The organism is Streptomyces sp. NPDC059477 (assembly GCF_042749375.1).
GTDB lineage: Bacteria > Actinomycetota > Actinomycetes > Streptomycetales > Streptomycetaceae > Streptomyces.
In genome coordinates this window covers 21,773-76,978 of record NZ_JBHYUG010000008.1, presented here as the reverse complement: position 1 = coordinate 76,978, position 55,206 = coordinate 21,773, and the positions used below count along the sequence as shown (strand labels likewise).

At 71.7% G+C, this 55,206-nt stretch carries 42 protein-coding genes; 14 read left to right on the top strand and 28 right to left on the bottom strand.

The window, feature by feature from the left end; genetic code table 11:
- Positions 1 to 536: 536 nt before the first annotated feature.
- From ACFXAZ_RS06410 to ACFXAZ_RS06390, 5 genes are all read right to left on the bottom strand, one after another.
- Entirely contained in the window at positions 537 to 875 is a 339-nt protein-coding gene (locus ACFXAZ_RS06410) for a hypothetical protein (protein WP_382679733.1), read from the bottom strand.
- A gap of 151 nt (positions 876 to 1,026) precedes the next feature.
- Positions 1,027 to 2,985 carry an SMI1/KNR4 family protein gene (locus ACFXAZ_RS06405; RefSeq protein WP_384585897.1) on the bottom strand — a complete coding sequence of 653 codons (1,959 nt, stop codon included), beginning with the start codon at positions 2,983 to 2,985 and terminating at the stop codon, positions 1,027 to 1,029.
- A complete protein-coding gene (locus ACFXAZ_RS06400; RefSeq protein ID WP_384585895.1) occupies positions 2,982 to 3,200 on the bottom strand; it encodes a hypothetical protein in 219 nt (72 codons plus the stop codon). The genes ACFXAZ_RS06405 and ACFXAZ_RS06400 overlap by 4 nt, the downstream gene beginning before the upstream one ends.
- Positions 3,201 to 3,421: 221 nt before the next feature.
- Positions 3,422 to 4,324 carry a S1 family peptidase gene (locus ACFXAZ_RS06395; RefSeq protein ID WP_384585893.1) on the bottom strand — a complete coding sequence of 301 codons (903 nt, stop codon included), beginning with the start codon at positions 4,322 to 4,324 and terminating at the stop codon, positions 3,422 to 3,424.
- A 921-nt stretch (positions 4,325 to 5,245) separates the two neighbouring features.
- A complete protein-coding gene (locus ACFXAZ_RS06390; RefSeq protein WP_384585891.1) occupies positions 5,246 to 6,358 on the bottom strand; it encodes an ABC transporter substrate-binding protein in 1,113 nt (370 codons plus the stop codon).
- Between the two features lie 484 nt (positions 6,359 to 6,842).
- Here ACFXAZ_RS06390 and ACFXAZ_RS06385 point away from each other — a divergent pair, with 484 nt between their 5' ends.
- From ACFXAZ_RS06385 to ACFXAZ_RS06370, 4 genes are all read left to right on the top strand, one after another.
- A complete protein-coding gene (locus tag ACFXAZ_RS06385; RefSeq protein WP_384585889.1) occupies positions 6,843 to 8,075 on the top strand; it encodes a M20 family metallopeptidase in 1,233 nt (410 codons plus the stop codon).
- Complete coding sequence (locus ACFXAZ_RS06380) at positions 8,068 to 8,991, top strand: GNAT family N-acetyltransferase (protein WP_384585887.1); 924 nt, start codon at positions 8,068 to 8,070, stop codon at positions 8,989 to 8,991. The genes ACFXAZ_RS06385 and ACFXAZ_RS06380 overlap by 8 nt, the downstream gene beginning before the upstream one ends.
- Before the next feature lie 61 nt (positions 8,992 to 9,052).
- The gene (menC, locus tag ACFXAZ_RS06375) at positions 9,053 to 10,165 is read left to right on the top strand and encodes an o-succinylbenzoate synthase (RefSeq protein WP_384585885.1); all 1,113 of its coding nucleotides are present in this window, start codon (positions 9,053 to 9,055) and stop codon (positions 10,163 to 10,165) included.
- Positions 10,166 to 10,282: 117 nt separating this feature from the next.
- Positions 10,283 to 11,959, top strand: a complete 1,677-nt coding sequence (locus tag ACFXAZ_RS06370; RefSeq protein ID WP_384585883.1) for a PucR family transcriptional regulator — start codon at positions 10,283 to 10,285, stop codon at positions 11,957 to 11,959.
- 219 nt (positions 11,960 to 12,178) lie between these two features.
- Here ACFXAZ_RS06370 and ACFXAZ_RS06365 read toward each other — a convergent pair whose 3' ends face one another.
- The 8 genes from ACFXAZ_RS06365 to ACFXAZ_RS06330 all read right to left on the bottom strand — a co-directional run bounded on the left by ACFXAZ_RS06365 (position 12,179) and on the right by ACFXAZ_RS06330 (position 24,496).
- Positions 12,179 to 14,290, bottom strand: a complete 2,112-nt coding sequence (locus ACFXAZ_RS06365; protein WP_384585881.1) for a prolyl oligopeptidase family serine peptidase — start codon at positions 14,288 to 14,290, stop codon at positions 12,179 to 12,181.
- Entirely contained in the window at positions 14,287 to 15,609 is a 1,323-nt protein-coding gene (locus ACFXAZ_RS06360) for an erythromycin esterase family protein (RefSeq protein ID WP_384585879.1), read from the bottom strand. Before ACFXAZ_RS06360 ends, ACFXAZ_RS06365 begins: the two co-directional genes overlap by 4 nt.
- 13 nt (positions 15,610 to 15,622) lie before the next feature.
- Positions 15,623 to 17,518 (bottom strand): ABC transporter substrate-binding protein, encoded by a 1,896-nt coding sequence (locus tag ACFXAZ_RS06355; protein ID WP_384585877.1) that lies wholly within the window; start codon positions 17,516 to 17,518, stop codon positions 15,623 to 15,625.
- Between the two features lie 59 nt (positions 17,519 to 17,577).
- The gene (locus ACFXAZ_RS06350) at positions 17,578 to 18,522 is read right to left on the bottom strand and encodes an ABC transporter permease (RefSeq protein WP_384585875.1); all 945 of its coding nucleotides are present in this window, start codon (positions 18,520 to 18,522) and stop codon (positions 17,578 to 17,580) included.
- The gene (locus ACFXAZ_RS06345; RefSeq protein ID WP_384585873.1) at positions 18,519 to 19,469 is read right to left on the bottom strand and encodes an ABC transporter permease; all 951 of its coding nucleotides are present in this window, start codon (positions 19,467 to 19,469) and stop codon (positions 18,519 to 18,521) included. The genes ACFXAZ_RS06350 and ACFXAZ_RS06345 overlap by 4 nt, the downstream gene beginning before the upstream one ends.
- 100 nt (positions 19,470 to 19,569) lie before the next feature.
- On the bottom strand, positions 19,570 to 21,834 hold the full coding sequence (locus tag ACFXAZ_RS06340; protein ID WP_384585871.1) for a dipeptide ABC transporter ATP-binding protein: 2,265 nt from the start codon (positions 21,832 to 21,834) through the stop codon (positions 19,570 to 19,572).
- A gap of 194 nt (positions 21,835 to 22,028) precedes the next feature.
- Positions 22,029 to 23,069 carry a dipeptidase gene (locus ACFXAZ_RS06335; RefSeq protein WP_384585869.1) on the bottom strand — a complete coding sequence of 347 codons (1,041 nt, stop codon included), beginning with the start codon at positions 23,067 to 23,069 and terminating at the stop codon, positions 22,029 to 22,031.
- Positions 23,066 to 24,496, bottom strand: a complete 1,431-nt coding sequence (locus ACFXAZ_RS06330) for a serine hydrolase domain-containing protein (protein WP_384585867.1) — start codon at positions 24,494 to 24,496, stop codon at positions 23,066 to 23,068. The genes ACFXAZ_RS06335 and ACFXAZ_RS06330 overlap by 4 nt, the downstream gene beginning before the upstream one ends.
- Positions 24,497 to 24,800: 304 nt before the next feature.
- On the opposite strand from ACFXAZ_RS06330, the gene ACFXAZ_RS06325 reads away from it, so the two are divergent.
- Both ACFXAZ_RS06325 and icmF read left to right on the top strand, forming a co-directional pair.
- Positions 24,801 to 25,520 (top strand): polysaccharide deacetylase family protein, encoded by a 720-nt coding sequence (locus ACFXAZ_RS06325; RefSeq protein WP_384585865.1) that lies wholly within the window; start codon positions 24,801 to 24,803, stop codon positions 25,518 to 25,520.
- A gap of 196 nt (positions 25,521 to 25,716) precedes the next feature.
- Complete coding sequence (gene icmF / locus ACFXAZ_RS06320) at positions 25,717 to 28,947, top strand: fused isobutyryl-CoA mutase/GTPase IcmF (protein ID WP_384585863.1); 3,231 nt, start codon at positions 25,717 to 25,719, stop codon at positions 28,945 to 28,947.
- 129 nt (positions 28,948 to 29,076) lie between these two features.
- Here icmF and ACFXAZ_RS06315 read toward each other — a convergent pair whose 3' ends face one another.
- A complete protein-coding gene (locus ACFXAZ_RS06315) occupies positions 29,077 to 29,619 on the bottom strand; it encodes a GNAT family N-acetyltransferase (RefSeq protein ID WP_384585861.1) in 543 nt (180 codons plus the stop codon).
- A 339-nt stretch (positions 29,620 to 29,958) separates the two neighbouring features.
- Between ACFXAZ_RS06315 and ACFXAZ_RS06310 the strand changes: the two genes are divergently transcribed.
- The 4 genes from ACFXAZ_RS06310 to ACFXAZ_RS06295 all read left to right on the top strand — a co-directional run bounded on the left by ACFXAZ_RS06310 (position 29,959) and on the right by ACFXAZ_RS06295 (position 34,053).
- On the top strand, positions 29,959 to 31,008 hold the full coding sequence (locus tag ACFXAZ_RS06310) for a zinc-binding dehydrogenase (RefSeq protein ID WP_384585859.1): 1,050 nt from the start codon (positions 29,959 to 29,961) through the stop codon (positions 31,006 to 31,008).
- Positions 31,005 to 32,111 carry a class I SAM-dependent methyltransferase gene (locus ACFXAZ_RS06305; protein ID WP_384585857.1) on the top strand — a complete coding sequence of 369 codons (1,107 nt, stop codon included), beginning with the start codon at positions 31,005 to 31,007 and terminating at the stop codon, positions 32,109 to 32,111. Before ACFXAZ_RS06310 ends, ACFXAZ_RS06305 begins: the two co-directional genes overlap by 4 nt.
- Positions 32,108 to 33,511, top strand: a complete 1,404-nt coding sequence (locus ACFXAZ_RS06300; protein ID WP_384585855.1) for an amidohydrolase family protein — start codon at positions 32,108 to 32,110, stop codon at positions 33,509 to 33,511. Before ACFXAZ_RS06305 ends, ACFXAZ_RS06300 begins: the two co-directional genes overlap by 4 nt.
- A 74-nt stretch (positions 33,512 to 33,585) precedes the next feature.
- The gene (locus ACFXAZ_RS06295; protein ID WP_384585853.1) at positions 33,586 to 34,053 is read left to right on the top strand and encodes a VOC family protein; all 468 of its coding nucleotides are present in this window, start codon (positions 33,586 to 33,588) and stop codon (positions 34,051 to 34,053) included.
- A 128-nt stretch (positions 34,054 to 34,181) separates the two neighbouring features.
- On the opposite strand, the gene ACFXAZ_RS06290 is transcribed toward ACFXAZ_RS06295, so the two are convergent.
- Complete coding sequence (locus tag ACFXAZ_RS06290; RefSeq protein WP_384585851.1) at positions 34,182 to 35,030, bottom strand: alpha/beta fold hydrolase; 849 nt, start codon at positions 35,028 to 35,030, stop codon at positions 34,182 to 34,184.
- 429 nt (positions 35,031 to 35,459) lie between these two features.
- Here ACFXAZ_RS06290 and ACFXAZ_RS06285 point away from each other — a divergent pair, with 429 nt between their 5' ends.
- The 3 genes from ACFXAZ_RS06285 (at position 35,460) to ACFXAZ_RS06275 (ending at position 37,136) form a co-directional block, all read left to right on the top strand.
- Positions 35,460 to 35,768 (top strand): hypothetical protein, encoded by a 309-nt coding sequence (locus tag ACFXAZ_RS06285; protein ID WP_384585849.1) that lies wholly within the window; start codon positions 35,460 to 35,462, stop codon positions 35,766 to 35,768.
- A gap of 480 nt (positions 35,769 to 36,248) precedes the next feature.
- On the top strand, positions 36,249 to 36,464 hold the full coding sequence (locus ACFXAZ_RS06280) for a hypothetical protein (protein WP_384585847.1): 216 nt from the start codon (positions 36,249 to 36,251) through the stop codon (positions 36,462 to 36,464).
- A 183-nt stretch (positions 36,465 to 36,647) separates the two neighbouring features.
- Positions 36,648 to 37,136, top strand: coding sequence for a beta-class carbonic anhydrase (locus ACFXAZ_RS06275; protein ID WP_384585845.1), 489 nt, complete (start codon positions 36,648 to 36,650; stop codon positions 37,134 to 37,136).
- Between the two features lie 182 nt (positions 37,137 to 37,318).
- Here ACFXAZ_RS06275 and ACFXAZ_RS06270 read toward each other — a convergent pair whose 3' ends face one another.
- The 13 genes from ACFXAZ_RS06270 to ACFXAZ_RS06210 all read right to left on the bottom strand — a co-directional run bounded on the left by ACFXAZ_RS06270 (position 37,319) and on the right by ACFXAZ_RS06210 (position 54,145).
- Positions 37,319 to 38,065, bottom strand: coding sequence for an SDR family NAD(P)-dependent oxidoreductase (locus ACFXAZ_RS06270; protein ID WP_384585843.1), 747 nt, complete (start codon positions 38,063 to 38,065; stop codon positions 37,319 to 37,321).
- The gene (locus ACFXAZ_RS06265; RefSeq protein WP_384585841.1) at positions 38,062 to 39,078 is read right to left on the bottom strand and encodes an alcohol dehydrogenase catalytic domain-containing protein; all 1,017 of its coding nucleotides are present in this window, start codon (positions 39,076 to 39,078) and stop codon (positions 38,062 to 38,064) included. Before ACFXAZ_RS06265 ends, ACFXAZ_RS06270 begins: the two co-directional genes overlap by 4 nt.
- Positions 39,075 to 40,196, bottom strand: coding sequence for a zinc-binding dehydrogenase (locus tag ACFXAZ_RS06260; RefSeq protein WP_384585839.1), 1,122 nt, complete (start codon positions 40,194 to 40,196; stop codon positions 39,075 to 39,077). Before ACFXAZ_RS06260 ends, ACFXAZ_RS06265 begins: the two co-directional genes overlap by 4 nt.
- A 46-nt stretch (positions 40,197 to 40,242) precedes the next feature.
- Complete coding sequence (locus ACFXAZ_RS06255) at positions 40,243 to 41,268, bottom strand: zinc-binding dehydrogenase (RefSeq protein ID WP_384585837.1); 1,026 nt, start codon at positions 41,266 to 41,268, stop codon at positions 40,243 to 40,245.
- The gene (locus tag ACFXAZ_RS06250; protein WP_384585835.1) at positions 41,256 to 42,218 is read right to left on the bottom strand and encodes an SMP-30/gluconolactonase/LRE family protein; all 963 of its coding nucleotides are present in this window, start codon (positions 42,216 to 42,218) and stop codon (positions 41,256 to 41,258) included. The genes ACFXAZ_RS06255 and ACFXAZ_RS06250 overlap by 13 nt, the downstream gene beginning before the upstream one ends.
- Before the next feature lies 1 nt (position 42,219).
- The gene (locus ACFXAZ_RS06245; RefSeq protein ID WP_384585833.1) at positions 42,220 to 44,754 is read right to left on the bottom strand and encodes a M81 family metallopeptidase; all 2,535 of its coding nucleotides are present in this window, start codon (positions 44,752 to 44,754) and stop codon (positions 42,220 to 42,222) included.
- 89 nt (positions 44,755 to 44,843) lie between these two features.
- A complete protein-coding gene (locus ACFXAZ_RS06240) occupies positions 44,844 to 45,701 on the bottom strand; it encodes an SDR family NAD(P)-dependent oxidoreductase (RefSeq protein WP_384585829.1) in 858 nt (285 codons plus the stop codon).
- 1 nt (position 45,702) lies between these two features.
- Positions 45,703 to 46,911 (bottom strand): enolase C-terminal domain-like protein, encoded by a 1,209-nt coding sequence (locus ACFXAZ_RS06235; RefSeq protein ID WP_384585827.1) that lies wholly within the window; start codon positions 46,909 to 46,911, stop codon positions 45,703 to 45,705.
- A 55-nt stretch (positions 46,912 to 46,966) separates the two neighbouring features.
- Positions 46,967 to 48,247, bottom strand: a complete 1,281-nt coding sequence (locus ACFXAZ_RS06230; RefSeq protein WP_384585825.1) for an aspartate aminotransferase family protein — start codon at positions 48,245 to 48,247, stop codon at positions 46,967 to 46,969.
- A 163-nt stretch (positions 48,248 to 48,410) separates the two neighbouring features.
- Positions 48,411 to 49,181, bottom strand: coding sequence for an SDR family NAD(P)-dependent oxidoreductase (locus ACFXAZ_RS06225; protein WP_384585823.1), 771 nt, complete (start codon positions 49,179 to 49,181; stop codon positions 48,411 to 48,413).
- Positions 49,182 to 49,183: 2 nt separating this feature from the next.
- Positions 49,184 to 51,043, bottom strand: coding sequence for an ATP-binding cassette domain-containing protein (locus tag ACFXAZ_RS06220; RefSeq protein ID WP_384585821.1), 1,860 nt, complete (start codon positions 51,041 to 51,043; stop codon positions 49,184 to 49,186).
- A 215-nt stretch (positions 51,044 to 51,258) separates the two neighbouring features.
- Complete coding sequence (locus ACFXAZ_RS06215; RefSeq protein ID WP_384585819.1) at positions 51,259 to 52,506, bottom strand: sugar ABC transporter substrate-binding protein; 1,248 nt, start codon at positions 52,504 to 52,506, stop codon at positions 51,259 to 51,261.
- A gap of 151 nt (positions 52,507 to 52,657) precedes the next feature.
- The gene (locus ACFXAZ_RS06210; protein WP_384585817.1) at positions 52,658 to 54,145 is read right to left on the bottom strand and encodes a M81 family metallopeptidase; all 1,488 of its coding nucleotides are present in this window, start codon (positions 54,143 to 54,145) and stop codon (positions 52,658 to 52,660) included.
- 162 nt (positions 54,146 to 54,307) lie between these two features.
- Here ACFXAZ_RS06210 and ACFXAZ_RS06205 point away from each other — a divergent pair, with 162 nt between their 5' ends.
- Positions 54,308 to 55,072, top strand: a complete 765-nt coding sequence (locus ACFXAZ_RS06205; protein ID WP_384585815.1) for an IclR family transcriptional regulator — start codon at positions 54,308 to 54,310, stop codon at positions 55,070 to 55,072.
- Positions 55,073 to 55,206: the final 134 nt, after the last annotated feature.

Genomic DNA, 55,206 nt, shown 5'->3' with positions numbered 1-55,206 from the left:
TCCTGTGCGGGGGGCCTCCACTCGGTGGGGGGGGGGGGGGGGGGGGGGTGCCCGGGGGTTTCTCAGGGGGGGGGGGGGGGGCGAGTCGCGCCCCCCCCCACCGGAGACGTCCGTGGCCCTCTGCCCCGGCTCCTGCCCCCCGTGGGGTCCGGTATTCATCAGGCGGCGGGCGGCATCCCGGGTGCCGTCGTCGCGTAGGTGGGTGGGGAAGACGGGAGGCCGTTCGGCGTTCGGGCTGTGGATGCCGGTCCGGAGGAACTACGTCCGCGCCAGCGGTGTCACCGGCCAGGCCACCCGCCGACCGCCACCCGTCGGCCGATGACGGACGACACATACGTACCAGCCCCCACAAGGGGTCGCTCCTGAAGAGCCTGGACGGGGACAGTGCCGAGATGGACCGCTACCGGCTCTGCGAGGTCGCCCGGGCATCTCCTGCCCCACTCCAAGCTGCCACCTGGCGGAGCGAGAGGTGGCCGGCCGTCGGCACTCCTGCGCCCTGTCCGCCGACCGGCCACTGAACTCCCCTGGTTGACAGGTCAGTTGAGGACGACAATGTCCGTACGGATCCGGAGGCCGCTGCCCCACGCGATGTTGATCTTGACGGTGACGAGTCCGGCGGCCGGGACGATGTTCGCCACGGTGATGGGCGCGGCTCCTAAGAACCGCACGTTGTTCCCGTCGATCTCGCTGGCCGCGACGAGGACCGTCGAGTTGGCGTTGATGACATTCCAGGTGATCGGGTAGTTGACCCAGTTGTTGTACGGGCCCCAGTTGACCCAGCCGCGCCACACGTCGACGACATTGCCGCCGGCGACGAGGCCCTCGATCTGCTCGACGGTTTCCACGCTGGATTCCGGTGCGGTGATGATGGACACAATGCACCTCTCTCGACCCGGCCAGGCCCCATACACCAACCGGCTGTTCCGGCGGAGGACCATGGCCCACTACATTCAGTGTCCGACCGGACACATCGTGTAGCAACGCCTCGAAAGGGTGAACTCGACCGCCCCACCCGTACGTCCACCGTCACCCCATCCGCTGGTCCCGGTGCTGGTGCCCCACGATCATGGCGTAGGCGAACCCCTCGCCCTCGCCCGGCGCCCGGGTCCAGGACCGGGTGGTGAAGGTGGGGAGTCTGCCCTGGGTCAGCGCGAAGCGGGGCAGCGAGAGTCCGAGTTCGGTGTGCAGGACGGCCAGCACACGGGCTTCGGCGTCCAGGTCACTGCCTAGCCCGGCGCCCAGGTCATGGTGCTCCGGGCGGAACAGCCTTGCGGGGTCCAGTGCCTCGGGTATCGCGCCGGAGCGCTGAATCTCCGTACCCCGCACGGTGAAGGCGTAGAGTTCCTCGCCCTGTTCGGCCACCGATAGGTGGAACGCAGCCGGGTGGTCACCCGGAGAGATCCTCCCCGGGTCGCGCCACACCAGTACCGCGCGGCCGGACGCGGAGGCGGCCGGAGCGAGGGACAGGAACCTTTTGTTCAAGCGGTGGTGGGAATCGCCTTCGAAGGCGAAGGCCCATCCGCCGGCCGTGCGGCCGGCGGCGACCACGGCCCGGTCCTCCCAGAGTTCCACACCCTCCCGCTCATGGGGCCTGGGTGCCCGCCAGGACGCCTCACGCGGGTTCACGGGCGCGCTCAGTCCGGCGCCCTCCTCGCCTATCAGGGCGGGCAGATCGGCGATGTCGCGCCCCTCGACCCAGACACAGCGGTAGCCGTCGAGCGACCGCCGGTTCGCCGCAGCCTCCGTCAGCCAGGTGAGGCCGGGCGGGTCGAGATCGGGCACCGGTTCCGGAGCGGGCCCCGTCTCCCCGGCCCTCGGTGTCGCCAGGATTTCCCGCCCGCGCTCCGGGGTGACCAGCGGACCCAGGACCGGGTCGGCGAGCAGCCCGATCGGAGCGATGAGCGAGGGCCCCGGCGCTTCCCACAGTGGGAGCGCGCCCCGCAGCACACGCCACGCGGCGTCGGTCGCCCCTCGACAGGCCGACTCCCGGGCCTCGGCGACGGCCCGGCCCCACGGGCCGGGAGGCGCGTAGCGGTGGGTGCCGTCCCGCATCGCGCTCAGCACCGCCTCTACGGTCTCCCGGCCGGCCCCGCGTGCGGTCATCATCCCGAGCCAGTGGTCGTCCCCGCCCAGCCGCCATTCGCCTCGGGCCGGCGTGATGGCCTCCACGGGGAGGATCTCGGGCAGGTAGCGCGGGTCGGCCACCAGCAGGCCGTAGTCCTGGGGGCTGTGCGGCGCCAGCAGATGCCGGAGCTGCTTCAGCAAGTGGGCGCTCCCGGGACGTCCGAAGGACAGCGCCTCCTCAAGCAGCGGTAGCGCCTCCTCGTACCGTCCGCGCAGGGCCAGCAGGCGGGCCTCCGCCACCCGGGCGTCCTGGGTGCGCGTGGTCGCGTTCACGAAGTCGGGTCTCTCCACCCGGGCGGAGTGGAAGCCGCGATACATGGCTTCCATGTACGCGCGGAACGACGGGTAGCGGTCGGGCAGTTCGCCGCTCCAGCCCTTGTAGACGTACAGCGCCCACTCGCCGTTCTGGTCGCTGTCGCCCGGGTCGAGCAGGGCGTACGACATGTCGGAGTCCGTCTCCAGCCGTAGCGCCCGCCGCCACATCCCGGCCAGCAGCACATCCTCCTCGTGCGGGTTGTCGCCCAGGTGTCCCTCGTACATCGGGGTCATGTCGTACGGATCCTGGAACCAGTCGATGTCCGCGGTGCCGCCGAGCCGATAGACCCCGGCCATCTGGTCCACCTGCCACCCGTCGCTCTCGGCCAGGAACTCTCGGTACGAGGGCGGCAGCCGCCGCGCCAGCCGCTCCTCGGCCGCGGAGATCGCCGCCTCGCCCGCCCCGTCCCTGCCCAGAGGGACGACACCCGGCCCGCCGCCCTCGTCCTCGACCTCTTCCTCGTCCTCATCGCCGTTGTCGCGCGGGACCCACTCCCTCTGCCAACGTCCCAAAAACTCGTGCCAGTTGAAGGACTCATCACTCATGTCCCGATGGTGCCATCCGGCACTGACAATGCGGCGGCCGGACGCATCGCCGCCGGGATGTCTGCGGGCACGAAGGTCCGGGGCGGCATGGCATCGGGATGGCGCAGCAGGTCGGCGAGGTGGTCGATGCGGGCGTCCCCGTGTCCGAGCTGGGTGCCCAGTTGATAGAAGTACGGGAGGTGGCAGTCGTCGGCGCGGAGGTTTGTCTCGCCCACCGCAGCCAGAGCGGCGTCCTGATCGATGCCGCCCCCGGTACGGCCCGTACACCGTGCCGGGGGCGGGTCGGCGGGGGCCGACCGGAGGTCGACCGGCGGTCACCGGGAACGAACCGACAACCGCCGGAACCGCAAGGAACCGCAAGGAACCGCAAAGAGCCGTCAGGAACTGAACCGCGAGGAACCGCCGGGGGACCGCCCGGCGGGTTCCCGCTGCCCGACTAGAAGACGCTCAGGCCGTACAGGCCCAGCGGACGGGTGACCGGCTCGTAGAACGTGGTGCCGCCGACCGTGCAGTTGCCGCTGCCGCCGGAGAGCAGGCCGTACGCGGTGTTGCCGCCGAAGAGCGGGCCGCCGCTGTCGCCGGGTTCGGCGCAGGCGTTGGTCTGGTGGGTGTTGTAGACCAGCTGACCGCCGCCGTAGTTGACGGTGGCGTTCAGGCCGGTGACGGTGCCGGTGCGGTAGCCGGTGGTGCTGCCCGAGCGCTCGATGCGCTGGCCGACCGTGGGGGTACCGGCGTTGATGATGTCGCGGTACGTGCCGTTGTAGAGGTACACGCGGCCGTCGGCGGCGGCCGGGTTGGAGTGGGCGATGACCCCGTGGTCGTTGACCGGGAAGACGGTCTGGCCAGGCACCGCCGTGCCGATGCTCCAGGTGGGCCGGCCGATGGTGCAGTGGCCCGCGGTGAGCGCGAAGTACTGGCCGGCCTTGACGACGTTGAAGCCGAGGGAACAGCGGACGCCGGACGAGGTGATGGCCTCGCCGCCGGCGATCAGGCGGGTGAACTTGCCCGGCGTGCGGTTGATCTCCAGTGCCCCGGCCTGGGCGCCGGCTGCCTCCTTGATCTCGTTGATCTCCGCCGCCGAGACGGTGCTGTCGGCGGTGACGACGACCTTGCCCGACGCCTTGTCGGTGTACCAGGCCGTGCCGCCGATGTCGGCGCTGAGCACGGCGTCGCTGGCCTGGGCGAGCTGCGCCACGGTGGGCTGCGGCTCCGCGGGGGCCTGAGCCGCCAGGGCGGTGGGGGCCACGAGTGCGGACACGGCCGCCAGGCTGGCGACGACGGTGGCGGCGCGGGCTCTGCGGGCGACGGAGCCCGAAGACAGGAACGTCTTGACCTTCACATGTCCTCCGATGAGAGATCCTGGGCCCGTTCGATGTCCGGGCCCTCGGTCACGGCAGCGGCAGACCCAAGGACCGTGCGGGTGTCCTGGGGCCGCCGTGTCGACGATTGAAATCCTCAGCGTGACCGGTCCCTGCCAACAAGTTCGGCTTTCGGACGCTCTGACGAGGGGCTTCGGACAGGGGACGCGGTTGGCAGGAAGGGCCCCTTGCCAGGTCCGGCACCGGATGCGGGGGCGCGCGGCGACATGAGGGGCGCTCAGGTTCCACGCGTCGGTGTCCCACCGGTTCCGGTGCGGGCCCAGGGTGGCAGGTGCCCGGGGGAAATGCGCCAACCATGGTGATCCCCGACGATCTCTGGCGACATCAACGTCGGGGAAGGGCGTGGCTGCTCAGCGTCGCGCGGGTGTCGAGCGGAGGGCCGGCTCGCGCGAACCGTTGGGCGGCATGGCCGGTTTGTGAAGATCGCGTGGAGCGTTCCGGTACGTGGCGTGGTGCGGCCGGGGAGGTCAGGCTCGTGGCGCCCTCGCCGTCCGCTCCGGATTCGGGGACGGGCGAGAGCTTGAACCATCTCCCGTGGGTGGCGGCGGGAAATGCCCCCAGTGGCCCATGTGGGACCGCGTCCCTATGGGGCGGATTGCCCTCCTTGCCGCGTCGGCGCCGATGTCCGGTTCGGCGCCTTCGTGAGCGGGGGCGCCACTTCCGTTTTTCTGGAAGCTGTACGTCCGGTTAGTGACGGGGTGTCAGGTTCGGGCGGGCGCCGCGGGGGTCTGCGGTTCCTCGCGTGCGGGTCTGAGCGGGTGGCGTTCCGTGCTCAGTGACTAGCCCTGTAGCCGTCGGGTTCCTTTAGTTGGTGTGCAGAGCCCCGAATCGGTCCGGTTCTCTCTCGTCGATGTGCAGAGCCTGGAACCGGTCCGGTTTCCTCAGCCGGTGTGCAGAACCCGAAAGCGACCGGGCTCCGCCGGATCCCGATCGACGACCTGGACCGGTGGCCAAGTCCATTGCCACACGCCGATCCCCGGTTCGCGGGAGAAGCGGATCTGGCCGCGCGTGCCTTCGACCGCGACGCGCGGCCAGGATTCGGCGACGCTCGCCCGGTCCGTACCGTGGGAGCGCAGCACATCGGCGAGGACGGCGACCGTGTCGTAGCCCTCGTGGGCGACGAAGGAGGGCGCTTCGGCCAGCCGTTCACGGAGGGCCGTTTCGACGCGTGCGCCCAGTGGGCCGAGGCGCTCGGGCAGGTAGCGCAGGAACGGGATCGCGGCGGCCTCGTCGCCCAGCAGGGTCGCCCACTGCGTGAACTCCGGCTGGCCGGCCGGCGCACCGATCAGCGTCCTGGCGACGCGCCGGTCGCGGCGGACGGCCCTGACGATCGAGACGGCCGGCTCCGGGTGGCCGACCAGGAGAAGGAGGGCTGTCGCGTGATGGTCGACCAGGGCGTCGCACAGGGCCGTGGGCGCGAGTGTGCCGGCGTCGAGTTCAATGAGGGTGCCGCCCCGGGGAGCAAGGTGATCCCGCAGGATGCGGGTCCCGGACGCCCAGTAGACGCTCGGATCGGCGGCCACGGCGATACGGCTGTGGCCCGCGCCGACCAGGAAGTCCGCGTAGATCCGCCAGCCGTACGACTGCGCCGGGGCGAGGCGCGCGACCCGTTCCGTCGGCCGGTCGGTGAGTGCGTCGAGCACCGCTGACGAACAGAGGAACGGCAGGCCGAGGGCGTCGGCCCTGGCCGCGGCGGCGCGAGCGACGACGCTGTGATACTCCCCCGCCAGGGCGGCCACCCCCTGGCGGGCCAATTCGTCCACGGCTGCCACGGCCCGCCGCGGATCGGCCGCGGTGTCTCGGACCACCAACTCGATCGGCCGCCCGGCGATCCCACCGGCGTCGTTGACCTCGCGAACGCCCAGCCTGAGTCCCGCGAGCAGGTGTCGGCCCGCCTCGATCCAGCCGGGCCGAGTCAGCGGAACGAGTGCGCCGATCCGCACGGATGGTCCGGCGGTCGGCTCCGCCGAGGGTGGCGGCGGTGAGGTACTCATACGGTGGCGTCTCCCGTGCGGCGATCGTATGACCCGTTCGGCACGCGGCCGTTTGGATCGTGGCGTGGCCGGGCCCGGTGGTACGCGCGCTCCTCGTGTCTCGCCGTAGGGGCGCGCGCACACCGGTACGACCCTCCCCGACATTGCATCCAGCGCCGTACCGACCAGGCAACCGGATATTTCATTCACTGAGCCTCCAGCTCTCCTGCGAGCTTCCGGGTAGACGCCGGGGCCCTCACGTGCGCGCCCTGCTCAGTTGTGTGGTTGCTGACTCTCCACGGACTGTTTCATCCCCCCGCCCCAATCCCGCATGCCGATGTTGGCTGACCGGACAGGGTTCGGGGCGGCGTCGCTGACCATGCTTGGGCGGATGCGTCGACTGGAGGTGTCCGCCGTGACAGAACGCCGTGCCTTGGCGAAAGAAGACCTGGGGCGGGAGGGTGGTGCTCGGCCCGTAACACCCGAAGGGGAGGCCGGGGCCGCGATGGTCGCCGATATCGAGCGGCTGGTGCGTTGTGAGTCACCATCCGACGATCTCGCCGCGGTCGCCCGCAGTGCGGAGGTGGTCGCGCGGGTCGGTGCCGAGCATCTGGGAAGCGAGGCGGAGCAGGTCGTCATCGACGGTCGCACCCATCTTCGGTGGCGCTTCGGGCGTACGTCGCGGGTACTGGTCCTCGGGCATCACGACACGGTGTGGCCGGTCGGGTCGCTGGAGAGTCACCCCTTCGAGGTGCGCGACGGTGTGCTGCGCGGACCGGGGTGTTTCGACATGAAGGCGGGACTGGTGATGGCCTTCCATGCCCTGGGGTGTCTGGCATCCCGCGCGGCCCCGCCCGTGCCCGGCTCGCCCCATTCCCGTCCCCGTCCCCATCCCCATCCCCTGGACGGTGTCACCCTTCTCGTCACCGGTGACGAGGAGCCAGGTTCTCCCACCTCCCGGGGGCTCATCGAGGAGGAGGCACGCCGGTGTGGCGCCGTTCTTGTGCTGGAGGCCGCCGGTCCCGGTGGGGCCCTGAAGACCGAGCGCAAGGGTGTTTCCCGGTATGAGGTGGTGGTGCGGGGGCGGGCCGCGCACTCCGGGCTGGAACCGGAGCGCGGGGTGAACGCGACGATCGAGGCCGCCCATCAGGTCCTCGCCGTGGCCGGGCTGGGCGATCCTGCGAAGGGTACGACCGTCACACCGACCCGCCTGGAGGCGGGGAGCACGATCAACACCGTCCCCGCGTCGGCGCGCTTCGATGTCGATGTCCGGGTACGGGACGCCGCCGAGCAGGACCGCGTCCACGCCGCCATGGGTGGCTTGCGGGCGCGGCTGGCCGGGGCCGTCGTGGAGGTCAGGGGCGGTCCGAACCGGCCGCCCCTGCCGGCGAGCGCGTCGCGGGAACTGTTCGCGCGGGCCGAGCGGCTCGCGACGGGGCTCGGGATCGGCCCGCTCACCTCGGTCGCCGTCGGAGGTGCCTCCGACGGGAACTTCACCGCGGGGGTCGGCACCCCCACCCTCGACGGACTGGGAGCGGTCGGCGGCGGCGCGCACGCCGACGACGAACATGTGCTCGTCGCGGAGCTGCCCCGGCGGACCCGTCTGCTCACCGAGCTGATCGCCGAGCTTCTGGAGTCAGCGGACACCTGTCCGCCCGGACGAACCGGGGACCGGCATCCTGTGTCGTCGGACCAGCAGCGCGACCAAAACGGCTGGAACCATGACCGGCGTGACTGATCTCCTCCACCACCGCACCGACTCCCCGCCCATCGACGCGGCGTACGCCGCGGCCGAGGCCGCCGAGAAGGCCGCGGGCGTCGATATTCGTTCCCTGGACAGTATCGGCGAGCTTGAGGCCGTCCAGCGGCTGTACGAGCGCATCTGGCGTACCGGCGAGAACAGCCCTCCCGTGGCGGCCGACCTGCTGCGCGCGATGGCGAAGGCGGGCAGTTATGTGAGCGGCGCCTTCGACGGGGACGAACTGGTGGGTTCCTGCTTCGGGTTCTTCTCTCCCCCGGCGCGTGAGGCGCTGCACAGTCATATCGCGGGGGTGCTGCCCCATATACGGCAGCGCAACGTCGGCTTCGCCCTGAAGCTGCACCAGCGGGCCTGGGCGATGGCGCGCGGGGTCCATGAGATCTGCTGGACCTACGACCCCTTGGTGCGTCGCAACGCGTACTTCAACATAGCCAAGCTGGGCGCCGAGCCGGCCGAGTATCTGCCGGACTTCTACGGCCCGATCGACGACGACATCAACCGCAGTGACGACTCCGACCGGATCCTGGTGCGGTGGCGGCTTGAGTCACCCGGCGTCGACGCGGCCTGCGCCGGGCGGCCCGCACTGACCGACGCGCAGGCCGCTCTCGCGGCGGGCGTGACCGTGGCGCTCAGCGTCTCGGCCACCGGCGCGCCGGTCACCGGACCGGCCGACGCGCACGCCGGCACCGTACTGGTGGCCGTTCCCGAGGACATCGAGGCGCTGCGGCAGGGAGACCCGGCCTGCGCCGCGCGATGGCGCACGGCGGTACGGGAGGCGCTCGGCGGGCTGCTCGCCGAGGGCGCGCGGGTACGCGGCTTCGACCGGGCGGGGTGGTACGTCGTGGATCGCCCGGACCACTCGTATCACCGGGATCGCCGTGGATCGCTCGGCTAACGGCAGCAGCGACGGCGGCAACGCACGGAACACATCACAGCGAGACACCGCGGGAGACAGTGTGAAGATCACCGGAGTCGAACTCCGTACCATCGGGATGCCGCTCGTGTCCCCCTTCCGTACGTCGTTCGGGACCGAGACCGTACGTGAGGCCCTGCTGGTGCGGGTCGTCACCGACGAGGCCGAGGGGTGGGGCGAGTGCGGCGCGGGCACCGCCCCCCGGTACTCCTCGGAGTACACGCATGCCGCCGCCGATGTCCTGAGCCGCTTCCTGGTCCCGGCCCTCGGCGAAGTGCCCGGCCTCGACGCCCATCGGGTCGCCCCGGCCCTGGCCCCGTTCAAGGGGCACCGCATGGCGAAGGCGGCGCTGGAGACGGCGGTGCTGGACGCGGACCTGCGCGCCCGTGGTGTCCCCTTCGGGCATGCCCTGGGCGCGGTCCGTGAGACCGTGCCGTGCGGGGTGTCGGTGGGCATCACGGAGTCGATACCCGCGCTGCTCGACGCGGTCGCCGGATATCTGGACGCGGGCTACCTGCGGATCAAGCTGAAGATCGAGCCCGGCTGGGACATCGAGCCGGTCCGGGCCGTACGGGAGCGGTTCGGCGACATCATGCTCCAGGTCGACGCGAACACCGCCTACGGCCGTGGGGACGCCCGCCAGCTGGCCCGGCTCGATCCGTTCGACCTCCTCCTGCTGGAGCAGCCCCTCGCGGAGGACGACCTCCTCGGGCACGCGGAACTCGCCTCGAAGATCACCACCCCGATCTGTCTCGACGAGTCGATCGTCTCCGCCCGCGCCGCCGCCGACGCGCTCGCCCTCGGCGCCTGCCAGGTGGTGAACATCAAGCCGGGCCGTGTGGGCGGCTACCTCGAAGCCCGCCGCATCCACGACGTCTGCGCCGCGCACGGCGTCCCGGTGTGGTGCGGCGGCATGCTCGAAACGGGGCTGGGCCGCGCCGCCAACGTGGCGCTCGCCGCACTGCCCGGGTTCCTACTGCCCGGCGACACCTCGGCCTCCGACCGCTACTACCGGACCGACATCACGCCGCCGTTCCAGCTCGTGGACGGACACCTCGCGGTACCGGCCGGGCCGGGGCTCGGCGTCACCCCGATCCCGGAGGTCCTGGACGCGGTCACGACCTCGACGACCTGGGTGCCCCTGACCGGCTCCTGATCTCCTCCGGAGCACCCGCCCCCGATACCGTGGCTGTCCCGCCCGACGAACCGGATGGCATCATTTCGTCATGCGCAACAAACGACGACGCGGGTCCGCCGCGCTAGTTTCGGCCTCGTGCTCATCCCCGTGACCAGCCTCCCGCGAGCGAGCCTCGGGCGTGTCCTTGAGGAACTCGGTACCACCCTGCTCGACGTGGTCTGCGGCGACGTCGAACGCGCCGACGACATCGGCGGCGTCGTCATACACGACCCGCTGGACGAACCGGAGCTGCCTCAGAACGCCCTGGTGCTCGGCGTCGGTCTGCACGACCCCGCCGACCTCGCGCGGGTCGTCACCCAGCTCGGCGGACGCGGCGCCGCCGCGCTGGTGGTGCGCGCGCCCGTCGCCCCCGACGCGGGGCTCCTCGCCGCCTCCCGCGCGTCGGGCGTGGCGGTCCTCTCGTTCGCCCGGGGCGCGTCCTGGACGCACCTGGCGGGGATGCTGCGGACCCTGACGGCCGATGGCGGCCGGTACGACACGGACTCCCCCGCCGCCGGGCGGACCGGGTCGGGTGATCTCTTCGCCGTCGCCAACGCCATCGCCGCGCTGCTGGACGCCCCCGTCACCATCGAGGACCGCAACTCGCGCCTGCTGGCCTTCTCCAGCCGCCAGGAGGACGTGGACCCGTCACGGGTGCAGACGATCCTGGGCCGGCAGGTGCCCGAGCACTACACCCGCATCCTGGAGGAGCGCGGGGTGTTCCAGGCGATCTACCGCAGCGACCGGCCCGTCTTCGTGGCCTCGCTGCCCGAGTCGGGCGACGCCTTGCAGCCGCGCGAACTGCCCCGCGCGGTGATCGCGGTGCGCGCCGGGGACGAGATCCTCGGCACGATCTGGGTGGTCGTCCCCGAGCCGCTGAGCGCGGAGCGCAGCGAGGCCCTCTACGAGGCGTCCAAGCTCGTGGCGATGCACATGGTGTGGCAGCGGGCCGACGCCGACATGGAACGGCGGCTGCGGGCGGAGCTGCTGGCCAGCGCCCTCGAAAGCGGACCCGGGTCGAGCGAAGCGGTCCGCCGTCTCGGTCTGAAGGACGAGCCGTCGGTCGTCCTCGCGCTCACCGTCGTGGACGCGGCGACCGAACCCCGGCTGCCCGCCCGGCTGGCCACCGAACGGAAGCGGCTCACCGACGCGTTCGCCATGCACCTGTCCGCCGTGCACCCGCGTGCCACCGCGGCGCTGATCGGCGACGTCGCGTACGGCATCCTGCCCCTGCTCCCGCAGAACCGGCAGAACGCGGAGGACGCGGGGGAACGCGCGGCCCGGATCGCCACCGAGTTCCTGGCCCGCGTCGGCTCGCGGCTGCGCCCGCTGATCGGGGTGGGGCAGCCGGCCGCGGACTGTTCGGCGCTGGCCCGGTCGCGTGCCGGGGCCGAGCGGGCGTTGCGCGTACTGCGCTCCGGGGCCGCCGGGCAGCAGGTGGCCCGCGTGGACGACGTCCACATCGAGGCGCTGCTGCTGGAACTCGCCGACCTCGTCCCGCGCGGGGACATCCCCAGCGGCGCCGTCGCACGGGTCGTCGCCTACGACGAGACGCACCAGGCCAATCTGGTCGAGACCTTGCGCAGTTGGCTCGACGCCTTCGGCGATGTCGCCGTGGCGTCCGCCGCGATGTTCGTGCACCCCAACACGTTCCGCTACCGGCTGCGGCGCGCGGCCGAGGTCGGCCGTATCGACCTCAACGACCCGAACGCGCGCCTGTCGGCCATGCTTCAGCTACGCCTGATGTCCCTCGGATCCGCCCCGGACACGTGAAGCCCTCGCCCTGGACGCCGGAGCACTACGCGGGGACGCTTGGGCCGACCGCCCCGGACACCTGACCCCTCCGCCCGGGACGCTGGAGCCGGCCGCCCCGGACACCTGACCCCTCCGCCCCAGACACCCCAGCCCTCCGCCCGGACGCCTGACCCGGCCACCCCCGCACACCCCAGCCCTGCACCCAGACCCCTGACCCAGCCGCCCCGCACACCCAAGTCATCCGCCCCCGCCAAAGACCCCCTCGCCCCCCAGCCCGAGTGTGCTGAGCAGAAAGGCCAGCCATTCGGCGTCCTGGGCGACCGCGACCTCGTGCGAAGTCGCCGCGCCGTGACCCGCGTTGTCGAAGACGTGCAGCAGGATCGGGTCCGGGCCCTGCTGCGCGGCCTGCATCCGGGCGGCGAACTTGCGCGCGTGCCACGGCGCGCACCGCGGGTCGGTGGCCCCGGCCTGGACGTAGACCGCGGGGAAAACACCGGGCCTGACCAACTGGTACGGCGACAGCCCGAGGAGCCGCCGCACCTGCGCCGGATCGTCCGGGTCGGCCCACGCCTTGCGGATGACGAAGTCCAGGTACGGATCGCGGGTCCCGCCGATGAGGTCGAGCAGCGGCGCTCGTGGCAGCACGGCACGCCACAGTTCGGGCCGCTGGGTGACGGCGACCCCGCACATGAGACCGCCGTCGGACCCACCGGTCAGCGCGAGGCGGTCCGGGCCGGTGAGCCCCGTGGCCACAAGGTGCTCGGCGACCGCGACGAGATCGGTGTCCCGTACGTGCTTGCGTTCCCGGTGCGCGGCCAGATACCAGTCCCGGCCGAACTCGCCGCCCCCACGCAGATACGCCTGGACGAGCACGCCACCGGCCGCGACGAACGCGGCCAGGTCGGGCTGGTACTGCGGCAGCAGGGGGACGTTCGCCGCGCCGTACGCGGAGATCAGCGTCGGCGCGGGCCGCGCCGGGTCACTGCCGACGGGTCGTACGACGTGGTACGGGACCGTCACACCGTCGGGTGCGAGGGCGTGGCCGACCGTCACCTCGGCGTCGAGGGTGACCTCCGGGGCCGCCAGTGTCTCGATGCCCGGCTCCCCCGGCCGGTGGCGGTGAACGCCCCAGGAACTGGTCAGGGTGGAGAAGGCGAAGACGAAGTCGTCCGGCGGCGTACCGACCGCCAGGGCGGTGAGGGCGAAGAACGGGGCGGCGAGTGCGCCCCGGCCGGGCAGCGGGACTTCCCCGGTGATGGCGCCCGTACGGTCGAGGATGCGGACCCTGGCGAAGGTCTGGTCGAACTCGCTGAGGTAGAGGTGTTCCCCGACCGGGGTGAGGGACCTCAGCACCGTCTCCCCCTCCGGCACCAACTCCCGCCATCCCGCAGGGTCGTTGGGGTCGGCCGCGTCGAGCGGGAGGGCGACCACCCGGCCCCGGGGAGCGGCGACATCGGTCACCGCGATGTAGTGGTCGCCGACGATGTGACCGGCGATCGTCCCGGCGCACTCGGTGACGAAGGGGCGCCAGCCCGTGCCGGGCCGGGTCAGATCGCGCACCGCGACCGGGACGGGGCTGCCCACCCGGTGGCTCGCGACGGCCCACCGGCCGTCCGGTGAGACCTGGACGAGCGTGTACTCCCGTGAGCCCTCGCCGACCGGGATCGGTTCCACCTCGGTGGCGCCCGTCCCGCTCCCGCCCGGGGACGGTACGGCGAGCCGGTGGTGGAACACCGTCTGCCGGAACTCCCGTGGTGAGCCGGTGAGCGCGAGGAAGTAGAAGCCGCTGCTGTCGGGCAGCCATGACACCCCGCCCGCCCACGCACTGTGCAGGACCTGTTCCGGCGCATCGTCGAGCACCCGCCCCGAGTCCACCTCGATGAGCCGGATGGTGTTGTGCTCGCTGCCGTCGGTACAGACGCCCAGGGCGAGGACGCGGCCGTCCGGCGCCGGCACCAGCCAGGACAGGACCGCCGGATGCGACTCACTGCCGAACGCGGTCAGGTCGGCCACCGGCCGTCCCGCCCCGAAGGGCCGGTCGGCGACCACCACCGTGGGCGCCGCCCCGCCCGGCGGGGTCACGGCACGGAACCAGCGTCCGGCCGCGTACTTCGGCAGCGCCGGACGCGACCCGCGGTCGTAGGTCTCGATCAGTTTCCGGACGGCCGCCGGGTCCTGCCCGTCGTAGCTGACGGCGGTGGCGATCTCGGCCTGCCGCCGCTGCCACCGCCGTACCTCTTCGGTCTCCGGCTCCAGCCACCGGTACGGGTCCGGCACCCGGACGCCCGCTACGTCCTCGAAGACGTCGACGGTACGCGCGGGCGGATACGGCGGAGGGTTGACGTTCACGGTGACTCCGGCTTGTCGGGGGCGTCTGGGTGGAGCCTCGCGGCCTCCGCGAACTCCGCGCGGAGCCGTTCGAACGCCCCGGGGATCCTGGTGACCCGGCGGACGTGGAGCAGCGCGTCGTAGGTGGCGGGGAAGTCGTCCACGGGGTCGAGTCCGCCGCCGACGAGCGTGCCCTGGACCCCGTCGAAGAAGCCGTCCGGCGCGCGGCGCGGGTCGACCAGGGTCAGTGGCGGGCCGAGGCGGTCCAGCCGTGACTCGACGGACTCCGGCATCAGGGTCCGGGTGCCCAGGGTGACCTCGCAGTCGAACGGGCGTGGGGAGCGCTGGGTGAAACGGACCTCGGGGCCGGACCCGTAGGTCATGGCGATGGCGACCAGGTCGGTGCCGAGTGCGGAGTCGAGCCGGCTGCCGAGCGTCGGCCGGCCGTTCAGCGGTGTGCGGCGGATGTGTGCGTTGTGGGCGCTCACCACGACGCGTCGCTCCCGCCGGAGGATCCATTCCACGCTCCGCGCCATGAACACGTCCCGGGGGTACGGGCCCGCCGAGGGCTCCGCATCGGCCCCACGATCCTCACGATCCTCGGTCTCGGTCTCGGTCTCGGTCTCCGCGACGAAGGCCCGGAGGGAGGCCGCGCACCAGAGCGCGACCTCCGCTTCCGCACTGTCCTGGCCCCTCTCGTGGTGGAACCGGAGCGCGCGCTCCTCCAGGTCGCGGAGCCCGGCGAGCAGCCGGGTGCGGTCGGCGGCGGGCATGGTCGCGTAACGGACCGCCGCCTGGGAACGGCCGCCCAGGTCGCTCAGCCGTAGCAGTTCCTCGTCACCCGGGTGGGTCGGCAGCCGGTCGAGGCAGGCACGGACCGCCGGTCCGGGTGAGGTGGACGATCCGGGCAGGTCCATCCCGTAGAAGGCGACCTTCGCCGCATCTCCGGAGTTGCGGTGGCGCATCCAGCGCAGTTGCCGCCACATCGGCTCGCACTCGCCGAACCGGTAGGTGATGCCGTCCCGGGCGACCGTCTCGACCTGCCCCGGTCCGCCCTGGACCCATGCGTCGACCGCGAGCCCGTCGGCGAAACCGGACTCCAGCACCAGGCCCGTGAATCCGAAGTCCTGGACCAGGAGCCGGAAGACCCGGTCCCTGAGCCCGTAGAACTCGGTGATGTTGTGCGCGCCCTCGCCGAGGGCCACCACCCGTGCGTCGCCGATCAGCTCACGCACCGCCTCGGCGTCCACCGGGCCGGCGGTCCGGCCCAGGGGGCGGGCGAACGCCCCCGTGGTCGGGCCGACGGTCATGCCCCCGGTCGTCTCGCTCGTCGTGTCCATGGTTGTGGGTGTCCTACGAGTCCTGCTCGCGGAAGTACCACAGCTCGGGCGTGTACAGGAAACTGAGCAGCGCGTTGAACGACGATGGCGGACCGGAGAGGGTGTCCTTCCAGACGACCAGGGTGTGCGGGGTCGGGAAGAACAGCACCGGCAGATCCTTGGAGAGGCTGGTCACCTCGGTCGACAGGACCGTCGGGTCCGCGCCGAAGGTCGAGGCCTCGATCAGCTTGTCCACCTCGGCGTTGCGGTAGCCGCCCAGGTTGAAGCTGCCGCCCGTGTTGAACACGGTGTTGCTGCTCGGGTATCCGGCCGCCAGGTAGAGCGGCCCGTAGTCCTGTGCGGCCCACTTGTCCTTGTTGGCGGGTGCGAAGCTGTTGCCGTAGTTGGTGTACAGGTAGTTGAGTGACTTGGTCTCGATGGTGACCTCGACGCCGAGCTTCTTGGCCTGCGACGCGAAGGCGATGTCCCGGGCGCCCACGTATGCCGGGGTGTTCGCGGAGGAGAGGGTGAAGTCGATCGTCTGGCCCTGCGGGATACCGGCCCCGCACTCGCCCGGCCCGGTGCCGGGGCGCTCACAGGTGGTGGAGCCGTCCGGCACCACCTTCCAGCCGTTGTCGGTGAGCAGTTTCTCGGCGGCGGCCGGGTCGTACGGGTAGGGCGCCTGGTCGCCGAACTCGGGCGGGTACGGGGAGCCGCTGCCCGCGGTGCTGTAGTTCGGGGAGGCGGCGCCGTTGTAGACGCCCCGGCTCTTGACGTAACCCCCCTGGTCGATGAGGTGTTGCAGGGCCTGGCGGACGTAGGGGCGGGCGATGACCTTGTCGAAGTTGTTGGTCGTGTTCTCGAAGTTGAGGACGAGGGGGTCGAAGCGGGCGGGCGCCGGGGCGCCGTAGACGTGGTAGCCCTGCTTCTTCAGTGCGTCGATCTGGGTGATGAAGCTGGAGTCCAGAGTGCCGACGGTCAGCTTGCCGGCCTTGAACTGGTTGAGCACGGCCGCGGCGGAGGTGAAGGACTTGAAGTCGACCTGGTCGAGCCGCGAGTCCCCCGGGCCGCTGTACTCCTTGTTGGGGGCCAGGGAGAACGATCCGGTCGTCGGGTCGAAGCTCTTGAGGCGGTACGGGCCGTTGACCACCTGCCAGAGCGGGTTGTCGGCGAAGGTGGACTGGGACTCGGACTGCTTGGTGAGGTAGGTGTAGATCGCCTTGGCGTTCTCCGGGTCGGAGTGGTCCAGGTGCGGACCTCCGGTGCGGGCGATGTTCCACTCCTCGGAGGGCATCACATACAGCAGGGTCAGCATCGACAGCAGGTAGGACGGGTTGTACGCGGTGTCCAGTTCGAGGGTGAGTGTGTCCGGGGTGGTGGCCTTCGCGGTGACGCCGTCGGGGAACTGGCCGGGGGTGTAGAAGCTCCAGTTGGCCGGGCTCTCCTTGAGTGCGGCCTTCAGCAGGTCGAGGGAGAAGACGACGTCATCGGCGGTGACCGGCCTGCCGTTGGACCAGGAGTAGTCCTTCATCTTGATGGTGACGGTCTTGCGGTCCGAGCTGTAGGCGGGGGCCTCGGCCAGGCTCAGCGCGGTGTCCGCGATCTGGTCGCCCTCCCCGCTGGGGCGGTACAGGGAGCGCCACATCAGTCCCCGGGCGATGACGGTCCCGTTGGCGGAGGCGGGCGGGTAGGGATAGATGTAGTTGGGGCTGAGCCCCGGGGTCAGCGCGACGGTGGCCGTCCCGCCGTCCGTGGGCTTCCCCGACTCCTTGGGCAGGGTCTTGTAGCTGTCCTGGACGTCCTGGGCCGCGGTGCCGCCACCGCCGGTACAGGCCGTGGCCAGCACGGCGAACACGGCGGCCAGCGCGGTGAGCGCCGCGAGGCGGCGTCTTCGCGGCTTGGCGCAGACAGGTGTCATGGGTGGCGTCATGGGTGGCTCCCTGCGAAGTGTTGGAGAGGGTCGGTCGGTTGGCGGGGCGGGTCCGGCGGTCAGTCGGCCCGGCGTCCGAGCGCGTCGCGGAGTGCGTCCGCGAGGAGGTTGAGCGCCAGGACCGTGAGGACGATGCAGCCGCCGACGGGATAGACCAGCCACCAGTGGTCGGCGGAGATGTAGGTGGCACCGCTGGCGAGCTGGCTGCCCCAGTCGGCGGTCGGGTAGGTCAGGCCGAAGCCCAGGAACCCCAGGGCGGCGACGACGAGGACCGCGTCGGCGACCTGGAAGGTGATGTTGACGATGATCACGCCGAGCGCGTTGGGGATCAGGTGGGTGAGGATGAGCCGCCTGCGGGACGCCCCCATCACCCGCGCGGCCAGCACGAACTCCCGCACCCGCAGGGTCAGCACCTCACCGCGGACCAGGCGGGCGGAGATCAGCCAGGAGAACCCGCCGATGACCAGGCTCAGCGTCACGGCGTTCGCGTGGAACCGCGCCGACAGGATCAGCACGAAGAAGAGGAAGGGCACCGACAGCAGGATGTCGACGACCCGCATGAGGAACCCGTCGAGGATGCCTCCGGCGAGTCCGGCGATGGCGCCGTAGAGGGTGCCGATCGCGGTGGCGAAGAGCGCGGCGAGCAGTCCGATCTGCAAGGACACCTTGCCGCCCGCCATCAGCCGGCCGAGCACGTCGAAGCCGTTGGCGTCGGTGCCGAGCGGGTGGCCGGGGCCGGGGGGCAGGGCCGCGTTGAGCAGGTCCACGTCGGTCTGGTTGGTGCGGTGGAGCAGCGGGCCGAGGAAGCAGAATCCGACGACGAGCACCAGGAGCAGCCCGCCGGTGAGGCCGAGCGGATGGTGTCGCAGGGTGCGCAGCACCGACCTCGGGGAGAGTCTCTTGCGCTGCGGGGCCGGTTCGCCCGGACCGGCGGGTTGGGTCTCGGCAGGTGCCATGGCGTCCGTCTCGGTGGCCTCCGCCGTGTCCATGGGTCGTGAGGTCATTTCTCCAGCTCGATTCGGCGGTCGGCGGCGGCGACCGCGATGTCGGCGACGAGGTTGCCGATCACGGTCAGGACACCGCCCATGAGGGTGTAGGCGAGGAGTACCGGGTAGTCCTCGCGTTGCAGGCTGTTGAGGAACAGCAGGCCCAGGCCGGGATAGTTGAAGAGCGACTCGACGATCAGATTGCCCGCCAGCAGGGTGGGGACGAGCGTGCCGACCAGGGTGATCAGTGGCAGGCAGGCGTTGCGCAGCAGATGCCGGGTGAGGATGAGCCGTTCCGGGAGCCCTTTGGCTCGCGCGACCCGGATGTAGTCCTGGCCGAGCTGGTCAAGGGCGGAGGAGCGTTGGTACTGGGAGAAGACCGCGACGCTGGTGATGGCGAGCGTGATGACGGGCAGGGCCATGGCGCGTGGATCGGTGAGGACCACCCAGGGGGACCGTGACTGGGACGCCTCGGCCGGGAAGAACGGCAGGGACTGGCTGAAGACGGCGATCAGGATGAGACCCAGCAGGAACGACGGGGTCGCGTAGAGGATGTACGAGATGGCCGTGGCGCCCCGGTCGATGAGGCTGTTGCGCTTGACCGCCTGGAGGATGCCGAGCGGTACGGCGATCAGCAGCGCGAGGACCAGGCCGGCCAGTGACAGGGTGGCGCTGCGGCCGGCGTTCTGTCCCAGCAGCGTGATCACGTTCTCGTTCAGCTTGTAGGACCGTCCCAGGTCGCCTTGGACGAGCTGGCCCAGGTAGCTCACGTACTGGACCACGATCGGGCGGTCGAATCCGTGCTCCTGGTTGAAGTCGGCCACCGCCTCGGGTGAGGCGCGCTGTCCGAGGACGACGCGTCCGGGGCTGTCCGACACCAGGTGCAGGAGGAAGAAGACGGCCGCGGAGATCCCCAGCAGGACGAGGAAGGAGATCGCCAGCCGTCGGACCACGTACCAGGTCATGCGTGTCCAGCCCCTCTGCGGGAAAGCGGTGTGAGGCGTATGAGGTGCGCGGGCCGCGAGGTCGGGGCCTGCGGGACCCGGGGAAGGGGTGACAAGCGGGTCATCGTGCCGTCAGCTCCTCCGGCCGCCCGGCCGTCGACCGCAAGGGGTGGTGGCAGGCGACCTGATGTGTACCGGTGGCCGGTACCAAGGGCGGACCGGTGATCGCCGTCGGTGGCGGACCGGTGACCGTCGTCAGGGGCGGCTCCGCCCTCGCGCACACCTCGGTGGCCAGCGCGCACCGGGTGCGGAAGTGGCAGCCGCTGGGCGGATCGAGGGGGCTCGGCAGTTCGCCGCGCACCCGCGCGTCCGCCGGGGGACGCGGCGCCCCCGGGTCCGCCTCGGGGACCGCGGCGAGCAGTCCCGCGGTGTAGGGGTGCGCGGTGGCGCCGTACACCTCCTCGGTGGTGCCGGTCTCGACCAGCTTGCCGAGGTACATGACACCGACCCGGTCGGCCAGGTACCGCACGACGGCGAGGTCGTGGGAGATCACCACGCTGCTCAGTGCGCGTTCGCGCTGGACGCGCTGCATCAGGTTGAGGACCTGGGAGCGGACGGAGACATCCAGCGCGCTGACCGGTTCGTCGGCGACCAGCACCTTCGGATCCAGGGCGAGCGCGCGGGCCAGTCCCACCCGCTGGCGCTGGCCCCCGGAGAGTTCATGGGGGTAGCGGTCCAGGATGGTGAGGGGCAGGCCCACGTCGTGCAGCAGTTCGCGGGCGCGGGCGGTGCGTTCGGCTCGGGTGCCGATGCCCTGGATCGCCAGGGGCTCGCGCAGGATCGCGCCGATGCGCATCCGGGGGTCGAGGGAGGCGTTCGAGTCCTGGAACATCATCTGGAGCTGGGCCCGGCGCGGCCCGAGTTCCCGGGGGCTCATCCGGGTGACGCGGGCGCCGTCGAAGATGACCTCGCCCGAGGTGGGCCGGTCCAGGGCCACGAGCATCCGGCCCAGTGAGGATTTGCCGCATCCCGACTCGCCGACCAGGCCGAAGGTCTCGCCCGCCGCCACGTCGAAGCTCACTCCGGAGACGGCTTTGAGCGTGCGGCGCTCCCCGAGGAGACCGCTTCGCCCGCCGACCGGGTATTCGCGTCGGAGGTCGATGACGCGCAGTCGGGGCGGGGTGTCGCGGTCGGGGAGGGGCGCCGGGGGGTGGTGGGGGGAGGTGTGAACGGGCGAGAGATGGTCAGGCGCAGAGCGGTCGTGCGCGGGGCGGTCGCGTGACGGGAGGCCGGGCGAGGCGTGCTGCTCCCCGACCATCGGCCCCACCACCTCGACCGGGTGCCAACAGGCATGAGTATGGCCGCCCTCCCCCACCGACAGCCCCGGCCGCTCCTCCCGGCACCGGTCCGTCGCGGCCGTGCAGCGCGGGGCGAAGGAACAGCCGTTGTGGTGCGCGGCCAGGTCCGGCGGTGCGCCGGGGACGCTGAAGAGCTTTTCGCGCCGGTCCTGGGTGAGCGAGGGTATGGAGGACAGCAGGGCATGGGTGTAGCGGTGCCGGGTGCGGGCGAAGAGCGCGGGCGTCGGCCCGGTCTCGGCGACGCGTCCGGCGTACATCACCCCCACCCGGTCGGCGTGCCGGGCGATCACCCCCATGTCGTGGGTGACCAGGATCATCGACATGCCCAGCCGGGATCTGAGGTCGTCGAGGAGATCGAGGATCTCGGCCTGGACGGAGACGTCGAGCGCGGTGGTCGGCTCGTCGGCGATGACGACCCTCGGTTCGCACACCAGCGCCATGGCGATCATCACGCGCTGCCGCATGCCTCCCGACAGCTGGTGCGGGTGGTCGTCCATCCGCTCGGCGGGCCTCGGTATCCCGACCAGCGCGAGCAGTTCCTCGGCGCGTGTGCGGGCGGCCCGTTTCGACGCGCCGTGGTGCAGTCGTACCGGCTCGGCGATCTGTTCACCGATGCGTCGGGTGGGGTTCAGCGCGGTCATGGAGTCCTGGAACACCATCGCGATGTCATTGCCGCGCAGGGCCCGGTAGCGGGCCGCCGGGAGCCCGACGAGTTCCGTGCCGCCGAAGTCGATCGACCCGCCGGTCACCCGGCCGCCGGCCGGCAGCATGCCCATGATCGCCAGACCGGTCATGGACTTGCCGGATCCGGTCTCCCCGACGATTCCCAGGGTCTCCCCGCGGTCGAGCGCGAGGCTGACTCCCGAGACCGGGCGGACGACCCGGTCGCCGCGCCGGATCTCCACCGACAGATCGCGGATCGTCAGCACCCGGCTGCCGTCCGCGGGCCCACGCGGGTTCTCGGAACCATCGCTCGTGCGCACGGTACCGCTCTCCATCTCCTTGGCCACCCGACGATATTCAGACACGGGGCGCGAATATCGTTCGTCGGGTTCATCGAACATTCGGGTTGGGATTGGTTCAGTCGCACGAAGAGATCAGTCAGTGCGTACGACGAGGTCTGTACGAGGGGGGGGTGCGAGGGGGGGGTGGTGCGAGGGGTGGTGCGAGGGGGGTCGGTACGAGGGGTCGGCGAGAAGTGGGGTGGAATGTACGAGTCCACTCAGCCGGAGGACGCGGCCGGCCGGCCGAGTTCGTTCCGCAGCAACCGCCGCACGTTCTCCCCCAGGACCGCGACGATGTCACCTTCCGGCCAGCCACGCCGTTGCAGCGCCTCGGTGACCAGTGGCAGCCCGGCCGGGCCCGTCAGACCGGGCAGATAGGCGTCGGCGGGCACCCCTTCGACGAAGGCGCGCTCACAGCACGGCGGGGTGGTGTCGGCGAGCACTTCCTTGATGAAGTCGGGGCCCAGTCCGACATGTCCGATCCCGGCCACCCCGGCGATGTGCTCGAAGTGGTCGATCAGACGGTCGATCGAGTAGTCGCTGTCATGCAGATACGGGGCGAAGAAGTTGACGCACACCACCCCGCCCCCCGCCGCGACACCCCGGATCTGCTCGTCCGTGAGGTTGCGGTGATGGTCGAAGAGCGCCCGGGCGGCGGAGTGGGTCGCGATCACCGGCCGTGCGGCCAGTTCCAGGACGTGCCCGACCCCGGCCGCGCCGAGGTGACTGATGTCGAAGAGCATGCCGAGGCGTTCCATCTCGGCCAGCGCCGCGACCCCGGCCCGGGTGAGCCGGCCGCCGGTCCCGTCCTCCCCGCTGCCGTCGGCCAGGGCGGTGCGCCCGAAGTGTGCCAGGGACGCGATCCTGGCCCCCAGCCGGAACAGGGTCTCCAGCAGTTCCACGTCCTCGCCCACACCGGGCGCGCTCTCCAAGGCCAGCACCAGCGCGATACGGCCCTCCGCGAGCGCCTGATCGATCTGGCCGCCGTCCTCGCACAGCATGACGGCGTCGCTGTTGCCGGCCGCGAGCCGGTGGGCCGCCTCGATCATCCGCAGGGTCCGGCGCAGCGCGCCTTCGGGCCGGTACGGGTCGTCGATGAACACCGGCAGCGCCTGGACGTCCACCCCGCCGGCCCGCAACTGCGGCAGCCAGCGCTCGCGGAAGAACTCCGCCCAGTCCGCCACCGGCCGGGCGGCCACCGCGCACAGCAGGTCGTTGTGCAGGTCGGCGACGACGGCGCGCCGGTGCAGCTCGTTCACTCTGCCACCCGTCGGTCGGCCCGGCCGGTGTGCAGATAGAGGGCGTGCCCCTGCCCGTCGTCACCGAGGAAGGCGAGCGGCGCGTGCACACCGCGCTCCGGCTCGACGGGGAGCAGCGAGTCACCGCGCCAGGCGACCAGCTCGGTACGGTACGGCGGCTCGTCCAGGTCGGCGATGACGCCGAGGGGGGTGCGCTCCAGCCACAGCCGCCCCGCCGGGTCGCGGCTCACCGTGGTCTCGGAGGTGCTCGACGCGTAGGTACCGAGATACCTGGACGCTTCCCTGATGGGAGCGGCCCCGCCCGGTGTCGGCGGCGCGGAGAGTCCGACACCGCCGAGTTCGCCGAGCACCCGGCCCGCGATCTCGGCGTACACCTGCCGTGAGAGGCCGCCGTTGGTGAGGATCGCCACCGCCACACCGCGTTCCGGTGCTACGCGCAGGAACGCCGACTGGCCGATGGTGTTGCCGTCATGCCCGAAGACCGGGCCGTCCGGCAGGTCGAAGAGTTCCCAGCCCAGCCCCCAGGCGGTGCCCTGGTCGATATCGGGCAGGGTGATCTGCGGGAGCCGCATGGCCCGGACACTCTCCGGGCTCAGGACCGTACGACCGTGCGGGCCGCGCCCCTCGGCGAGATGCATCCGGGCGAAGGCCAGTAGGTCGCGGGGCCGCATGGCCAGCATCGACCCAGCCGGCGCGTTCGAGCGTGCCAGCGCCCAGACCGGGGTGGGCTCCAGGGGTTTTCCCGGCGCCCGCTCGACATGGCCCACCGCCGCGCGATGGACGATCGCCTCGTAGGGGTCGCTCGCGGTGTGGGTCATGCCCAGCGGCGCGAAGAGACGCGTCCGGGCGCAGACGTCGTACGGCTCCCCGCACAGCACCTCGACCATCCGCCCCAGCACACAGAAGCCCGCGTTGTTGTACGAGAACATCGCGCCCGGCTCGAAGAGCTGCGGCACATCGCGCAGGACAGCCATGTACTTCTCCAGGCAGTCGTCACCCTTGCCGGTGTCGGTGAAGACGTCCCCCTCGAAGCCCGCGACATGACTCAGCAACTGGCGCGCGGTGATCCGCCCGGCGGCCCGCTCGTCGGCGATCCGGAACTCCGGGAGGACGGCCCGCACGGGAGCGTCGAGGTCCAGCCTCCCCTCGTCGGCCAATTGCATGACCAGCGTCGCGGTGACCACCTTGGTGATCGAGCCGATCTGGAAGAGGGAGTCCACGGTCGCCTCGACACCCGTGGCCGTGCTCAGCACCCCGGCCGCGGCCTCGACCACCTCGTCACCGACACTGACCGCGACCGCCGCGCCCGGCACCTGGCTCTCCCTGAGCAGCCCCGGCAACCGGCGGCGCAACCACGCCCCGACCCCGTCCAGCCCATCCTTCTCCCGCGGCCCATCCAGCTCCTCCAGCCCATCCGGCTTCGGCACGGTGTCCCTACCTCCCCGCTCGATTCCGGACGAGCATAGAACTGGCGGAAACCGCGCTCTTCATCCGCTCCCACCACAAACGGTCCATCGATTGGTGCGCGGGACCGAACACGTCTGCCCGTCGCAGGACAGGCACTGACCTGCGGATCCGGGTCGGCGAGCAATCCCGCCCGGACGGCGAGCGGCCGGTCTCAGCGGATTCTGCGACCCGGCCCGATTCGGCCTGCGTGGCGCGAAACGCGGGGGCATCCATGCCCCCCAGGTGTTGGTCTCACAGGGCAAGCCCGTTCCCCTGGAGGACCTGATGCACCGACGCCTCGTCATCTCGGTTGCCGTTTCCGCCCTTTGCGGTGCCATGCTGGCCGGCACCGCCGCCCCCGCCTCCGCCGCCGCGCCCGCGGCCGTCGACTGCCGCAAGGTGAAGTGTGTCGCCCTCACCTTCGACGACGGGCCGGTCGCCGACACCCAGCGGCTGCTGCGCACCCTCAACGACCGCAACGTCAAGGCGACCTTCTACGTCGTCGGCAAGAACGTCCAGAGGTACCCGTCGACCGTGCGGAGCACGGCGAGCGCGGGTCACCAGATAGGCAACCACAGCTGGGACCACGCCGACCTGACCCGGCTCAGCGCCGCGCAGATCAAGTCCCAGTTCTCCCGCGCGGACACGGCGATCAAGCAGGCCACCGGCAAGAAGCCCACCACCGTCCGCGCCCCCTACGGCGCCCACAACGCGGCCGTCCGCCAGGCCGCCGCCCGGCCGCTCGTGCACTGGAGCGTCGACACCCTGGACTGGAAGTACCGCGACAGCGCCAGAATCATCAACACCGTCAAGACGCAGACCAAGCCGGGAGACATCGTCCTCCTGCACGACATCCACAAGACGACGGTCAACGCGGTACCGGGAATCATCCAGGCCCTCAAGGCACGCGGCTTCCACTTCGTGACGGTCGACCAGCTCTTCGCCCCCGCCAAGCTCCCCGCCGGGAAGGTCACCTACCACAACCGGGCCGCCTACCGGCCGTAGGCCCATGTCGTGGCAGCCGGGCAGCCGGGCAGCGGGAGAGTCAAGCAGCGGGAGAGGCGGAGAGCCGGAGAACGCTAGCAGCGCCGAGCGCCTCCCCCGCTGTGCTCCTGGTCATACGCTCACCACCTTCAGTTAGATACTAGGACGTCCTAGTATCTCGGGTAAGAACTCCTCTGACCTGTCCGGGAAGGCCCCGATGACCGAACCGCACCGCCCCGTGCACCCTGTCCGCCTGGTCACCGCGTCGGCCCTGTTCGACGGGCATGACGCGTCGATCAACATCATGCGGCGCATCTTCCAGTCCCAGGGCGCCGAAGTGATCCACCTGGGGCACAACCGCTCGGTGCAGGAGGTCGTGGACGCCGCGCTGGAGGAGGATGTCCACTGTGTCGCGGTCTCGTCCTACCAGGGCGGGCACGTGGAGTACTTCGAGTACCTGGTCGAGTCGCTGCGCGCACAGGGCGCGGGGCATGTCCATGTGGTGGGTGGCGGGGGCGGCGTCATCGTGCCCGCGGAGATCACCCGGCTGCGGCGGAGCGGGGTGACCATCTTCTCCCCCGAGGACGGCCAGCGTCTGGGGCTGGCCGGGATGGTCAACTCGGTGGTGAAGGACTGCGATTTCGACCTCTGGGAGGACCGGGGGACCGACCTGGCCGCCGTGGTCGCGGGCGACCGGTTCGCCATCGCCCGCGCCATCACCGGCGCCGAGCTGGGCAGACTGCCGGCTGAGCTGCTGGCGCAGGTGCGGGCCACGGCGGCGGCCCGGACCACGCCGGTGCTCGGTATCACCGGCACCGGCGGTTCGGGGAAGTCGTCGCTGACGGACGAGCTGGTGCGCCGGTTCCGGGTCGACCAGCAGGACAAGCTGCGGATCGCGGTGATCGCGGTCGACCCGACCCGGCGCCGGGGTGGCGGTGCCCTGCTCGGCGACCGGATCCGGATGAACTCCCTCGACGGCGGCCGGGTGTTCTTCCGGAGTCTGGCCACCCGTGGCAGCCGTGAGCTGCCCGAACATCTCACGGATGTCATCGCCCTGCTCAAGGCCGCCGCCTTCGACCTGGTGATCGTGGAGACACCGGGTATCGGTCAGGGCGACGCGGCGATCGTGCCGTTCGTCGGCACCTCCCTGTATGTGATGACCCCGGAGTTCGGCGCGGCGTCACAGCTGGAGAAGATCGACATGCTCGACTTCGCCGATGTCGTGGCGATCAACAAGTTCGAGCGGCGCGGTGCCCAGGACGCGCTGCGCGATGTCGCCCGCCAACTGGTCCGCAACCGCGAGGCGTTCGACAGAAGGCCGCAGGACATGCCGGTGTACGGCACCTCCGCGGCCACCTTCAACGACGACGGTGTCACGGCGCTCTATCAGCACCTCAGGTCCGTCCTGGCCGGGCAGGGGCTGCCGCTGTCCGAGGGCACGCTGGCGCCGGTGGCCGTCCGGCACTCCTCGGGCATCCGCCAGGTGGTGCCCGCGCAGCGGGTGCGCTATCTCGCCGAGATCAGTGACACCGTCCGGGCCTATCACCGCGAGGGCGAGGTGCTGGCCGAGGCCGCGCGCCGGGTGCAGCGTCTGGACGCGGTCAGGGGCGAGCTGGTCGAGGCGGGCTCCGACCCCCGGGACGTACAGGCGCTGCTGGACGACGCCCGCGACCGGCTCCCGCGCCACATCGCCGCGCGGATCGAGAACTGGCCCTCGGTCGTCGCCTCCTACTCCGGTGACGAGCAGGTCGTGAAGATCCGGGACCGGGAGATCCGTACCCAGCTGACCCGCGAGTCCCTCTCCGGCAACCGGATTCCGCGCGTCGCCCTGCCCCGCTTCACCGATCACGGGGAGCTGGTGCGGTTCTGGCTACGGGAGAACCTCCCCGGCGGTTTTCCCTTCACGGCGGGGGTGTTCCCCTTCAAGCGGGACGGTGAGGATCCGGCGCGGATGTTCGCCGGCGAGGGCGACCCCTTCCGCACCAACCGGCGCTTCAAGCTGCTGTCCGAGGGCCAGCCGGCCACCCGTCTGTCCACCGCCTTCGACTCCGTCACCCTGTACGGCCGCGACCCCGACGAACGCCCCGACATCTACGGCAAGGTCGGCACCTCGGGCGTGTCCGTGGCGACGCTGGAGGACATGAAGGCGCTCTACGACGGCTTCGACCTGGTCTCGCCTTCCACCTCGGTGTCCATGACGATCAACGGGCCGGCGCCGACGATCCTGGCGTTCTTCCTCAACACGGCCATCGATCAGCAACTGGACCGGTTCCGCGCCGCCGAGGGCCGCGACCCCTCCCCCGAGGAAGCGGCCGGGCTGCGCGCCCACGCGCTGGCGAACGTGCGCGGCACCGTGCAGGCCGACATCCTCAAGGAGGACCAGGGCCAGAACACCTGTCTGTTCTCCACCGAGTTCAGCCTGCGCATGATGGCGGACGTCCAGGAGTGGTTCATCACCGAGGGCGTCCGCAACTTCTACTCGGTGTCCATCTCCGGCTACCACATCGCCGAGGCCGGGGCGAACCCCATCAGCCAGCTCGCCTTCACCCTCGCGAACGGTTTCACGTACGTCGAGGCGTATCTGGCACGTGGCATGGACATCGACGATTTCGCGCCCAACCTCTCCTTCTTCTTCTCCAACGGCATGGACCCCGAGTACTCCGTCATGGGCCGCGTGGCCCGCCGGATCTGGGCCGTCACGCTGAAGGAGAAGTACGGGGCGAACGAGCGCAGCCAGAAGCTCAAGTACCACGTCCAGACCTCCGGCCGCTCACTGCACGCCCAGGAGATGGACTTCAACGACATCCGCACCACCCTCCAGGCCCTCATCGCGATCTACGACAACTGCAACAGCCTGCACACCAACGCCTACGACGAGGCGGTCACCACCCCCACCGAGGATTCCGTCCGCCGGGCCCTGGCGATCCAGCTCATCATCAACCGCGAGTGGGGCCTCGCCATGAACGAGAACCCGCTCCAGGGTTCGTACGTCATCGACGAACTCACCGACCTGGTGGAAGAGGCGGTCCTCCAGGAGTTCGACCGGATCAACGAGCGCGGCGGGGTGCTCGGCGCCATGGAGACCGGCTATCAGCGCGGCCGGATCCAGGACGAGTCCATGCTCTACGAGCAGCGCAAACACGACGGCACGCTCCCGATCATCGGGGTCAACACCTTCCGCAACCCCCACGCGGGCACCGCCGAGCCCGGCGTGATCGAACTGGCCCGGGCCACCGAGGACGAGAAGCAGTCCCAGCTCAAGCGCGTCCACACCTACCAGTCCGCGCACCAGGAGCAGGCCCACACCGCCCTGACCGCGCTCAAAGCCACAGCGGTCACCGACCAGAACGTCTTCGCCGTCCTCATGGATGCCGCCCGCGTCTGCACACTGCAACAGATCACGGACGCGTTCTTCGAGGTCGGAGGCCAGTACCGCCGAAACGTCTGACCGAGCGCCCAGGACGGCCGCATCAGCTCCATGTCCAGGCCGTGGTCCAGGTGTTCGGTGGGGTGATCTCCGCCGGAAAGGGGACGGGTGTGCCGATCGGGCGGGGCCTCCGGCGTATCGGCGGTACAGCTAGACCTTCGGGTCCGGCTGCCACTCGTGGGCGAGGAGTCCGAGTACGACCTGGTCCAGGAACTCGCCCAGTACCCAGGCCGAGGAGCGGAGCACGCCCTCGCGGACGAAGCCGTTGCGCTCGGCGGAGGCCAGCATCGCGGTGTTGTCCGACAGGGTTTCGATCTGCAACCGCTGGAGGCCGCGCACGATGAAACCGTAGTGGCACAGCACCGCGACCACGTCGGTGCCATAGCCCTGGCCCCGGGCGTACGGCAGCAGACCCAGCCCGATGTGCGCGGACCGGTTGTGGGTGTCGATGCCCCACAGCAGCGCGGTGCCGACGAGCGTGCCGCCCGCCAGCTCCACCACGGAGAACGGGACCCGTCCCTCCTCCTTGTCGTCCACCACGAGCCGCGGATCCTTGGAGCCGGGCGTGACCGGGCGCCATGGCCCGCCCTCGGCCCGCGAACCAGTGACCACGTCGTCGTACAGCTCGGTCCGCAGGACCGGAATGTCGTCCTCGTGCCGGGCCCTGAGCCCGACCTTGCCACCCTTCAGCATGCGAGATTCCTACCCCGTGGTACTGACCGGCGGCAACCGATCTGCGCCGGTCAGACGGGCAATCCATGGCGATCTCGGACGATGTGGATCTTCGGTCCGGCCGTTGGTGCGCGGTGCCCGAACCCGCAGAGTATGACTGCGCCGAGTTCGAGGTGATGTGTCCGGGGCATTGACAGCCGTCGACGGGCGGCAATACGTTCGGGCCGATCCGGTCGATGGGCAACAAATCGATCGGGGGGAGCGTCCTCGCGGCGCTCCACGGAGACCGTTGCATGCCGACCAGGTGTGCATCGAACTGGCCGGTGACCGAAGTCCCACAGCCAGTGGAGGTCTCTCGCAATGAAGGTTGTACTCCATCGAACGCACGGTGACCGGGATGTACTCCAGGTGGCCGACGTCCCGATCCCCGAGCCGGGACCGGACGAAGTCCTCGTCCGCGTCGCCGCCTGCGGTCTCAATCACCTCGACGTCCTCCAGCGGCGCGGACCCGGGCTGATCCCCGGCTTCGCCCTGCCGCACGTGGCCGGCATGGACATCGCCGGTACCGTCGCGGCGGTCGGCCCCGCGGGCGCCGGACGGGAGGGCGGCACCGCGTTCGCCGAGGGCACGCGGGTCGTCGTGAATCCGGCCGTGCCGTGTGATCGCTGCGAGAGCTGCGTCAACGGAGCCGACGGCAGGTGCCCGAGCGCGGGTGTCATAGGTGCCACCCTGGCCGGCGGCTACGCCGAGTACGTGCTCGTCCCGGCGGCCAATGTGCACCGGGTGCCGGACGAGGTCGACCTGGTCGAAGCGGCCGTCGTACCGACGATCTGGATGACGGCCTGGCACGCGCTCATCGAGATCGGCAAGGTCCGCCTCGGCGAGACCGTGCTGATCCACGCGGCCGGCAGCGGCGTCAGCACCGCCCTGATCCAGCTGGCCAAGGCCGCCGGCGCCCGGGTGATCACCACGGTCAGCTCGGACGCCAAGGTCGACTACGCACGCGGTCTGGGCGCCGACGTCGTGGTCAACTCCACCACCGGCGACGTCGTCAAAACCGTGCGCGAGGTGACCGGTGGGCGGGGCGCCGACCTCGTACTCGACCACGTCGGCCCGGCCACCTGGAACACCGGCATCTACAGCCTCGCGGCGCGCGGGCGGCTGGTGTTCTTCGGCAACACGACCGGCAACCGGGCCGAATTCGACCTGGTCTACGCCTACCACTTCGGCCTGCAACTGCTCGGCTCGGACCCGTACGACCGCCGCGAGTTCGCCGCGATGCTCGACGCCTACTGGGCGTCGCCGTTCCGCACGCCGATCGACAGCGAGTTCCCGCTGGCCGAGGCCGCGGCGGCACAGGCCCGGATGGAGTCACGGCAGGCCACCGGCAAGATCGTGCTGCGTCCATGAGCACGGCGACCACCACCCCGGTCGGCCCGGCGCCGGTGTGGGACGTGATCAACGGCTTCACGTCCTACTGGGCGCTCTCGGCCGCGCTCGACCTCGGTCTGTTCGACGCCCTCGCGGAGGATGCGGAGGACGCCGAGCGCGCCGACGGGGGCGGACTGGACGCCGTACGGCTGGCCGCAGCGATCGGCGCCGACGGGCCCGGGCCGGTGACCGTCCTGGCCGAGACCCTCGTATCGCTCGGCCTGCTCGCCGCCGACGAGGACCGTTTCCGGCTCACGCCCGTGGCCGAGCGCTACCTGGTGTCGACGGCACCGGCCTCGATGGCCGCCCTCGTCCACCATTCCCCCGGGCCGCCGGGGGCCTGGCCGGGCCTCGCCGACACCATCCGCAGCGGCGCACCCGAGCCGACCGTGACCGCCGACCTGACCGAGCTGTACCCGGCGCTCGTGCGGGCGACCGGCCCGACCCAGGCGGCTGTGGCCACGGCTGTCGCCGCCGAGCTGGAGCGGCGCGGGCTGTGGCCGGAGCAGCCGGTGGTCGTCGACCTCGGCTGCGGCTCGGGGGCCTGGCTGACCTCGCTGCTGCGCACCCGGCCGAAGGGCACGGTGATCGCGGTCGACCTGCCGAACGTGCTGCCGATCGCCGAGCGCGCGGCCACGGACGCGGGCCTGCGTGAGCGGGTGATCGCCGTTCCCGGCGACTACCTGGAGGCCGCGCTCCCGGTCACCTCGGCCGATGTCGTCGTGCTGGCACATGTGCTGCGGGCCGAGCCGGCCGAGCGGGCCCGGCGACTGCTCGCCCGCGCGGTCGAGCTGGTCGGCGCGGACGGGGTCGTCGTGGTCGTCGACTATCCGCGTCCCGACCCGGCCCGCACCGGACACGACACCGACGGCGACGACCGTGATGGCGTCTGCCGCGCCGCGCGCCATGAACTGCTGCTGTCCCTGACGATGCTGGCCGCAACGGCCGGGCTCGGTGTCACGGTCGCGGACCTGCGCGCGTGGGCCGAGGCGGCCGGAGCCGAGTTGACCGACTCGTTCGAGCCGGTGCCCCGCCAGCATGTCCGACTGATCCGCTCCCGCACCTCGGAGGCCACCTCGTGAATTCCCCGAATGCCACGGCGCCCGCCGACACCTTGATCGTCAACACCCTCGTCGTGACGATGGACGACTCCCGCCGCGTGATCAGCGACGGCGCGGTCGCCATCCGGGACGACCTGATCGTGGCCGTCGGCAAGACCGCCGACGTGACCGCCGAGTGGCACAGCGACACCGTCATCTCCGGTGAGCGGTTCGTCGTCACCCCCGGCCTGATCAACACACATGTGCACATCACCGGGGAACCACTCACCCGCGGCTTCGTCCCGGACGACACCCCGTTCCTGGAGAACGTCTTCGAGTGGCTCACACCGATCCACACCCACTACACCGAGGAGGACGAGCACATCTCGGCCCAGCTCGCGGCGCTGGAGATGCTCAAGAGCGGCACGACCGCGTTCCTGGAAGCGGGCACGATCCGGTTCATCGACCCGGTCGTGGAGGCCCTCACCGAGATCGGCATCCGCGCCCGTGTCGGACCGTGGGCGTGGGACCTCGTGCCCGAGCCGGAGACCCTGCGCATGTCGACCGCGCAGGCCATCGCGCGCCTGAAGGACACCATGGGCAAGTACGCCTCGGTGGCCGACGGCCGCATCCAGGCCTGGCCGATCATCATCGGCCACACCTGTTGCAGCGACGAACTGTGGCAGGCCGCGAAGAACCTCTCGATCGAGTACGGCAGCGGGTTCAGCTTCCATATGTCCCCGGCCGCGATGGACCCCGAGGGCTTCCTCGCGTCGTACGGGCAGCGGCCCATGGTGCACCTCGACGAGCTGGGTGTGCTCGGCGACAACGTGATCCTGACCCATGCCGTCCACGTGGACGACGACGAGGTGGCGCGGCTCGCCAGGACCGGGACGAGTGTGTCGCACTGCCCGACCACGGCGCTCAAGGTGTCCTACGGCGTGACCCAGATCGGCAAGTTCCCCGAGATGGTGGCCGCGGGCGTGAACGTGGCGATCGGCACCGACGGCAACAACGCCTCGAACTACCACGATCTGATGCGCGCGACCTACCTGGTCGCCGGGCTGTTCAAGGACGCCCGCCGCGACGCGACGATCTTCCCGGCCGAGGACGCGTTCGCGATGGCCACCCGCAACGGTGCCCGTGGGCTTCAGGCCGAGCACGAGATCGGCTCGATCGAGACGGGCAAGAAGGCCGACCTGGTCCTGCACGACACGAACCGGCCGGAGTGGCGGCCCCTGCACAACGTCGCCAACCAGCTCGTGTGGTCGGCGGACGGGCGCGGCGTGCACACGGTGTTCGTCGACGGACGGCGCGTCGTCGACAACTACCGCTGCACGACGATCGACGAGGACGACCTGCTGCGCCGCGCCCAGACCGCCGGCGAGGGCATCGTGGCCCGCTCCGGCCTGCCCAACCGGGCCAAGTGGCCCACCGTCTGACCACATGGCCGCAGGTCACGGTTGGGCCGAACGAACCCCATGAATGAAGTGAAACGAACGAGGAGAGCAGAACCATGGCTGAACTGACCGAACCCCGCTGGACCCACGTCGCCGTCCCGGTCAGCGACCTGGACCGATCCATCGAGTTCTACACGAGCCTCACGCCCTTGGTGCTGGTCACCAAGAACGTGGACAGCAACGGGCGCGGTGCCTGGCTGTCGAACAAGGGGCAGGTCGACTCGGCGTTCGTCCTCGTCCTGGCCGAGTTCATCCCCGAGGTCGGGGCGCGCTTCGGCATCGAGCCGGGCGAGAAGATCCCGACGCTGGCGCCGTTCGCGCACATCGGCATCGAGCTGCCCAACCGCGAGGACGTCGACGCGGTCGCGGCCAAGGCGCGCGAGATGGGGAACCTGCGGTGGGAGCCGGTGGAGATGGCCGCCCACATCGGGTACATCTGCGCCGTCAACGACCCCGACGGCAACACGATCGAGTTCTCGCACAACCAGAAGGTGTTCTCGACCATCCAGGAGCTGTGGGGCTGAGCGGCCCGAGACGCGGCCGACCGGGGTGACCGGGGTGACCGGGTCGGTCGAGCGTCTGTGGCGGCGAGGGCGGCCTGATCCCCGTAGTGGCCCAGGCCGCCCTCCGCAGGTGTTCCCCCGGGTAGGGGTCAGTCCGCGCGGATGACCGCGCGCAGGCGGGTGGCGAAGGAGTCGGGGGTCTCCACGAATCCGGTGTGGCCGCCGGGGAACATCGTCGGCTCGGTGCCCAGTGTCTGAGCGAGCGCCCGGGAGGTCCGGTCGCAGAGCTGGCCGGTGGAGTCGTCGCCGATGCCCACCACGACGCGGGTGGCCCCGGTACGCAGGGCGGTCGTGTCCGGCTGCCAGAAAGTGGAGCCGCGCATCTCGTGGGCGAACCAGCGGCGCTCGTCCGCCACCTGCCGCGGATCGCGCTCCCCGCCGAACATCTCTTCGAGCGCGGGCTCGGGAATCGCGATGGCGGCCTGCGCGAAGAATTTCTTCCAGGCTCCCGTCACATCGCCGTCGAGGTAGGTGGCCACCAGGTCCTCGGTCCCGGCGCGTAGCTGCTCGCGGTCCTCCAGCAGCTCGGTCAGCGGCGGCTCGTGGGCGACGACGGTACGCACCTGATCCGGGTGGGCCTGGGCAAGGGCCAGCGCGGTGACGGCGCCGCCGCTGGAACCCAGGACGACGGCAGGACCCGCGTCGACGTGGGCGATCAGCCGGGCCAGGTCGTCGGCGCGCAGAGACGGCGTCGAGTCCTGCTCGGGGTCGTCCAGCGTGCTGCGGTGGATGCCACGCGGGTCGGTGGTGAGCACCGTGTGATCGGTGGCGAGCAGCTCGGCCAGCGGGGCGAAGGCGGCGGCGTCCATCGGGGCGCCGACCAGCACGACGAGCGGGCCTTCGCCGCGCACCTCGTAGTGCAGAAGCGCGCCCGGCACCTTGAGCGAACCGACGGCACCGGTCTCGGGCGTGTCTGTCGTGCGAGTGGTATCGGTCAAGTCTGTCGAGTCAGTGGTCATGCTCTCTCCGGATGAGGCTGTTCCTGATGAGGCTGTTCCTGGTCTGTCGATCATGTAGACCTCGTGGAGGCCGCGGACTCATCGGTCACCGGCACATTTCTTCACACACGGGCGGGCTCGGATTCGGCGGCCCGCTGCCCACCGTCGTGCGCACCCGTATCCAGCCCTCATCCGGCCCGTCCGACCAGGCACGCCCACCGGCCCGAAGCCTGAATCCGCCCGTGTCCGGGCCGTCGTATCCCCGACGTCACCCATGCGAGCGAAAACGGTGCGACGTCCTGCGAGGTCAATGCCGTACCGGGGGCGTCGCCCGGCGGGGCTGGTGGGATTCCTGGACACACTGGGCCGTGATGAAGTCTCTTCGGTCCGCGCGCTGCCGGGTCGATGAAGCGCGATGAAGGGGGAACGGTGGCTGCGATGGAACTGGTCGCGGGGGCCTTGGCCGCGGGGTTGGTGGGCGGGCTCACGGGCGGGCTGACGGAGACGGGCCAGCGGGTCGCGCGGAGCGCCTGGAACAGGCTGATGTCCCTGGTGTCCCGCAGGCGGGCCGCCACGGCCGCCGGTGAGGAGGAATCCGTCACGGACGCGGGCGAGGGAGGCGAGCCGGTGACTGAACCTGATCGCGGTGTCCGGGCGGGCAAGTACGGCGTGGTCGTGACCGGGTCCAGAGGCGTCGCATGCGGCGACCACATCATCCAGACCAACAACTTCCACTGACCGGTGACGAAGAACCCCTCCGCCGGCGGCGGCGGCGGGGAGGGAAAACAGCCCTCCGTTCGCGGTGACGGCGTCCTCATCGGGGACAACGCCATCCAGCACAATCATTTCTCGCGCGTTCCGATGCGGCCCGCGGCGCGGCGGGCGTTGGTCGTCGCGCTCGCGGCGGTCACGGTCGTCGTCTTCGGCGGCCCCGACACTTCGGAACCCGCTCAGCCGGTCCCGCCCGTGCCCGGGGCGCCCTCACCGGCCCCGACCACGACATCGAGCGTCCGGCCGAGCCCCGCTCCGACGCCCACCCGGAACCCCACGCCGAGTACCTCGTCTCCACCGCGGGCCCTGCCACCAGCACCCGCGCCCGCCCCGAGCCCCCCTCCGGCGTCCAGCCCACCCCCCGCACGTCCCACACCCACACCCACCTCCACGCCCACACCCACTCCGTCTCCGACCCGGACCTGTCCGCTGCGGAAGCAGTACCGGGTGAACAACAAGGGGCAGATCTGGGACGCCGGGGGCAATCGCGTCGGGGACGTGGCCTCGGGCACCCTGTTCTTCCGGCTGGAGCCCGCGAGCTATCCGGCCCCTGTCGACGATCGCTACTACGGCACCGTCGACGAGGTCATTTCCGGCAGCGCGACCGGCTATGTCCTGCGGAAGAAACTCGTCTATGTCGGAACCGTCGAAATCTGCGACTAGGACATGAGCCTGGTTGCCCTCCGGGCAGAACTACTGGTCCGGACCTGGCCGGATCGGCATCCATTTCATTCCACGGACTTTCCTGTTCGAATTCCGACTCGGTACATTCCCTCTGGCTTTGGAGAAGTGAGCATTCGCTGCATCCAGCAGCCCCTCTCCATACCGGAAAAACGGGAGGAAATAATGTCGGTTATCGATGAATCACTCGTCAACAATGAGGTGTACGCCGCTTCCTTCGGCGGTCGGCTCGCACTCCCTCCGGCACGCGAACTGGCCGTCCTCGCCTGCATGGATGCCCGGCTGGACATCTTCTCGATGCTGGGCCTGAAGGAGGGAGACGCCCACATCATCCGCAATGCGGGCGGCGCGGTGACGGAGGACGCGATCCGGTCACTGGTCATCAGCCAGCGCCTCCTGGGCACCCGGAGGATCATGCTCATCCACCACACGGACTGCGGTATGCAGACCTTCAAGGACGACGACTTCAAACGCGAGATCGAGGACGAGACCGGAATCCGCCCGCTCTGGGCACCGGAGGCCTTCGCCGACCTGGAGACGGATGTCCGGCAGTCCATCCGGCGTATCAAGGCCGACCCCTTCGTACCGCACAAGCGGCACATCCGCGGTTTCGTCTTCGCCGTGGAGACGGGGCAGCTGACGGAGGTGCAGTGAGGCGCAGTGAGCTGCGATGAGGCGCCTCGGAGACCTCGCGCCCGGCCGACGGTTCCTCGTCGGTCGGGTTGGTCGGGTCGGTCGCGCCAATCGGGCTGATCGGGCCGCTGCGGGCTCACGCGCGGGCGGGCTCACGCGCGGGCGGGCTCACGCGGCGGCGGGCTGGCGCGGCGGCGGCCCGCCTATCGATGGACCAACCCGCCCCCCACCTCGATCACCTGCCCCGTCACCCCCGCCGCGCCCTCGGACACCAGGAAGCGCAGGCAGCCGACCATGTCGTCGGGGGTGAGTCGGCGGGGCAGTGCCTGGCGGCGCAGGATGTCCGCGTCCAGGTCGTGCTGGGGCTGGTGGGCGGTGGCGAGTTCCCGTTCGCTCTCGGTGCGGACCGCGCCGGGTGACAGGGCGTTGACGGTGATGCCCGCTGGGCCCAGGGAGCGCGCGAGAGCGCGGGTCAGGCCGACCAGGCCGCTCTTGCCGGCCACGTAGGCGGGGCCGGACGGGCCGCCGAGACGTACCGTCGCCGAGGTGATGTTGACGATGCGTCCCCAGCCGCGTGCGCGCATGCCCGGGACCAGGGCACGGGCCAGCAGGACGGGCGCGGTGAGGTTCACGGCGAGGGTGGACGCCCACTCCTCGTCGCTCAGGTCGTCGAGCGCCGATTGGGAGGCGCGGGCCGCGTTGTTCACCAGCACGTCGACGGGGCCCGCGGCCGAGGCGAGGCGGGCGATCTCGCGCGCGTCGCCCAGGTCGGCCTCCAGGATCTCGACCGCCGCACCGAGGTCACGGCAACCGGCGGCCACGTCGGCGATCTCGCGCGCGGCGTCGAGGTGGTGCAGCACCACGGCCGTACCGGGGCGGGCCAGGCCCACGGCGAGGGCGGCGCCGATCCCCCGGCGGGCCCCGGTCACCAGGACGCGCCTGCCGGTCACCGCCTCGCCCCCCGCGATGCGCCCGGCACGATCAGCGTCTTGACGGTCGTCCCGGCCCGCACCCCGTCCAGGGCGGTGCCGATGTCCGCCAGGTCGAAGGTGGCGGTGACCAGCGGGGTGAGCCGGGCCGCGTGTCTGCGGACCGTGTCGACGGCGGCGGGGAAGCTGTGCAGGATCGCCATCGAGCCGACGATGGTCAACTCGTCGGCGTAGACGCGGTACGGCGACACCTCGACGCGTGCGGCGGGCGGGGCCACTCCGAAGACGAGGAGATGGCCGGCCCGGTCCACCAGGTCGAGTGCCTGGGTGAAGCCGGAGGGGTGCCCCGTCGCCTCCACGACCCAGGGCACCCGGAGTCCCGTCACCTCGTCGGGGTGACGGGCGGTGGCGTCGGTCAGCCGGGCGGCCAGTTCCCGGCGGGCCGGGTGGGGGTCGACGACGGTGACCGGGCCCACGCCCCTGGCGTCCAGCAGCAGCGCGAGGATCAGGCCCATCGTGCCGGCCCCGCACACCACGGCCGGTTCGTCGGCGCGCGGGCGCAGCCGGTCGAGGCCGCGTACCGCGCAGGCCACGGGTTCGAGCAGGGCGGCGGCCTCCCGGGGGAAGGACGCGTCGAGGCGGTGGCAGTTGGCCTCGGGGACGGCGACGTACTCGGCCCAGGCGCCCGGTCGGGTGGCGCCGATCGCGCCCCAGTCCTCGCACATGTTGCCCTGTCCGCGCAGGCAGCGCCCGCATCGGCCGCAGTGCAGCGAGGGGTCCACGGCCACCAGGTCGCCCACGCGGTGGTCGTGGACGCCGGTGCCGACGGCGACAATCTCGCCCCAGGACTCATGGCCCGGTACCAGCGGGAACCGGTCGTCGCCGAGTCCGCCCGACAGAAGGTGGAGGTCGGTGCCGCAGATGCCGCACGCCCGTACCTCGATCACCACCTCGCTCGCGGCCGGTTCGGGGTCGGGGATGTGCTCCACCGACTGCCGCCCCGGCGCCGAGGCCACCACGGCACGCACCCTCACCGCCCCCGCTCGTCGGCCGGGGGCGGGTCGAAGACGATCAGGCCGCGCCCTGCCGCGCCGGAGCGCAGTGCGTCGTACGCCTCGTCCATCTGGTCGGGGCGCCAGCGGCGCGCGACCATCTCCGCCAGCTTCAGCCGGCCCGCGAGGTGGAGGTCCACCAGGTCGGGGAAGTCGACCGGCGGGTTGGACGAGCCGTACTTCGAGGCGACGATGCGGCGCTCGCCGTTGAGCAGGTGGCCGGGGTCGAACGTCACGCGCGCGCCGTCGGGGTAGCCCGCGACCAGGATGGCGGTCCCGCGCGGTGCCAGGACGCGCAGGGCCGTGTCGAACGCCGGGGCGGCGCTCGTGGTCACGAAGGCGTGGTCCACCCCGCCGTCGGTGAGGTCCAGGATCTGACCCACCACGTCGTCGGAGCGCGCGTCGACACAGTGCGTGGCGCCCAGTGCGCGCAGGGCCTCGAACTTGGCGGGTACGACATCGACGGCGATCACGGGGTGGGCTCCCGCCAGTTGGGCGCCATGTACGGCGCTCGCGCCCACCCCGCCGCAGCCGAGCACGGCGACCGCGTCACCGACCCGGACGGCCGCCGTGGTGCGGACGGCACCGATGCCCGTCGCCACCGCGCAGCCGATCAGCGCGGCGAGGTCGAGCGGCATGGCGGGGTGGACCGGCACCACGGCGCGTTCCTCCAGGACGGTCAGTGGCGCGTTGGTGGCGGGACCGTAGTGGAACACCTCCTGACCGGCGGCGGAGAGGCGGGTGGTGCCGTCGCGCATCCGGCCGAACGGCGATGGGCGGCGGCAGATCGCGGGGGCGCCCCTGCGGCAAGGGCGGCAGGTGCCGCAGCCGGGGGCCCAGGAGACGACGACGTGGTCTCCCTCGGACACGGAGGTGACACCGGGGCCGACGGACTCCACCACACCGGCGCCCTCGTCGCCCAGCACGATCGGGACGGGGATCGCGGCGTGTTCGCCGTCCATGGCGTACAGACAGCTGTGGCAGACGCCCGAGGCGGCCATTCGGACCCGGACCTCGCCCGTGCGCGGCTCGGCCACCTCCAGGTCGACCATGCGGTGGGGCTCGCCCGCGCCGAAGAAGACGGGGGTGGGGATCAGCATGTGTGCCTCCGCCGGAGGTGAGAGAGGGAGAGGAGGGTGGTGCGGGTCATGTCCGGCCCGCCAGGTGGATCTTTGTCTCGGTGCCCGTGGCCGCGGCGGCCATCGCCTCGGCGGCGTCGGCGAGGGGGCGTACCGAGGTGATCAGTCGGGCCACCGGTACGCCCTCGGCGACGAGTTCCGCCGCGCGGTCGAGATCGTCCGGCGTGTACATCGCGGAGCCGGTCACCGTCACCTCGTGGTCCTGGACCGTCTCGATCGGCACCGCGACCTCGCCGTGGCCGACTCCGACGACCACGACCGAACCGCCGCGCGCCACCTCCGCCACGCCCGACCTGATCGTCATGGCGGAACCCACGCAGTCGAACACCACGTCGGGGCGTCCGCCGAGGGCCGTACGCACCCGCTCCCGGGCCTCGCGGCTCGCGGGGTCGATCGCGCGGGCGGCCCCCAGCGCCGACGCGAGCGCCCGTTTGGCCGCGACGGGCTCGACCACGGCCACCGGGCCCACGCCCGCCGCCATCAGGGCGAGCAGCACGCACTGGCCGATGGCTCCGCCGCCGGTCACCTGCACCGCAGCGCCCCGCGTGTCACCGGCCCGTGCGAGGGCGTGCACGGCCGTCGCCAGGGGTTCGATCAGGGCGGCCTGAGCGAGGCCGACCCCGGCGGGGACACGGGCGAGGGCGGCTTCGGGGACGACCGCGAAGTCGGCCATGAGGCCCGGAAGGTGTGATCCGACGCCGATCAGGTCGGTGCAGAGGTTGGGGCGGGCCCGGCGGCAGGGGGCACAGGTTCCGCAGGCCAGTACGGGGCGCAGGTAGACGTCGTCGCCGGGGGCGAAGCGGTGGGCTCCGTCGCCGAGGGCCACGACCTGGCCCGATGCCTCGTGTCCCGGCGCGACCGGGTAGGGCAGCCAGGGGTGTCCCCGGGTGAGGGTGTGCAGGTCGGAACCGCAGATCCCGGCGAAGGCCGTCCGGACCAGGGCCTCGCCGGGGCCGGGGGCGGGCACGGGCACCGTCCGGACCTCGACCGAGCCCGGTCCGGTGATCCAGACCTGGCGCATCAGTGCTCCCATCGCGGCTCCCTGACGTCGTGTCGGGCGGGGGGTGGTGCGGGGTGTGGTGCGGGGTGCGGGCCGGTGGGCGGGGTGCCGAAGGCCGGCACCGGCATGCCCGTCACACCCACGTCGAGGAGGTGGACGGAGCCGCCGGGGCGGTCGTCGTCGGCCGCCGTGGTGACGGCCAGCAGGTCCCGTCGCACGCCGGTGAACGCGCAGGAGGTGACATGGCGTGCGGGCAGGTCGATCCGGGCGATGGGCTCGCCGTCCGGGGTGAGGCGCAGGACGCGGCCCGCTCCCCACACCGCGAGCCACAGCCCGCCCTCGGCGTCGGTGGCCAGCCCGTCGGGGACACCGGCTTCCGGGGGCAGGCGCAGCAACGTCTGGCCCGGACCGGTGAGGCCGAGGTCGGTGTCGTAGCCGAAGCGGGTGAGGGTCCGGGGGCCACTGTCGACGAAGTAGAGGCGGTTTCCGGCCGGGTTCCAGGCCAGGCCGTTGCCGTGGGTGACTCCGGTGAGGTGCCGTTCGGCCCTGCCGTCCGCGTCGATCGTCCACAGGGCGCCGCCCGCGTCGGTGCCGGGGCGGACCGTACCGGCCCACAGGCGGCCGTCGGGGCCCACCTTGGCGTCGTTGAAGCGCACGCCGGGCGGGTCGGCGGGGAGGGTGGCGTGGAGGGTGGGGCGGGTGATCTCTTCGAGGTCCAGCCGGGTCACCTGGGTTCCGGCGGTGAGCAGGATGCCGCCCTGGGTGTCGGCGGCCACCGCACTCGCCGCGTCCCCTTCGGCGAGGCGGTGGACGCGCCACGGACCTGAGCTGTCGTCAAGGACGTACAGGGTGCCCGCCAGCGCGTCCACCCACAGCAGGAGGCCCGGCCCGGGGAGCCACAGCGGGCTCTCCGCGAGTGCGGCGCGGCACTCGATCTCGCGGATGACGGGAGCGTCGAGGCGGGGCAGGGACGCCAAGTCCATGTCACACCTCCGGCGGGAGGCAGACGACGACGGTGAGGGCGCCGCGTACGGTCATCGGTCCCGCGGCGGCGGGGACGACGAGGGTGCTGCCGCGTCGTACCGGCAGTTCGGGGCCGTCGGGCCAGCTGAGGATGCCGGTCCCGGCCGTGACCACCAGGACGGCGAAACCGGTCGCGGGCAGGGTGAACTCGCCGTCGCACTCGGCCAGCCAGGCGCGGAAGTACGGGTCGGCGCCGGGAGGGAAGAGGGTGGTGAGGCGTCCGCCGGGAGCGGTGCCGGGGACGGGGCGGGGCGGGGGCAGCAGGGCGTCGAGGCGGGTGCCGTGGGCGCTGAGGTCGAAGCAGGACAGGGCCGTGTCCCAGCCGAGGCCGAGGGTGGCGGTGTCCTCGTCGAGGCCGAAGGCGTGGTGGTCGGCGAGGACGGAGAAGGAGGTGGGTTCCTGGAGTTCGATCACCGTGACGCCGGGTCCTATGGCGTGGGGCAGTCCGGCGGGTACGTGGATGACTTGGCCGGGGTGGACGGGGAGTTCGTTCATGGCCGCGAGCATCGAGGGGAGGTCTCCCTCGGTGATCCAGTGGCGGAGGTCGGCGGGGGCGACCCGCTCGCGCATGCCGAGCCAGACCTTGGCGTCCGGGTCGGCGCGCAGCACGATCCAGCCTTCCGTCTTGCCGAACGGGCTGTGGAGGTGGGCGCGGGCGAACTCCCGGGTGGGGTGGCAGTGGACGGGGAGGCGCTCCCCCGCGTCGAGGAGTTTGACGAGCAGGCCGGTGTGGCCGTCGAACGCGCGCGCAAGGCGGTCGCCGAGCCAGCCGGTGGGGTCGGCGGTGATGAGGTCGCGCAGGGAGCCCTTGGCGGTCATCGACACGCCGGTGTCGGGGGACGCTCCGGGGGGCAGCAGGCCGGTGGGGAGTGCGGTCACCGAGCCCACCCAGTCCTCGGGGCCGCCGTCCTCGTCACCGACTCCCGCGCTGTCGTCGCCCGTGCGGAACTCGGTGATGCGGGTGCCGCCCGCGTAGTAGACGGGCACCCGGTTGTCCTCGACGAAGAGGGCGGTCGGTGGGGGCGCCGCCGGGTCGAGCGGGTGCAGGGGGCGCGGGGCGTGGTGGTAGTCGAGGTAGGCGAACCGGGGGGTGCTCGCGCCGGGGAGGTCCAGGACGTACGCCGTGGCGTACTGGCCGTGGAACCCGGCCCGGTACATCGTGGCCGACCTGACCACGACCGCGTCGGCGTCGCGTGGTTCGAGGCCCGCGTGGCGGTAGGCGGCCGGGTCGAAGGTGGGGGCCGGGCGTTCGGTGACGAGGATGACCGGGCCTCGTCCGGTGTCCAGGACGGCCCAGCGGCCCATCGAGATCCGCTGGCCGGTCATCGAGTCGCCGGTGAGGACGACCGGGCTGGTGCCGAGGCGTACGACGTGGCCGCGCACGGGGACGGGGTCGGACCAGCGGCTGTCGAGGGTGGCGCCGAGGGTGGTGCGTACGGCGCCGCCGGGGCCCGCGGCGAAGCAGGCGGCGACGGCCGGGGGGTCGACGACGGTGGCGAGGCTGGTGAGTTCCTGGCCGTGGTCGAGGAGGGCGCCTATGACGGCGGCGCTGTCGGCCGTGGCCCCGGCCGTCGGGGAGTCGGCGGACTGGACGAGCAGCACGGGGCCGGGGCCGGTGCCGTCGCGGCGCTTGAGGCCGCCGACCGTGGTGGTCAGGTCGTGCAGTGCCACGTCGAAGGCGGCACGGTCCGTCCAGGCGGCCTGGGCCAGCTCGTCGGCGAGGCGGGTGGCGGTGTCGCGGTCGCCGGTGGTGGTCACGGTCACGCCGAAGCCGAGTTCGGGGACGTCGAGCCAGGGCTGTACCGGGAACAGGGAGACGTCGAGGATGTCGCCGGTCGTGGCGGCGTCGGCCAGCCGGCGCAGCCGGGCCATCGGCGGGTCGGCCAGGGCCTGGGACTCGGCGGGGAGGAGCAGCGGGCGCTTGGCCAGGACGGTGTGCGGCGCCGACCGGCGGTCGCGCAGGGCGCGCAGGAGGAGGTTCGCGCCGCGTCGGCCGGTGTCGGCCTGGTCGATGTGGGGGTAGGTCCGGAAGCCCACGAGGGCGGTCGCGGCGGCGACGATGCGGGGGGTGACGTTGGCGTGCAGGTCGTGGGTGACGATCAGGGGGGTGGCGGGGCCGAGTACGGATCTGGCGGCCTCGGTGAGAGCGGCGTCGGCCGCCGGTTCGTGGGCGGCGGCCAGGGCGCCGTGCAGGCACAGGACGAGGCCGTCGAGGGGGGCTGCGGCGCGCAGTCCGTCGATGAGGAGGGCGCGGAGGGTTTCGAAGGCGTCGGCGTCGAGGGTGCCGCCGGACATCGCCCAGGCGCGGACGATCGGGACCGGCTCGGCGCCCGCCTCGGTGAGGGTCTCGACGGCTCCGGCGATCTCGGTGTTGGTGCCGTGCGAGAGGTCGGCGGCCGGTGCGCCGAGCCAGAGGCCGTGCGCCTGGAAGTCGGCGAGGGTGGTGGCGGCCGGGGAGAAGGTGTTGGTCTCCTGGATGAGGGCGGCTACGGCCACGCGTGGCGCGTTTCGTGTACGTGGCGTACATGGTGTGCCTGGCGTACGTGGTGTGCCTGGCGTACATGGTGTGCCTGCTGTTCCGGTCATCAGTGCATCACCCATCCGCCGTCGACCACGAGGAGTTGTCCGGTCACGAATCCGGATCCGGGGCCCAGGAGCCAGGCCGTGGCGGAGGCCACGTCGGACGCCTCGCCCCTGCGGGGCAGCGACTGGAGGGCGGCCATCGTGCGCTCCAGTTCGCCGGGGTCGCCGTACACCGCCTCGGCCTCGCCCCGGATGGCGCCGGGGGCGAGGGCGTTGACCCGTACGCCCTCGGGGCCCACCTCGCGGGCCAGGGCGCGGGTGAGGCCGATGAGGGCGGCCTTGGAGGTGACGTAAGGCAGATTGCCGGTGCGGCCGAGCAGCGGGGTCACCGACGCCATCACGACGACGGACCCGCGTCCGGAGGCGACCAGGTCCGGGTGGACGGCCCGTGCGCACAGGTAGGCGCCGGTGACATTGACGGCGAGCACCTCGGCCCAGTCGGCGGCCGAGTGCGCGCGCCAGTCCCGGCGGGCGGCCACGGACACGGCCGCGTTGCAGACGAGGGAGGTCACGGGGCCGAGTTCGGCGCGGGTGCGGGCCGCCATCGCCGTGGTCTGCTCGGGGTCGGAGACATCGCCGGGCACCACCACGGCCCGGCCGCCCCGGGCGGTGATGTCCGCGACGACCGCCGCGGCGGCCGTCTCGTGCCCCGGGCCCGGCGGGCAGTTCACGGCGACCGCGTAGCCGTCCTGTGCCAGCCGGGTCGCCACGTCACGGCCGATGAGCCCGGCCGCGCCGGTGACGAGGGCCACGCCCGCGGCGCCCGGGGTGAGCGGGGTACCCGGGGTGCCTGGGGTGCCTGGGGTGAGCGGGACACCCGGGGTGCCCGGGGTGCTCGCCGCATCCGCTGTTCCCGTCATGTCAGTACTTCGGGAACCGGGCGCGGAAGCCCGCCCGGGCCGTGTCCTTGAACTCGCTGCTCTCCCCCACCCGCTGGTGGTGCTCGGCGTAGAAGCGCAGCTTGTCGCGGTCGATGGTGACGCCGAGACCGGGACCGCTGGGCACCCGCACGCGCCCCTCGTGGAAGGTGAACGGCTCGGTGATGATGTCGTCGGCCTGTTCGAGCAGGTGGGTGTCGATGGTATGGCCGACCATGGTCTCCGACGCGGCCAGATGCAGTACGGCGGCCGTGGAGATCCCCAGTTCCCGGTCGCTGTGCAGACTGAGTCCGATGTTGAAGGTCTCGCACACCTTCGCCAGGTGCAGTACGGCACTGGGTCCGCCCCAGAAGTGGACGTCGCCGAGGATCACGTCGACAGCGCGCAGCCGTACCGACAGCGGAATCTGCTCGAAGGTGACACAGGCCATGTTGGTGGCGAGCGCGACGGGTGTGCGCTCCCGCACCAGGGACATGCCCTCCAGGCCCCAGGTGGGGTCCTCGCAGAACTCCAGCCCGTACTCCTCCAATTCGTTCAGGACGCGGACGCTGGTCTGCACCGACCACACGGCGTTGGGGTCGATCCGCAGATAGCGCAGCCGTCCGCCGAGGCGCTCCCGCATCAGCCGGACCGAGCGGATCTCCTCCTCGGGGGTGAGGACCCCGTTCTTGAACTTGATGTCGCGGAACCCGTGGGTGTCGAAGAGTTCCTCGGCGTGGTCGGCGGCGTTCTCCGGGCGGTCGCCGTCGCCGATGTCGGTGGCGCTCGCGTAGCGGTAGAAGACATAGGCGGCGAATTCGACCCGCTCGGTCTCGATGCCGCCCCACAGGTCTCCGCAGCGTTTGCCGAGGGCCTTGCCGATCAGGTCCCAGCAGGCCATCTCCACGGCGGCACCGGCCAGTTTGGCGGCGCCGACGAGGGCGAGTTGCTCGCTGGTCATCCGGAAGACGGCGAAGCGGCGGGCGATCCGGGACACCTCGAAGGGGTCGGTGCCCATGAACAGCTCGCGGTGCAGGGCGAGGGCACGGACCACCTCGTCGCCGCCACGGGTCTCGCCCACACCGATGAGCCCTTCGTCCGTCTCCAGTTCGACGATGGTCCGGGTGGTGCTGGTCTCCACCCCGAACGACCAGCGCAGGGGGCGTTTGAGCGGCACGGTGACGGGTGTCGCCCGGATGTTGACGATCTTCATGGGAACGGCTCCTTCACGAGGTCACGGGTCACGGTCACGGGTCACGGGTCGCGGGTCAGATCCGGGTGAGGGCGTGGGTGACGGCGTCGAGGGTGGTGTCGATGTCGTCGTCGGTGTGCGCGGACGAGACGAACCAGGTGCCGCGCGGCAGGACGCGCACACCGCGTTCGAGGAGCCGGTGGGCGAACTCGGTGTACCGGGTGTTGTCGAGCGCCCGCGCGGAGCGGTAGTCCTGCGGTGGCGGGCCGTCGGTGAACCGCACGTGGAAGACGGCCGGGTAGCCGGCCACCTGGGCGGACACCCCGGCGTCGCCGAACGCCTTCTCCAGGCCGCTGATCAGGCGGGCGCCGGTCCGCGCGATGCGGGTGTGCGGCTCGCCGGTGGCGATCTCGCGCAGTACGGCGGTGGTGGCGGCCATGGCGACGGACTGGGTGTTGTAGGTGCCGCCGTGCAGGACCCGCCGGTCGCCGATCAGTTCCATGAGGTCGGCGGGTCCGGCGAGGGCGGCGACGGGGAAGCCGTTGCCGAGGGCCTTGCCGAGGACGGTCAGGTCGGGGAGCACCCCGAGGCGGGCCTGGGCTCCGCCGGGCGAGACCCGGAAGCCGGTGATGACCTCGTCGAAGATCAGCAGGGTGCCGCTGGCGGCGCACAGGTCGCGGACCGCTGCCAGGTATCCGGCGCGGGGCGGGACGCCGCCGTTGTTGAACATGACCGGTTCCATGATCACGGCGGCCACGTCGCCGGGGGCCAGCCGGGCCCGTACCGCGTCGGTGTCGTTCCAGGGGAGTACGGCGATGTCCTGGGCGGGGAGCTGGCCCGCGGAGCCCGGTACCGGGACGGGGGCGTTCGCGGGGCCCGCCGCGGCGGGGTCGGGGGCGACGCTCCACAGCACGTTGTCGAACCAGCCGTGGTAGTGGCCCTCGAACTTGACGACGACACGGCGTCCGGTGGCGGCGCGGGCCAGCCGCAGCGCGGACTGCACGGCCTCGCTCCCGGTGGAGGAGAAGCGGACGCGTCCGGCGGCGGGGACCAGTTCGGTGACCAGCCGGGCCGCCTCGTACTCCAGCGAGGTCTGTCCGGCGACCAGGACGCTGCGGCCGAGTTGTGCGCGGGCCGCCGCCAGGACCGGGGCGGGGCTGTGGCCGAGCAGCATGGGGCCCATGCCGAGGACGTAGTCCAGCAGGTGGTTGCCGTCGGCGTCGACGAGCCGGGCGCCGTGGGCGGACTCGAACACCAGGGGGGTGGGCCGGATGCCGGCCCGGAAGGCGCTGTTGACGCCTCCGGCGACATAGCGGCTGCCGTCGCGGATCCGCTGCCTCGACACGTCGAACCGCATGGGGAACTCCTGTCGGTGGGGCGGGGGTGGGGTGGCGGGGCCGGTCGGGGGGCCGGTCGGGGATGAGGTGACGGTCCCGGACGGGATGCCGCTCGCCGGCGGTGTGCCGGTCCCGGGTGGTGTGCCGGTCCCGGGTGGGCCGGGGAAGGCGGCGGTCACGGGGTCACCACAGGGTCCAGCCGCCGTCGACGACGACGCTCTGGCCGGTGACGAAGGACGACGCCGGGGCGGTGAGGAACAGCAGCGCGCTGCGGAGTTCGCGGTCGGTGCCGAGGCGGCCGACCGGGGTGCCCGCGCTGAGCGCGGCGGACACCTCGTCGCTGAGGGCGTCGTCGTTGGCGGGGCTGGGGAACATGCCGGGGCACAGCGCGTTGACGGTCACCCCGGTGGGTCCGAGCTGGGCGGCGAGGAATTTCGTCAGCCCGATCAGGCCGTGCTTGCTGGCGAAGTAGGAGGCGATGTCCAGTCCGACGCCGGGATAGCGGGAGGCGTCCCCGGCGACGAGCCCGTACACCGAGGCGACGTTGACGACGCGGCCCCAGCCCCGGTCGGCCATGCCGGGGACGAGTTTCTGGCAGAGCCGGAAGGGGGCCTCGACGTTGAGGGTCATGATCTGCCGCCAGTCCTGCTCGGTGACCTCGGGCCAGGGGGCGCGGTGGGCGAGTCCGGCGTTGTTGACCAGGATGTCGACGGGCCCGGCGGCGGCGACCAGGGCGTCCACGTCGGCGGGGTCGGTGACGTCGGCGCGGATCGCGGTGACGGTGCCGGGGTCGAGTTCCGCGGCCGTCCGTTCCAGTGGCCCGGGGCGCCGTCCGCAGATGGTGACCGTGGCGCCCGCGTCGACGAGTGCCTCGGTCAGCTGGCGGCCGAGTCCGTCGCCGCCGCCGGTCACCAGGGCGCGGCGGCCGGTGAGGTCGAAGTCCGGTGGGTGCATGGTCACTTCCCTCCGCTGGTGGACGCGGGTTGTGGCGGGCTGTCGGCAGGGGTGGCGGCGGGGGTGTCCTGGTCGAGGCCGGCCATCAGGTGCAGCAGCTTCGAGTGGGTGATGTCGGCGACGTCGCCGTCGTGGACGACCGTGCCGAGGCGCAGGACGACGACGCGGTCGGCGACGGCGAAGACGGTACGGATGTCGTGGCTGATGAGGATGACACCGGCGCCGTTCTCGGCGGCCTGGCGGACGATCCGCAGCACATTGCGGGTCTGGGTGACGCCGAGCGCGGCCGTCGGTTCGTCGAGGATGACGAGTTTCACGTCCTCGCGCATGGCACGGGCGATGGACACCGACTGCCGCTGTCCGCCGGAGAGGCGGCCGACGGAGCGGTTGAGGTCGGGCAGTTCGATGCCGAGGGACGCGAGGCGGGTGCGGGTCCTGCGGACGGCCTCCGCGTCGTCCCGGACCGGGAGGTAGCGGCGGCGGGGTTCGTCGCCGAGGATCAGATTGTGGGCGACGCCCAGGTTGGGGCAGACCGCGAGATCCTGGTGCACGGTCTCGATGCCGCTGCGGCGGGCGTCGAGCGGGGTGTTGAAGCGCACCGGTTCGCCGTCGAAGGTGAGCCGGCCGCCGTCGGGGCGGTGCACCCCGCAGATCAGTTTCACCAGCGTGGACTTGCCCGCGCCGTTGTCGCCGACGAGACAGACGACCTCCCCGGCGCGCACGGAGAACGAGCCGTCGCGCAGGGCGAACACCGACCCGAAGCGCCGGGACAGACCATGGCACTCCAGGACCGTACGGCCGGGTTCGCGGACCCGTTCGAGGCCGGTGTCGTACTCGTCGGCGGCGTCGGCACGTGCCGGGTCACGGGCTTCGGCCGGTGTCTCCGTGCGTACGGCGTGGTCCCGGCGGTGGGTGGCGAGCTGGTCGGCGCCGAGGGCGAGCAGCAGCACGGCACCCTTGGTGATCTGCTGCCACCAGTCCTCAAGCCCGGCGAAGATCAGCCCGGAGCCGAGTACGCCGATGGTCGCCACGCCGACGAACACCCCGGCGGGGTGGCCGCTGCCCCCGGCGAACCCGACACCGCCGAGGATGACGGCGGTCAGGACGTCGAGTTCGAACTGGGTGCCGATCTGCGGGGTGCCGCTGCCGAGGCGGGCGGTGGTGAGGACGGCGACGATCCCCATCAGCAGCCCGTTGAAGACATACAGCTTGATGACGGTGCGGTCCACGGGGACGCCGGTCAGCCGGGCCGCGTGGACGTTGCCGCCGATGGCGTACAGCCGCAGGCCCGCCGGGGTGCGCAGCAGCCACAGGCCGCCGAGCACGAGGACGACGACCGCGACGATGACCGGGACGGGGATACCGGCGGGGCGGCCCCGGCCCAGCTCGATGAACGCGTCGGAGAACCCGAAGACCGACCGGCCCTCGCCGACGAGGTAGGCGCAGCCCTTGAACACCGCCATGGTGCCCAGGGTCACGATGAGCGGGGATATCCGCATGACCCGGACGAGGACCCCGTTGACCAGGCCGAGGACGAGTCCCATGGCCAGCCCGGCCGCCACCGGGAGCACGACGCCGCCGGTGTCCGCGGCGACCTGCGCGGTCACCACGGAGATCAGGGCGTACTGGCCGCCGATGGACAGGTCGACGTTCCCGGAGATCAGCAGGAACATGGCGCCGACGCCCGCGATGGCGATGGCGGAGACGTTCAGTGAGATGGTCAGGCCGTTGGACACGGCGAAGAAGTTGTCGAAGCTGACACCGAAGTACGCGATGAGCCCGATGCACAGGAGCGCGAGCCCGATACGTCTGCTCGGCTCCCCGGGCACCAGATAGGTGCGCGACGGACGGTTGAACCTCACGGTGGAAACCCCGTTCTCGGCGGGTGCCGCGGTGGTCCGGAACTCGTGCCGGAGTGTGGAGGGGCGGGGCCGGGCCTCTTCGAGGGCGGACCTTCGAGGGCGGATCCACGAGGGCGGATCCACGAGGGCGGATCCACGAGGATGGACCTTCAGTGGCGGACCCTCAAGGCCGGGTCGCGAACGTCCCGTGGTCCGTCCGAGGCCCGGCCGGGCCCTCAGGCCGCGTCGTTGATGTACTGGTCGCGGTGCTCGTAGTCGACGGACCCGAGCAGGGTGAAGTAGGTCTCGGCGTTCTTCCAGGTCGTGGCGACGTCCTTCATGTCGGCCTTGTACGCGGCGATCGTCTCGGGCGAGTTCAGTTCGATCGCGTTGAACTGCATGACCTGGGGGACGGGCTTGCCTTCGAGCCAGTCGGCGGCGAACTGGGCCCACGCGTAGCCCATCAGCGGGTAGGCGAAGGCGAAGCTGGCCCGGTAGATGCCCTTCTCGCCGACCTCGGCGAGGGCCTGCTCGTCGCCGTCGATGCCGGACAGGTACATGTGCGGCTTGACGGCCTTGGCCGACTCCAGCGCGGAGAGCGCGCCGAGGACATGCGTGTCGCCGCCGAGGACGACGTCGATGTCCGGCTCCTTCTGGAGGACGGTGCTCAGGGCCTTGAAGCCGCCCTCCTGGGTGATGGCCGGGGGCTGGACGTCGGCGACGATCTCGACTCCGGCGCCCGCGGTCCTGAGCCCGTCGAGGACGCCCTGGTGCCGGGCCTTGAGGACCTCGATGGTGTCGTTGTTGAAGTAGACGACCTTGGCCTTGCCGTCGAGTTCCTCGGTGATGTACTTGGCGGCGGCGAGCCCCTGGGCCTGCCCCACCTTGTACTGGTCGGCGACGGCCTGCACGGTGCTCGGCGGGGTCACCAGTGACATCACCGCGGCCCCCGACTCGATGGCCCGCTGCATGAGCGGGGCCTGGGCGTTGGCGTCGAGCGGCTGGATGCAGAGGGCGCCCACACCGCGTTGCAGAAACGTTTCTATCTGCTCGATGTTCTTGGCGGAGTCATCATTGGCGATGGCGGTCACGAATTCCAGGCCGCGTTCCTTGGCGGCGAGTTCGATGGAGTTGGTGATCTGGAGGAAGAACTCCGCGTCCGAGGTGTTCGCCCACGCGATCCGCTTGGGCAGGTCGGGCTTCTCCCCGGCCGGCCGGCCGAACTCGAACGGCTTGAGGTCCTTCGGCGCGGCGATGCCCGGCCCGATGTCCCCCTCGCCGTCGCCCGAGCCGGCGGACCCGGAGTCCGTGGACCCACCGCACGCGGTGAGCAGCATCCCGGCGGCGAGGGACCCGGCCAGGAAGGCGAGGGAGCGCGGCGCGCGGGGCCGTCGGCCCGATCCGCCTCGCCGGTGGTGATGTTGCGATCCGCTGCGCCGGTAGCGGCGCTCCGATCTGCTCCGCCGGTAGTGAAGTACAGACACTCGACACCCCCTGATTCCGCAATGCGGATTGGGTTTTTGCGTTGCGGACACCGTAGGAAGGGGGTAGGGGGGTGTCAATAGATCGGACATGGCCGAAATATGCGGTGTGGGGGTAGCAACGATGGTGGGGGTACACAGGGGGAGTCGCCCCTCACCCCCGCAGACCGGCCGCCACGGCCGCCTCCCAGGCGGGGTCGCGCTCCAGCGGGAACAGGGGCGTGGGGCGGTGCCGGTAGCGGAGTTGGTCCAGGGCGGCCGGGCAGTAGCCCGGTGTCCGTACCTGGAGGGTGCGCGCGGCGTAGCCGCCGAAGGCCGCCTTCCAGGCGATGGCGCCCTTGGCGACGAGGGACCGGGCCGCGCGCGGCTCCACCCCGAGGACCCGCAGATGGTCGTCGTCGAAGGGCACCACCCGGTGTTGGGTGAGGACGACGGTCCCGATCGCGGCGTCGACCACGACGACACGGCCCATGTCGACGCGCTGGCCCCGCATGTAGCTCCCCGTGCGGGTGTAGCCGACCCGGCCCAGCCGGCGGGCCGGACCCGACAGCGGGAAGGGCGTGCCCATGGACGGATCGCTGCGCCCGCCCACGGGGAGCGCCACCAGATCGCCGTCCGTCCGCTCGGCCGCCGCCACCGCCACGGGGTCCCACAGCACCGACACCGAGCCCTGCGCGCCCGCCGCCGCGAGGGCGTGCAGGATCGCGGTGCCGTCTCCGGGTGATCCGCCGCCGACGTTGTCGGCCACGTCGACCAGAACGACGGGGCCGGGCCCGCTCGCCGTGGCGCGGGCCGCCGCGTCGGCGTCCACCAGGTCGCAGGTGAAGTTCTCGCGCTGGGACCAGATCTGTTCGGCGAGGTCGGCGGCGTGCCCGTGGGCCCCGTGGACTGCGGACACGTAGACGCCGAAGCCGAGCCGGTCCCCCTCCCCGTAGGCGAATCCGGGGAGCGCGCTCGCCGTCCACACGCCGGGTCTTCGGGTGAGGTCGCCGACGGCCCGCAGCAGGGACCGCATGGGTTCGGCCGCGCCCTCCTGGGCGAGCGGGACCGTCAGCAGCGGCAGCTTCCGGAACGCGTACGGGGTGCGGTACGGCCGTCCGATCCGCCGCACCAGCAGTTCCACCGCCTCGGCGCCGCGCTCGGCCATGTCGACGTGCGGGTACGTCCGGTAGCCCACGAGGAAGTCGGCGGCGCGGGGCAGGTCGGGCCCGACGTTGGCGTGGTAGTCGAGGGTGACGGCCACGGGCACGTCGCCGATCGCGTCGCGCAGCGCGGTGACGACGCGCAGCTCGGGGTCGGGGCAGCCCTCGACCACCATCGCGCCGTGCAGGGCGAGGACCACACCGTCCAGGGGGCCGGCGCCCCGGGCCCGTCCCACCAGGGCGCGCAGCATCGTCGCGAACGCCCTGCCGTCCACGACCCCCGAGGGGAGCGCGGCGCCGAAGCACAGCGGGACCGGCTGCACGCCGTTCTGCTCGGCGAAGGCGACGGCGCCGCCGAGTTCGGTCCCGGTGCCGCGGACCGCGTCGAGCAGCGCCGGGCCTTCCGCGAGGAGGTAGTTCTCGAAGTCGCGCAGCGTCGTGGCGCGCGGCACGAAGGTGTTCGTCTCCTGCCAGATCCCGCCGACACCGATCCTGAGCATCCGGGTCCCCTTCCGTCGTGTGTCCCTCGTGTGTACGGTAGCCGGAACGAGAGTCCGACTGCCGGAATACCGCTCGGTCTGTGCTCCACGGACCTGGTGCCCCTCCCCCACCTCTCGCCACGGCCGCGAACCGGCGGCGTGCGCGGAAAGGAGCGAAGCGCTATGGCGCGCGAACGACGGACCGACGAGGTGGCTGTCCTCCTCAAGGCCCTCGACATCCTCAACTGCCTCGCGGTGGACGCCCCTTGTACGGCCGCGCACATCAGCGAGCACGCGGGGGTGACCAAACCCGCCGCCTACCGGATCCTCAAGACGCTCGACCTGAGCGGCTATGTCGTCCGCGACGAGGAGCAGCGCGAGTACATGCTGGGACCCGCCCTGCACGGCCTGAGCCGCGCGGCCCGCAGTTCGAGCGATCTGGTGCGTGTCGCCCGGCCCGTGATGGAGACCCTCAACGAGGAACTGGGCGAGACGGTCAACCTCGGCGTCCTCAGCCATGGGCAGATCGTCTATCTGGACACCATCGAGAGCACCCACCGGCTCCGCTCGACCGTGCAGATCGCGCTGCGCGACTGTGTGCACTCCACGGCGCTGGGCAAGGCGATCCTGGCCGCCCTGCCGGTGGAGGAGGCCAGGAAGCGGCTGGAGGGGGCGGACCTGACGGCGATGACGTCCCACACCCTGACCGAGGTGCCCGCCCTGCTGAGCCAGTTGGAGGGCGTGCGGGAGATGGGGTACGCGGTCGACGACGAGGAGAACGAACTCGGCTCGCGCTGTGTCGCCACCGCGATCCTGGACGGCTCGGCGAAGCCGGTGGCGGCGCTCAGCGTCTCCGCCCCCACCACCCGGATGCGGGCGGAGACCCTCCAGCGGGTGGGCCGCCGGGTCGCGGGCGCCGCGGCGGACCTCGGTGAACTGATCCGGTGACCCGGGCACCGGGCCCCCCCCAGGGCACCCGCCCCCGCGGCGAACAATGGGGGGGGCCCCCCCCCCCCCCCCAGAGAGCGCACCCCCAAGACCACCCGCCCCCCCTGCACAATAAGCACAACAGGCCCCCCCCC

Excerpts from the sequence above, each read along its gene's own strand:
- ACFXAZ_RS06325 (WP_384585865.1), top strand. The coding sequence starts at position 24,801 with ATGCACCGACGCCTCGTCATCTCGGTTGCCGTTTCCGCCCTTTGCGGT.
- ACFXAZ_RS06295 (WP_384585853.1), top strand. The coding sequence starts at position 33,586 with ATGGCTGAACTGACCGAACCCCGCTGGACCCACGTCGCCGTCCCGGTC.
- ACFXAZ_RS06305 (WP_384585857.1), top strand. The coding sequence starts at position 31,005 with ATGAGCACGGCGACCACCACCCCGGTCGGCCCGGCGCCGGTGTGGGAC.
- ACFXAZ_RS06210 (WP_384585817.1), bottom strand. The coding sequence starts at position 54,145 with ATGCTCAGGATCGGTGTCGGCGGGATCTGGCAGGAGACGAACACCTTC.
- ACFXAZ_RS06250 (WP_384585835.1), bottom strand. The coding sequence starts at position 42,218 with ATGGACTTGGCGTCCCTGCCCCGCCTCGACGCTCCCGTCATCCGCGAG.
- ACFXAZ_RS06225 (WP_384585823.1), bottom strand. The coding sequence starts at position 49,181 with ATGCACCCACCGGACTTCGACCTCACCGGCCGCCGCGCCCTGGTGACC.
- ACFXAZ_RS06390 (WP_384585891.1), bottom strand. The coding sequence starts at position 6,358 with ATGAGTACCTCACCGCCGCCACCCTCGGCGGAGCCGACCGCCGGACCA.
- ACFXAZ_RS06360 (WP_384585879.1), bottom strand. The coding sequence starts at position 15,609 with ATGGACACGACGAGCGAGACGACCGGGGGCATGACCGTCGGCCCGACC.
- ACFXAZ_RS06275 (WP_384585845.1), top strand. The coding sequence starts at position 36,648 with ATGTCGGTTATCGATGAATCACTCGTCAACAATGAGGTGTACGCCGCT.
- ACFXAZ_RS06405 (WP_384585897.1), bottom strand. The coding sequence starts at position 2,985 with ATGAGTGATGAGTCCTTCAACTGGCACGAGTTTTTGGGACGTTGGCAG.
- ACFXAZ_RS06350 (WP_384585875.1), bottom strand. The coding sequence starts at position 18,522 with ATGACCTCACGACCCATGGACACGGCGGAGGCCACCGAGACGGACGCC.
- ACFXAZ_RS06310 (WP_384585859.1), top strand. The coding sequence starts at position 29,959 with ATGAAGGTTGTACTCCATCGAACGCACGGTGACCGGGATGTACTCCAG.
- ACFXAZ_RS06345 (WP_384585873.1), bottom strand. The coding sequence starts at position 19,469 with ATGACCTGGTACGTGGTCCGACGGCTGGCGATCTCCTTCCTCGTCCTG.
- ACFXAZ_RS06230 (WP_384585825.1), bottom strand. The coding sequence starts at position 48,247 with ATGCGGTTCGACGTGTCGAGGCAGCGGATCCGCGACGGCAGCCGCTAT.
- ACFXAZ_RS06240 (WP_384585829.1), bottom strand. The coding sequence starts at position 45,701 with ATGACGGGAACAGCGGATGCGGCGAGCACCCCGGGCACCCCGGGTGTC.
- ACFXAZ_RS06385 (WP_384585889.1), top strand. The coding sequence starts at position 6,843 with ATGGTCGCCGATATCGAGCGGCTGGTGCGTTGTGAGTCACCATCCGAC.
- ACFXAZ_RS06235 (WP_384585827.1), bottom strand. The coding sequence starts at position 46,911 with ATGAAGATCGTCAACATCCGGGCGACACCCGTCACCGTGCCGCTCAAA.
- ACFXAZ_RS06260 (WP_384585839.1), bottom strand. The coding sequence starts at position 40,196 with ATGCTGATCCCCACCCCCGTCTTCTTCGGCGCGGGCGAGCCCCACCGC.
- ACFXAZ_RS06205 (WP_384585815.1), top strand. The coding sequence starts at position 54,308 with ATGGCGCGCGAACGACGGACCGACGAGGTGGCTGTCCTCCTCAAGGCC.
- ACFXAZ_RS06315 (WP_384585861.1), bottom strand. The coding sequence starts at position 29,619 with ATGCTGAAGGGTGGCAAGGTCGGGCTCAGGGCCCGGCACGAGGACGAC.
- ACFXAZ_RS06255 (WP_384585837.1), bottom strand. The coding sequence starts at position 41,268 with ATGGGAGCACTGATGCGCCAGGTCTGGATCACCGGACCGGGCTCGGTC.
- ACFXAZ_RS06355 (WP_384585877.1), bottom strand. The coding sequence starts at position 17,518 with ATGACGCCACCCATGACACCTGTCTGCGCCAAGCCGCGAAGACGCCGC.
- icmF (WP_384585863.1), top strand. The coding sequence starts at position 25,717 with ATGACCGAACCGCACCGCCCCGTGCACCCTGTCCGCCTGGTCACCGCG.